The organism is Pokkaliibacter sp. MBI-7 (genome assembly GCF_029846635.1).
In the GTDB taxonomy this organism is placed as follows: domain Bacteria; phylum Pseudomonadota; class Gammaproteobacteria; order Pseudomonadales; family Balneatricaceae; genus Pokkaliibacter.
The window spans coordinates 3,515,515-3,573,185 of the sequence record NZ_JARVTG010000001.1 but is presented as its reverse complement, the minus strand read 5'-3'; the positions used below and the strand labels follow the sequence as shown (position 1 = coordinate 3,573,185).

Genomic DNA, 57,671 nt, shown 5'->3' with positions numbered 1-57,671 from the left:
ATCAAGACCGAAAGTCTCCGAAAAGAACAACGGCAGCATCGACACCACCGCCAGCTCGGAACCAAAGGTAGCAAAGTACAACACGTTGAGTACCGCCACCTGCCTGAATTTATAGCGATGCAGCTCGGGCACCGGGGCCTTGAACAGATGCGCGTTGACCTGCCAGACCTTCCAGGCATCGAACAGATAGATTGCCACCAGCGCCCCATAGATGATTACCGCCGCTGTTTCACTCAGCAGGCTGACCCCCTGCGGTGACAGCTTCCAGGTCAGCAGGGCCAGAGCGGCATACATCGGCAGTTTCATGATCAGCAGCAGATAGAGATCACCCACACTGGTCACTTCCATGGCGGCGATTTGCTTCGGACGGAAATAGGTCGAGCCCTTGGGCGTATCGGTGACGTTCAGATACCAGACCACGCTGAACAGCAGACACAGGGCGCCGCTGATACCAATCGCATACCGCCAGCCATCGGCCCCACCGAACAGCAGTGCCAGCGTCGGCAGCACCATGGCCGCCGCGGCAGAGCCAAAGTTGCCCCAGCCACCGTAAATACCTTCAGCGGTGCCAAGTTCATGGGCAGGAAACCACTCACTGACCATACGGATACCAATAACGAAACCTGCCCCGATAAAGCCCAGCAGGAAGCGACCGAGAGCCGCCTGAGCAAAGTTATCGGCTAGGGCAAACATGAAGCAGGGAATGCTGGAGACCGCCAGCAGCAGGGCATAACTCAGACGCGGGCCATACTTGTCGGTGAGCATGCCGATGATGACCCGGGCCGGGATGGTCAGTGCCACGTTAAGGATCAGCAGGGTTTTCACCTCGGCCTTGCTCAGGCCCAGGCTGGATGCAATGGCTTCCAGCAAGGGCGCATGGTTGAACCACACCACGAAGGTCAGAAAGAAGGCGATCCAACTCAGGTGCAGGATTTTCATCTTGCCTCTGAAGGAGGCCAGATTGAAACGTTCAATCTTGTCCATGGTGCAGTCCTCTTCGCAAATCAGCTATATCAGTCTCAACTCGCAGATATCGCCCAACAAAAAAGGCGTTCGCTCCCGTCCGGTAATGCCGGCAGGAGAGAACGCCTTTGTTGGTCTCATCAGCCGTACAGGCAATCGGTGCTAACCGTTACCTGCCTCTGCTGTGAGGAAATATCTCATTGTGAAGTTGCAACCAAGCAAGACCCAGGCCAGAGCAGGAAAGCTGCTGTATTTTATGGCGTTAAGCTCTACAACAGTGCGCTGCCCGCGGCGCAATTTATAAATCACCACGGAGCAATGTTTGAGGCATCAGGGTACGGCTTATGAGGCGCCACGATGCAATATGAAGCACCGCACTGGCCTGCAGCGGCCAGACTGCCCCAAAAAGAGGCGCCCGACCCGCACGCCGTTAAGACGTCTGAGTGATGCCGCTCTGCTGTTGCCAGCGCTCCATGAAGAGGGTCACAACCAGCGGCTTGGCATACCGGTAGCCCTGCCCCATCGGGCACTGTTCGGCCACCAGAAACGCCGCCTGCTCATCGGTCTCAATCCCCTCTGCCACTACCTGCAGCCCCATGCTGCGGGCCATGGCCAGAATACCGCGAATGATACTTTCAGCCGCTTCCGACTCACCGATGGCACGGACGAAGGAGGTATCAATCTTCACCACCTGTACCGGCCAGTCTTTCAGTAACGACAGCGACGAGTAGCCGGTGCCGAAGTCATCCAGCGCCAGACCAATACCCAGCATGCGGAACTGGCGGATATTCTCACGCACCTGCTCGGTAGCCGACATCAGTGCGGTTTCGGTGATTTCCATTTCCAGCCGGCGGGGATCAATACCATAACGCACCACCAGCTCGTGGACCCGCTCGGCCACCGCCTGACGCTCAAGCTGCGCCGCCGACAGGTTGATGGACAAGCGTGGCAGATGAATCCCGGCCTGATCCAGCTCCTGCATATGGCGCAGGCTCTGCTCCAGAATCCAGTCACCCAGCAGCAGGATCAGATCACTGCCTTCGGCCAGAGGGACAAACTCATCCGGCCCGGCCTGATCCCAGCGCACCAGCACTTCGGCACCGACGATCTGTTCAGTCTGCAGATCCACCTGCGGCTGCAGCGTCAGCCACAACCCCTTGCTGTCATGATCCAGCGCCGAGCGCAGCGCCAGCTCCAGCATATTGCGCCGTCTGACCCGCTGGCTGAGGCTGATGTCGAAGAAGGCATAGCCACTCTTGCTTTCCTTGGCGGCATACATGGCCAGCTCGGCTGCCTGCACCAAAGGCGCACTGAGCATACCCGGCTCACGGAAGGTCAGCCCCAGACTGGCGCTGATGCTGATACGCTGACGTTCCCAGAAGTAGGGTTCCTGAATGACCTGCAGGATCTGCGTCGCCATCACCGCCAGCTCATTTTCGTCGCGACAGGAGTGAACGATAAAGGCGAACTCATCGCCCCCCAGACGGGCCAGCAGATCACCGCTGGGAAGAATGGCGCGGAAGCGGTTGGCCAGAGTGATGAGCAGTGCATCACCGGCAGGGTGCCCGAGGGTGTCGTTAAGCTCCTTGAAGCGGTCCAGATCCAGATAGATCAGAGACAGCGGTGCCGTTTCTTCATGAACCTGCTGCTCCAGCAGTTCCATAAACCACAGCCGGTTGGGCAGACGGGTCAGGGTGTCATGGCGTGACAGATACAGCGCACGCTGCTCAGCGCGTTTTTGCTCGGTGACGTTCTCATGAATCGCCACGTAGTACTGCGGCTGCTGACTCTTGTCGAGCAGTGGCGTGACGGTCTGATTGACGGTAATCAGCTTGCCTTCCCGGGTGCGGTTGACCACCTCGCCCTGCCAGACCTGCCCACTGTTGATGGTGCGCCAGAAGCGCTCATAGAACGCCGCGCTCTGCTTGCCGGAGTTAAGAATCGAAGGCTGCTGTTGCAGTGCGTCTTCGCGGCGGTAGCCGGTCAGCTGCTCGAAGGCCTTGTTGACCCAGATGATGCGTCCGCTGGTATCGGTAATGAAGACCGCATTGGCGGCTGAGCACAGAGCGGCACTGAGCAGACGGTTACGCTGCTCACTGCGCATCAGCCAGGCGATGTGGAAGGCCACATACAGCGCCAGCAAGCCCAGAATCACCACCACCACAGCCAGCAGCCCCAGCAGTCGGGAGCGGGACTGACGCCAGTTGCTCCATACCTGATCCGCTGACAGATTCACTTCCAGCACCAGTGGATACTGGGTCGGTGAACGGTAGGCCAGCACGCCGATATCGGTGCGGCCCAGCCAGTGATCCAGCCAGCCGGTGCTCGCTTGCCCCGGCATATCCAGCTCACCGTAAGCATTACGCTCCAGCAGGTTCTGTGAGCGGGCCCGCTGCTCCAGCCGCGCGGCAAAATTATCCGGATGAAAGGGCACCGTCATCAGCAGTTCGCCGCGGTAGGAATACAGCGAAACATCGCCCCCCTGACTGGCCTGCACCCCGGCAAAGACGTCCTCAAAAAACTCCGTGGCCAGAGCACCGTAGATGTAGTACTCGTGCCCCTGATTGCTGCGCAGCAAGGCACAGAGGGGGATATACCACGAGGAGGATGTCGCCTTGTCTCCCGGCCAGCGCCCGCGTTGCGGTGATCCGAGGCGCAGGCTGCCGGCCATCATCTGATGACCGTTGATGGTATGGGTGCAGCTCTCCAGCAGTGCCGGTGCAACTTCGACACCCAGCTGCTCAGGCGCACTGCGGACCCCCTTCCGGTCAGGGTCGACCAGAGTCAGGGAGCGCAATGCGGGCAACTGCTGCAGCACGTCGGCCATGTGCGCCTGCAGCTGCTGGTCGGTGGGATGTTCATCAACCGCTTCCCCCAGCAGCATGGCATACCAGCGCACCTGCTCCAGCGTGCGGGTGATGGCATCGGTGGTGAGTGAGGCTGACTGGGCGGCATATTGTCTGGCAGAGTCCAGCGTCTGCTGACGTCCCTGCATAAAGGCGGCGCCACTGACCACCACCAGGGCAATCAGCATGCAGGCGACAAATACCCCCAGCACCAGCCATTGCCTGAGCATGGCGGAGCCTTTTAAAACAGGTGTAGTACTACGTTCTTCGATCGCTGACATATATCAATACTGACTAAACTCTGATCCCTAGAATAATGACCGTCGTGGGCAGCCCCACAGTATCAACGGACACAAGGAAGCGACATCAACATGGCACTCGCTCACAGCAAACCACTCTGCACTCTGCTCTTAAGCTCAGCCCTGGGGCTGGCTGCCACATTGCCAGCGTTCAGTATGGCGGACAATCGCCAAAACGACATACTCAGCCGTCACGAACTGCGGACGTGCATCTGGCCGCAATATTATTCGATCAGCTATAGCAATCCCAAGACTGGCGAGCTAGAAGGCATTGATATTGATCTGGCGCATGAATTGGCCAGCCGCCTTGGGGTCAATGTGCAGTTCATCCCCAGCAGCCATGCTGAATTTGCGCAGGATCTCAGTACCGGCCGCTGTGACATCGCCATGTTTGGCATTGCCATCACCCCCGCCCGTCAGCAGCAGGCAGACTTCAGCCAGCCTTATCTGGCCAGCGCCATGTATGCCGCCGTGCGCAGCCGCAACTCGCGCATCACCGACTGGCAGGACATGGACCAGCCCGGCAATCTGGTGATCGTGCAGCAGGGTACCTACTTTGAGAATCTGATGAAGCAGCAGTTGCAGCAGGCAAAGCTGGTCATCGTCTCCCAGCCGCAGGAGCGTGAGGCCTGGCTGAAAGCCGGACGCGGTGACGCCTTTCTGACCGACTTCCCCTACGGCAAACAGCTGATCAAAGAAAATGACTGGATCAGCCTGCTACGCGCCCCGGATGGCAGCCCCCGCTTTCAGTACGCCTACGCCGTCGCCAAAGACCAGCCCAACTGGCTGGCAGCCATCAATCAGTTCGTCAGCGACATGAAGCACAGTGGCAGGCTCAAACAACTGGCGGAAAAACATGGCCTGGCGCCTATGCTGATCCCCTGACCTGCCGTTTCTGCGGTCTGCCCACTCTGCTACCGGCAGGGTCATGGGCAGAGCTGCGCGCCCTTCTCTCCTGCTGTGCTGACGTTTTCTCAGGGCACCGTTCAACTGCAGTATTTCTTTAGCCGGCGAATAAACCGACGCCGTGCTGTCGGTGTCAACTCATCCCTCTTTGCCGCCAGCCGCCAGCCGGGTCGTGACATCCCGGTGTCAGGGGCTAAGCTGGTGGTTAAAGCATGTAAGGTTAAATTGCTCAGTGTTTATCTTCCGGCCTGCCGCCAGGGACCGCAGCCCGCCGGAACTTCGCCGGTGCTGTTATGGAGTCTCTGGGTGTGACCAAACCACTCCCGCGTTATCAACCCGCTGTCCCTGCAGATAACGAAGCCGGCCGACTGGCCGCCCTGCACAGCTACGCCATTCTCGACACCGCGGCCGAGCAGGCCTTTGACGACTTCACTGCGCTGGCCGCGCAGCTGTGTGGCACTCCCCTTTCCCTGATTTCACTGGTCGATAAAGACCGGCAGTGGTTTAAAAGCTGTCTGGGGCTGGACGACAGAGAAACACCCCGGGACATGGCCTTCTGTGCCCATGCCATTCTCACCGACGAGTTACTGATCGTGCCGGATGCACTGGAGGATGACCGCTTTGCCGACAATCCACTGGTGACCGGCCCTCCCCATATTCGCTTCTACGCCGGTGCGCCGCTGATCACCCCCGGCGGTTTCCGCATTGGCTCGCTGTGCGTCATTGACCAGCAGCCACGCGCCCTCAGCGAGGCGCAGGGCAACGCCCTCAAACGGCTGGCGCGGCAGGTGATCAACAAACTGGAACTGCTGCAGAAGCTCAAGCGCGAACAGACACTGGAAGCACTGGCCCGTCATCAGACCAGCAATGCCCTGCGCCATCAGCAGGCACTGCGCGCACTCAACGATATTGCCGGATTGCCCGGCAGTGACCGGCTCGCCAGCCTGCGCCATGCGCTGGCAATGGGCAGTGATTACTTCAAACTGCCCTTTGCCATCATTAGCCGTATTGAAGGAGATGACTACGAAGTACTGCTGCACTCGTCGCCTCCCGACACCCTGCAGGACAGTCAGCACTTCGCCCTGGGCATCACTTACTGCCAGCTGGTTACAGAGCGAGGTAGTACCATTGCCATCCACCATATGCGTGACTCGATCCACGCCAGCCACCCCTGCTACAGCAGCTTCAAACTGGAGGCCTATATTGGCACGCCTGTGGTGGTGGACGGCAAAGTCTTCGGCACCCTGAATTTTTCCTCCCCTACCCCACGGGACGAGCCATTTGATGAGGCTGAGCTGGAGTTCCTGCGGCTGTTTGCCCGCTGGACAGGCACCATGCTGGAGCAGCATCTGCAGGATGAGCAGCAGCGTTCTGCACTACAACGCTTACAGAAGATTGCCGCCCATGTGCCTGGCATGGTGTTCCAGTACCGCCGGCGGGCCGACGGCACCCGTCACTTCCCCTATATCAGTGAAGGGGTGAGGGAGATTTATGGATTATCGCCGGAACAGCTGCAGAACGATGCCAGTCCGGTATTCGGGCTGATCCATGAAGATGATGCTGAAGAAACAATGAACAGCATCCAGCAGTCCGCTGCGACACTGCAGCCCTGGCACTACCAGTATCGTGCAAACCATCCGCAGAAGGGCGTGATCTGGCTCGATGGCAATGCCACCCCGGAACGTCTGGAGGACGGCTCCACGCTCTGGCACGGCTTTATTACTGATATCACCGAGCGCCGTCGCCAGCAGGAAGAAATTGTCCGATCCCGGAGCTACCTGCAGGCGATTCTCGACTCCTCCACCGAAGTGGCCATGATCGCCACCGACCCGGTTGGGATCATCAGCTATTTCAATACTGGCGCAGAACGGCTGCTGGGCTATTCCGCAGCGGAGCTGGTAGGCAAAACCAGCCCCGCCGTCTTCCATGTGCAGGAAGAAATCGAGGCCCATGGCCGATATCTGAGCGAACGGTATGGCTACCCCATCAGTGGTTTCGATGTATTTATCACCGAAGCTCAGAAAAGAGGCAGTGAGACGCGGCAATGGACGTATATCTGCAAGAATGGTGAGCACCGTCAGGTCAGGCTGACCACCACCCGTATTCAGGACAGCGAAGGCAATATCCAGGGCTTCCTCGGTGTCGCCATCGACATGACGGCGCTGATTGAGACCAGCGAAGCCCTGCTGGAAAGTGAAAACCGCTATCGTGGCATGCTGCAGAACCTGCCGGGTATGGTCTACCGTCGCCATGCCGACCCCTTGCAGCCTTTCAGCTATTGCAGCGATGCCTTCAGTGACCTGACCGGCTACGCACTGACCCAGCTGAGCGCACAGACACCCGCCAGTCTGATTCATCCTGCCGACCAGCAGCGAGTGCAGTTACAGATGGAAGAGGCGATCTCTCACCAGCATGCCTACGACATCAGCTACCAGCTGCTGCACGCCGATGGTCGTCTGATCTGGGTGCAGGACCGCGGCCGGGCCGAGTATGACGAACAGGGCCAGTTACGCTGGCTGGACGGCTTCCTGCAGGACATCAGTGAGCGTAAGAAGGTCGAACTGATGAAGAGTGAGTTTGTCTCTATCATCAGCCATGAGCTGCGTACCCCGCTGACCTCCATTTATGGCGCTCTGGACCTGATCCATGGTCAGGTCGTCGGCCAGGCACCTGCGACCATGGCCGCCATGCTCGATGTGGCCTGGGACAACAGTCAGCGTCTGTGCCAGCTGGTGGATGATCTGCTGGACATGGACAAGATCGTCGCCGGCAAGCTCTCCATTCATCCGCATCGCCAGCGGCTGCCGCCGATTATTACCGAGGCCTGCCGCAGCAGTAGCGGCTATGCCAGCAAATATCAGGTGCAATTCCATATCGGCCCACTGGCCGATGTGGAGGTCATGGTGGACTCAGTGCGCCTGCATCAGGTACTGCTGAACCTGCTGTCCAACGCCGCCAAGTTTTCGCATCAGGGCGGGCGGGTCGATATAGGCACGGAGTTGCAGGATGGGCAGGTAAAAGTCTGGGTGCAGGACCACGGCTGCGGCATTCCCGACGCATTTCGCTCCAGGCTGTTCCAGAAGTTCAGTCAGGTGGATGCGTCGTCAACGCGACGTGCGGGAGGCACCGGGCTGGGTCTGGCCATTTCCCGTGAGCTGGTGGAACAGATGAGCGGACAGATCGGTTTTGACTCAGTAGAGGGTCAGGGCTCAACCTTCTGGTTTATGCTGCCTGTTCTGAGCCCCGCCGGGGAAGGTGAAACATCATGACGGATCAGGCCTCTCCCGCATTCCAGTCGGTCCTGCAGCCACAACAGGCCCGACTCCCGTGGTACAGCGGCGGCTGGCAGGCGCTGCTGGCACTGATTCTGATGCTGGCCGTCAGTGAATTCATTCTGCATCAGCAGCGCCAGCAATATGACAACGAGCAGCGTCAGGAGCTGCTTGTCAGCATGGGGCAACTGCGCACTCTGATTGATACCGAGCTGAACAGTAATCTCTATCTGGCCTCCGGGCTGGTGTCTTACCTGCGTGCCCAGAATGGTCAGTACGATAACGATACGCTGGAGCCCTGGATCAGAGGCCTGCAGCAGCAGGGTAAATATATCCGCAATATCGGTATTGCCCCGGATAACCGAATCAGCTATGTCTACCCTCTCAAGGGCAATGAGCAGGCTATCGGTCTGTTCTATCCCAACATTCCCAACCAGTGGCCCAGTGTTGCCCGGGCCATCCGTCAGCAGCGCGCTATTCTGTCCGGGCCCGTGCCCCTGCGTCAGGGTGGACAGGGCCTGATCTTCCGTGCGCCGGTGTTTCTGGCAGATGGCCATTACTGGGGCATCGTCAGTACCGTGCTGGATGCTGATGCCGTGCAGGAGTCACTACGCCAGGCCGCGGCCCAGCTGCACATCAGTTACGCCCTGCGCAATCTGGATGAAGATGAGCATCCGCAGCTGAGCAACAACACGGGGCTACTGGACAGCACGGCGGTCAGCAATGACATCATTGCCGCAGGAACCCGCTGGCGTCTGCTGGTGGCACCACGCGATGGCACCCCTGTGCTGGACCAGCGCCTTGGCTATGGTCTGGCCATCACCGTCTCCCTGCTGACCGCACTGCTGCTGCTTAACCTGTGTCGCGCCTACCGCCGCCAGACCCTGATCCTGCAGGCACTGGCGGAAAGTCAGCAACGCTTCGCCGGCGCCTTTGAGACGGCGCCACAGGGCATGGCCCTGCTCAGCCCCCAGGGCCAGCTGATGGAGTGCAACACCACCCTGTGCCAGTTGCTGGGACAAAGTGCCAACAGCCTCGGTGGCCAGTCACTGCTGGAGCTGACTCACCCGCTGGATCAGCCCGTCAGCAAACAGATGCTGCATGCCCTGCGCAAGGGCCAGCAGCGTAACTATCAGCAGGAAAAGCGCTACCGGCGGGCCAATGGCGACTGGATTGATGTCTGGGAAAGCGCCGCACTGGTCAACTGTGCCAGCGGGGCTGACTATCTGATCCTGCAGATTCAGGACCTGACGGAATTCAAGCGTATGGAGCGCATCAAGAGCGACTTTATCGCCACCATCAGCCACGAGCTGCGCACCCCGCTGACCGCGATCGTCGGCGCCCTTGATCTGGTGAGGGCCGGTGTCGTCGGTGACGCCCCGGCGCAGCTGACGACCATGCTCGACATCGCACACGATAACAGCCAGCGCCTGAGCCAGCTGATTGATGACCTGCTGGATATGGACAAACTGCGGCGCGGCCAGATGCGCTTTGAGCTGCGTCCGCAGCAACTGCAGCCGCTGCTGGAAAGTGCCATCACGCTTAATCAGTCGTTGCTGAAAGAGTTTCCGGTACAGTTCCAGCTGCTTAATCACACCGATGTGGAGGTGGAAGTCGACAGCCAGCGTCTGCTGCAGGTGATCGGCAACTACCTGTCCAATGCAGCCAAGTTCTCCCCGGCACAGGGGGTGATCGAGATCGAATCGGAAACCTATCGGCATCGTGTCAGGGTCAAGGTCCGCGACTTCGGCCCTGGCGTACCGGCAAGTTTTCACGCCCATATCTTCCAGCAGTTCAGTCAGGCAGACTCCTCCAGCCGCCGTCAGCAGGGCGGTACCGGGCTGGGGCTGGCGATCTGTAAGGAGCTGATCCGACATATGGGCGGCGATGTGGGCTTTGACTCCATTGAAGGGCTCGGCGCCTGCTTCTGGTTCGAGCTGCCCATTCTGTCCAGAAATGAACCTGAAACACCGCAGCAGCATCAGGGGGCAACCGCGTCATAATGGAATCTGCTGGCCGATCAGGCGCAGCTAAATTACCGGTAGCAACATAACGCGGCTCCGCCTATCCTTTGGAGGCTTGCTGCTAAGCACCGGCGTATGCCCGACGCGAAGTGTTTACGGCCCAGCACAGAGTAAACAACCGTTAGCAACCATGCTCTGCGAGAGCGATAACTCTTTCATGTCTAAGGCAAATATCAATGGATGAGCTGAAGCGCATCATGCACGTCGAAGATGATCCTTCCATTCAGGCGGTAGCCCGGGTGGCACTGGAAGTCGTCGGCGGTTTTCAGGTGCTGACCTGCTCTTCCGGCCAGGAGGCTCTGGACAAAGTACAGGACTTCGCACCGCACTTTATCCTGCTCGATGTCATGATGCCCGGTATCGATGGTGCCGAGACCCTTGAGCGTCTGCGCAAACTGGTGGATCTGACAGATATTCCGGTGGCGTTCATGACCGCCAAGGTGCAGCCCGAAGAGGTTGCCTATTATCACAGCCTGGGTGCCAGCGATGTGATCATCAAGCCGTTCAGTCCCATGCAACTGGCCACACAGGTCAGAAACATCTGGAACAAGCACCATGATCGATGAACGCGGCGCCGAGCTGCAGCAGCAACTGCAACTTCTGGCCGAGCAGTTTATCGCCCATCTGCACAGTGAAGTACCTGCGTTACAGCAGCTGGCCGCCAGCCTGCCCGATGCCGGTACCAGTACCCGGGAAACCCTGGCCGATCTGCGCCAGCGACTGCACCGACTGGCTGGCAGTGCCGGCACCTACGGTTTTGAACAGCTGGGCCAGGACTGCCGCAACAGGGAGCAGCAGACCGATCAGCTGCTGACCCTCGACAGCATTGAGCCCGAAAAGCTGCTGCGACTGGCGCAAGCCATGCACACTCTCAGCGTACCGCAACCGACGGCGTCGCAGTCCCTGACCTCGCTGCTGACGCCTGAGCCGGTCCCGGAACAGCAGGACGATACGCTGCTGTATATTCTCGAGGCCGATCAGGACATGGCCGACAGCCTGCAGAACACCCTGAGTAACTTCGGTTACCGGGTCCGGCTGTTCGCCGACGACGCCCTTCTGCATCAGGCCTGCCTGCAGCAGCGTCCCGATGCGCTGATTGTCGACTTTGATCACCATCCGCAACTGAATAAGGCCGCCATGCTGAGTAACGGCCAGGCCAACCTCACTGTGCCGCTGTTCGTTCTTACCAGCCAGGATGACTTCGCCACCCAGCTCAAGGCTGCCAGTGCTGGCGCCAGTGGTTTTCTCAGCAAGCCGGTGAACTTTTCAGCACTGGAGAACAGCCTCGAACGTTACTTCCGGCGTCAGACCGACGAACCCTACCGGGTACTTATCATCGATGATGACCATGAGCTGTCATCGCGTTATGCACTGGTACTGCGCGCCGCCGGGATGATGGTGGAAGTGCTGGACAACCCGGCGGATATTCACCCGACGCTGATGCGTTTTCACCCCGAAATCATTCTGCTCGACGTCAATATGCCGGAGTGTCCCGGCCCTTATCTGGCGCAGATCATCCGCTTCCATGATGAGTTGCTGCAGATTGCCATTGTCTATGTGTCCGGCGTGGTGGACGCACACCGGCAGATGGATGCCCTGCTACGTGCCGGGGATGACTTCATCACCAAACCCGTCAGTGACCAGACGCTGATTACTACCGTCTTTGCCCGGGTACGTCGCGCCCGCACCCTCGCCAACTCCCTGTCACGGGACAGCCTGACCGGGCTGATCACCCACGCCAATATCAAGGAGCAGGTCGTGCTGGAGACGGAACGTGCCCGCCGGTTCGACAAGGTGACCAGTGTGGTGATGCTGGATATCGACCACTTCAAACGGGTCAATGACACCTATGGTCATCTCACTGGTGACAACGTCATCCGCACCCTGGCCAACATGCTGCGCCAGCGTCTGCGTAAGATTGACAGCATTGGCCGTTACGGGGGTGAGGAGTTCGCTCTGGTGATGCCGCAGAGTAGCAGTGCAGATGCCGCCCGGGTGATCGACCAGATTCGTGAGGACTTTGCCAAACTGCAGTTTCAGGCGGGCGATGAAACCTTCACCGTCACCTTCAGCGCCGGTATCACGGACACCTCCAGCCCGATCGAATCGAAGCAGGTGCTGGAGGTGGCTGACCGTGCCCTGTACGCCGCCAAGACCGCTGGCCGTAATCAGGTCAGGGTGCTGCTGGAGTAAACACACGCCAGCGTGCAGCAGATCAGCCTTCCGGTCCCATCAGGGTCGTCAGCAATACTGTGACCAGCAGCACCGCCAGTCCGAGCAGCTTTTCCACCTTCAGGGACAGGTCAAGTGCGCGGCTGCTGGCGGGTAACGCTGGCACCAGTTGCCAGCGATTGAGCGCGGCCAGCAGCAATAATCCGCTCACCAGCAGCAGCTTGAGCAGTATGCTCTGGCCATACACAGAATCCACCAGCCCCTGCCAGTGGCCACCACTGATGCGCCACAGCATGAAGACTCCGGCCAGCAGCAACAGGGCCACCAGATATCCCGCCAGCTCCCCAAAGCGCGTCAGCACCGCTGCTGCATGATGGGGTTTAGTCAGCTGCAGGTGCTGCCACAGTGGCAACAGGCTGCCCATCCAGATCAGTGCGGTCAGCGCATGCAATGCCACCGTAAGGGCTGCCAGACCGCCCTCCGTGGCCATATGTCCACTGCTGGCAAAAGAAGCAGCTATCAGCGTACCCGCCACTCCTGCCAGCCAGCGATACTGCCCGGCATGATGCAGATGACGACGGCTGATCAGCACCACGACAGCCGCCAGCAGGCGCAGCCATGCTGTCGTGCCATTGCCCGATGACCACAACATGCCTGCCAGTGATGCATCGAACATACCCGCCACACCGTCTTCAGCCAGCGCGCCTACCTGAATCAGGAAAGACAGCAGCGTCATGACCAGCGTGCCACCGCAACCCACCCACAGATAGCGTCGCAGCCATGGCTCCACCTCCGCAGAATAAAGACAGTTGCGCATAAACAGCGCGCCTGCCAGTGCGGCCATCGCACCATAGCTGCCCAGCTTGCTCAGCAGGGTCAGCACTTCCCACCCGGACAACGTACCCAGCATCATGGTTTGACGACGAAGCCGAACTCACCGGACATCTTGTGGCCATCATGTCCCAGACAGATCCATTTGACCGCGTAGGTGCCCTGCGGCAACGCCGGTGTCGCAATGGTATGTACCGCTTCGGCCACCCGCTGCACCGGCAGAGTGATCGCCTCACCGCCGGCAGGCTGCACGGTCACCTTGGTGAGGGTCACCGCCATCGGAAACGTCAGGGTGATATGGCCGGGCGAGGCACTGAGCACCTGCTTGTCGGCAGGTTCTGTACTCTGAATCGCCATATGGGCCTGTGCGGACAGGGTCAGGCCGGCACTCAGCATTGCCAGTACCAGTGTCAAAATGCGGGATAAGCGCTGCATTGTTGTATTCTCCCTCTGGGTGGGGTCATCCACCTCATAGTGTGAGCGTTTGCTGCTCGTTTTATGTCACCGGATACGCCCGGGCGCCCTGCCCGCCACGCCGCCACGAGGCAGGTACATGGACAGCGGGCCAGCACAGCGCCGGGCAGTGAGTCAGAACGACAGGCTGATACCGACCAGTCCATAGGTCGTGGCCGTCCGTTCACCATGATGACGCACCAGATCCGCCGTCTTGCCGTACGTCTGCTCCCAGTGCATGCCCACGTAGGGGGCAATATCGGGTGTCACCGCATAACGCAGCCGCAATCCCAGCTCGGAACGGGTCACCCCTGCTCCTTCATCAATCGCCAGGTCATCATCGGCCGCAGCATTGATCTCCAGCGCAGGCTGCAGGCTGAGCCGGGAAGTAATGGCCAGATCGTGGGCCAGCTCCAACCGTGCACTCAGTCGCCCCTGATCGCTGACATACAGGTCAGCATTGGTCTCGATCCAGTAAGGCGCCAGCCCGTCCACACCGATCACCGCGTAGCTGCGTGTCGGTGACGGCCGTTGGTCCTGCCGTATACCGGTATGCAGATTGAAAAACTCACTGACCATGTGCTGCCATAACAGCTGATTTTCTGCCTTTTCAGTCGTCCCGCCGCTAAGCTGCTCGCCCTTGCTGCGCCACAAGAAGGCATTGCTATCATTACCAATCCGCAGTGCCCCTTCCCATGCCAGCACATCGCTGCCCGGGCCTGCACGCCACTCCAGACGGTCCAGCGTCAGTGTCGGGATGACCATCGAGTCCATCTTTTCATCATGGGCAAAGGCGGTACTGGTCAGCAGGCACCCCAGCAGCACACAGGCGTTACGGCTCGCTGCCAGGCGTGATGTGGAGTGTTGATTAATGCGCATGCTGCTCGCCTCCTGCGTTCACGGCGACGGTCTCAGCGCCGGGGGAAGAAGAACCGTCTGCACTGGCAGAGGCGGGTCGGTCAACCACGATTTTGCGGAACATGCCCGCGGCCATGTGGTACATCAGGTGACAGTGGAAGGCCCACTCGCCCACGGCATCCACCGGAATATCCACGGTCATGGTCGTGCCCGGTGCGACGTTAACAATGTGTTTGAGCGGATTGAACGCACCTTTACCCTGATCCAGCTGCATCCACATGCCATGCAGGTGCATCGGGTGCATCATCATGGTGTCGTTGACGAAACGGATCCGCACGCGCTCTCCCAGTGTCAGATGCATGGGCTCGGCATCGCTGTATTTGACGCCGTTAATGGACCAGATATAGCGCTCCATATTGCCGGTCAGACGCAGCTCAATTTCGCGATCAGGCTTGCGATAGTCCTTGTAGGGCTGTAACGCGGTGAGGTCACCATAGACCAGAAAAACCCCTCCGTCTGCGGCTTTGGGCTCCAGCCCACTGCCCGGCGCATAGTCGGAGCGGTGCGCTGTCACTGCAGCAGGTGGAGAAGGCATTTGCCCGTGGTCCATTTGTGAATGATCCATTTTCGAGTGGTCCATACCGGCCATATCGCCGCTCATGGGCATCGTTGCAGGAGCCATCTGCGAATGGTCCATTTTCGAGTGATCCATCCCAGCCATATCACCGTTCATGGGCATCGTTGCAGGAGCCATCTGCGAATGATCCATTTTCGAGTGATCCATACCAGCCATATCACCGCTCATGGGCATCGTTGCAGGAGCCATCTGCGAGTGGTCCATTTTCGAGTGGTCCATCCAAGTCATATCGCCGCTCATGGGCATCGTTGCAGGAGCCATCTGCGAATGATCCATTTTCGAGTGGTCCATCCCAGCCATATCGCCGTTCATGGGCATCGTTGCAGGAGCCATCTGCGAATGATCCATTCCCGAGTGATCCATACCACCAGGCGCCATACCCATATCAGCCATGGTCAGCACCGGCACCGGGCTGAGCGGTGGCACCGCCGCCGTCATTCCCTGCTGTGGCGCCAGGGTGGCGCGCGCATAGCTACTGCGACTGACCGTCTGGGCAAACAAGGTATAGGCCCGGTTGTCCTGCGGCTCGACGATAACATCATAGGTTTCAGCGACCGCCATGCGGAACTCATCCACACTGACGGGCTGCACGTTATTGCCATCCGCCTGTACCACGGTCATCTTCAGACCGGGAATGCGCACATCGAAGTAGCTCATTGCCGAGCCATTGATAAAGCGCAACCGCACCCGCTCACCGGGCTTGAACAGGGCCGTCCAGTTTTCCGCGGCAGATTTGCCATTGATCAGGTAGGTATAACCACTGCTGACATCCGAAATGTCCGAATCCATCATCCGCATCTGTCCCCAGGCCAGGCGATTGTCCAGCGCACGGGAGAAGCCCTGCTGTCTGGCCTGATCAAGGAAGTCGCCCACCGTAACCGGCCGGTTGTTGTAGTAATCACTCTTGCGTTTGAGGTTGCGATAGATGGTCGCGCCCTTGTCCTGCCCCCAGTCGGAGAGCATGACGACATAGTCTCGGTCCGCCTGCACCGGGTCTTTACCGGCAGGCTCGATGATCAGCGGGCCATACACGCCGTCCTGCTCCTGAAAGCCGGAGTGACTGTGATACCAGTAGGTGCCCGCCTGACGGATGGGAAAGTGATAGGTAAAGGTCTGACCAGGCTTGATCGGCTTGAAGCCACTGAAGCCGGGCACACCATCCTGATTGGCGGGCACCAGCAGGCCATGCCAGTGCAGCGAAGTGTCTTCCTTGAGGCGGTTGGTCACGTTGATCGTCACCTGCTCGCCCTCCCGAAAACGCAGGGTCGGACCGGGCACACTGCCATTGATGGTCAGTGCCTGCTGTGACTGGCCAGCGATGTCCAGCGCACGCTGATCGATCACCAGATGGTAGGTACCGCCCCAGCCAGTCGCTGGCGTCAGCATCGCCCAGGCCAGCGCGGCCACACCGGGCGCACTCCCCCAGCGTCGCATCCAGGTCAAGGAAGCCATTATTCACTCCTGTATTGATAGCTGCTGCCCAGCTTACGCCGTCGACCTTGCCCGTCGCTGACGCCAACATTACATTTCTGTCAGCTTTGCCCTGCTGCACTGTCCCGCAGGCATAATGACCACCTCACACGCGGCCCGAACACAGAACACCATGCGCCTACTGATTATTGAAGACGAACAGCGTATTGCCACCTATTTACAGCAGGGGCTGGTCGAGGCGGGCTTCAGCGTCAGCCTCGCTGGCACCGCCGCAGACGGGCTGCAACAGGCACTGAGCGATGAGCCGGACCTGATCGTGCTGGATGTCATGCTGCCCGATCTCAGTGGCTGGGAAGTATTGCGTACCCTGCGTGCCGCAGGACGTGTTCTGCCGGTCCTGTTCCTGACCGCCCGTGACAGTGTCGAGGACCGGGTACGCGGGCTGGAGCTGGGCGCCGATGATTACCTGATCAAACCCTTCGCCTTCACTGAGCTGCTGGCCCGTATCCGTACACTGCTGCGGCGTGGTCAGCCCCAGCAGGTGATGACGCATCTGCAGGTTGCGGATCTTGAAATGGATCTGCTCAAACGCCGGGTCAGCCGTGCCGGGCAACGGATCAATCTGACCGCCCGTGAATTTGCCCTGCTGGAGCTGCTGATGCGCCGGCAGGGGGAGATCTTTTCCAAGGCGCTGATCGCCTCGCAGATCTGGGACATGAACTTCGACAGCGACACCAATGTAGTGGAGGTGGCCATCCGCCGCCTGCGCGCCAAGATCGACGACCCCTTTGACGTCAAGCTGATCCACACCGCACGGGGCATGGGCTACCGTCTGGAGTGGACCGAGTGAGAAGCCATTCCCTGACAGCCCGCCTGAGCCTGATGTTTATGCTGGCGGTCGGCAGCGTCCTGCTGCTGGCCGGGCTGGCGTTCAATCTGGCCAGCCACCACCATTTCATCCAGCTGGATCAGGACGATCTGCAGCAAAAGCACCATGCAGTCGTCACTCTGCTGCAGAACCTGCGCGCCGATACCCCGCTCAGCGTCCTGCAGGAGGAGCTGAGCCTGTTACTGGGTGAGCACGGCGACATTCAGGCACGGCTGTGGCAAGGCCCAACCCTGATCTGGAGCTCATCGCACATGCCTGAGATCGGCCATGCCCTGCCTGCCACTGATCAGTTATGGGACTGGCAGCAGGGTGACGAACAATACCGCGGACTGGTCAGCCAGATCGTCAGCCCCGGCTTCAGCGCGCCCTGGCAGCTGCAACTGCTGAAGAACGTCACCGTGCACGAGCACTTCTTCCAGCAGTTTCGCACCGGCCTGTGGCTCGGGCTGCCAGGTTGCCTGCTGCTCAGTGGTCTGCTCGGCTGGTGGGTGGTACGCCGTGGGCTGCGTCCGCTGCGTGAGCTGACCGCTGTCGCCGAGGCCGTTTCTGCCAGCCGGCTCAATCAGGCCCTCGATGAAACAGCGATGCCGGAAGAACTGCGCCCGCTGGCAGCGGCCTTCAATGCCATGCTGGCCCGTCTTGATGAAGACTTTGCCCGGCTCTCCAGCTACAGCGCCGAAATCGCCCATGAACTGCGTACGCCCGTCACCGCGATGCAGACCCGCACCGAGGTGATTCTCGCCCGTCCGCGCTCTGCGGATGACTATGCTGAAGCGCTGTATGCCAGTCTGGAAGGGCTGGAGCAGATTCGCCGCCTGATCGACGACATGCTGTTTCTGGCCAGGGCCGACAATCAGCTGCAGGCCTTCGCCCGCGAGCCGGTCGCGCTGCACACTCTGGCGCGCCAGCTGCTGGATTATTACGACATTGTCGCCGACGAGCAGCACATCCGCCTGCAGCTCGAGGGTCAGGCCACGCTGCTGGGCGATGCACCAATGCTGCGCCGCGCCCTCGGCAATCTGATCTCCAATGCGCTGCGCTATACCCCGGCCGGTGGCTGCATCACCCTCTCGCTGGAACAGCAGCCGCAGCGCGTCACCGTCCGTGTCAGCAATGAGGGCGAACCGATTGCTGCCGAGCTGCTGCCACGCCTGTTTCAGCGTTTCGTACGTGGTCAGCCCGGCACCGACACCAGCGATCATCACCACGCCGGACTGGGGCTGGCCATCACCCGTGCCATTGTCGAAGCGCAGGGCGGACAGATTTCCTGCCAGTCAGACCGGCAAGGTACGCACTTTATTCTATGCTTTCCTGACAGCAGAGCTGGCGGCTAACGCTACCGTCTGAGAACGTGTTGACGATCTCACGAACCAGAACCAGAGCCAGAGCCAGAGCCAGAGCCAGAGCCAGAGCCAGAGCCAGAGCCAGAGCCAGAGCCAGAGCCAGAGCCAGAGCCAGACAAGGCGAAAAGCGCGAAGGAAGCAGAAGAGTCCAGCTGCCCGGAATGAGCATTTCGGGGGCTTTTCAACGCCGTGTGGCCAATGCAGAGCAGATCGTGAACAGGTTCCTGGTGGTAAACAGCGGCCATGGTTGTATCTGCTTACCTTGCGATTACAATGTGCACAGTCAAAACAGGGGAATGAGGCTCCATGATTATTCAGCCCAAGATTCGTGGCTTTATCTGCACCAACGCGCACCCCGTGGGCTGTGCAGCTAACGTCCAGCAACAGATCGACTATGTGAAGGCTCAGGCGCCCTTCGGCGAAGGCCCCAAAAACGTTCTGGTGCTGGGTTGCTCCACCGGCTACGGTCTGGCCTCCCGCATCGTGTCTGCCTTCGGTTATGGCGCCAATACACTGGGTGTCTGCTTCGAGAAAGAACCCAGCGAGCGCAAGACCGCCACTGCAGGCTGGTACAACACCGCCGCTTTTCATCAACAGGCCAAAGATGCCGGTCTGTATGCCCGGACGCTGAACGGCGACGCCTTCTCCAACGAGATCAAGGCCGAAGTCATCGACGCCATCAAACAGGACATGGGTAAAGTCGACCTGATCATCTACAGTCTGGCATCCCCCCGCCGTACCGATCCCACCAGCGGCGAGACCTTCAAGTCAGTACTGAAGCCTGTCGGTCAGGCCTACACCACCAAGACTTACGACACCGACAAGGATCTGGTGCACGACATTTCTCTGGAACCCGCCAGCGAAGAAGAAATCCAGCACACTATCAAAGTCATGGGCGGAGAAGACTGGGAGCTGTGGATCAAGGCGCTGGCCGATGCCGACCTGCTGGCAGATGGCTGCCGCACCACCGCTTACACCTACATCGGTAAGGAACTGACCTGGCCTATCTATGGCCACGCCACCATCGGTAAGGCAAAGGAAGACCTGGACCGCGCCGCTGCCGAACTGAACAGCAGCTATGCTGACAAACAACTGAAAGCCTATGTGTCTTCGCTGAAAGCGCTGGTCACCCAGGCCAGCTCGGCCATTCCGGTGATGCCGCTGTATATCTCCCTGATCTACAAGGTGATGAAGGAAGAAGGTACGCACGAAGGCTGTATCGAACAGATCAATGGCCTGTTCCAGCAGAAGCTGTTTGACGCCGCTCCTGAGCTGGACGAAGCCAAGCGTCTGCGCATGGATGGCAAGGAAACCAATGACGCCACTCAGGCCAGAATCAAGGCCCTGTGGCAGCAGGTCACTCAGGAAAACTTCCACCAGCTGAGCGACTACGCTGGCTACCATCAGGAATTCCTGCACCTGTTCGGTTTCGGTTTTGCCGGTGTGGATTATGACGCCGACGTCAACCCGATGGTCGAGTGGTAAGCCGTCACTGGCACACTGACCCACGCTGACAAGATGCTCTGAGCAACCCGGCCACTGTGCCGGGTTTCTTTTTGCCCCTCTGCCCCTCCGCCCCGCTACCGCGCCTCACTGCATTGCACTGACCACGACAGCCGCACTGCCAATTGCCGCCAACCTGCGCTGCTCTGCTCCGTAATGGCGGGGAAGTGGCTATATTTAACAGGGTAGCTCGACCCCGCTTTTGCACATTCCATGCTATTTTTCCGCTCAAAATGTGACCAGTGGCACAGGAGCAGACGATGGACTCCATTCGCACAGCAACCTCCTTCGCATCCGACAGCCAGCAGGCTGCCGATGAGATACGTCAGCAGATTGCTGATGTACCTCTGGCGCTGGTAATAGTGTTCTGTGCCGCCAGCCATGACATGGCCGCCCTGACCCGCGCCCTGCGCCAGCATTTCTCTGCCCCCACGCAAGTCGTTGGCTGTACCACGGCCGGAGAGATCGGGGTGGAGGGCTATCAGGACGACTCGGTGGTCGCGCTGGGCTTTCCTCTGAGCCACTTCACCGCCAGCTGCACCACCATCACCGATCTGGCGCAGTTTGACAGCGCCCGCTGCCAGCAGAAGGTGGAAGCCCTGCAACAGGTGGCCAGCTGGCAGCAGCGCCAGCGGGAACATCAGCACCGTCTGGCGCTGCTGCTGGTCGACGGTCTGTCGATGCGTGAAGAGCCACTGGGGCGGGCAATTCAACTGCTGCTTGGCGATATACCGGTGATTGGTGGCTCGGCCGGGGACTCCCTGCGTTTTGAGCGCACCCAGGTGTTCTGTAATGACTTCAGCGGCAGCGACGCTGCTGTACTGGTCATTCTGAGTACTGACCTGCCCTTCCACATCATCAAGACTCAGCATTTCGAGCGCGCAGGAGAGCGCATGGTCGTCACCGAGGCACGCCCCTGCGAACGCATCGTCACCGAAATCAACGGCTATCCCGCCGCGCTGGAGTACGCCCGTATTGCCGGGCTGCAGGTCAGTCAGCTCAGCCCGCAGGCATTTGCGGCATTCCCGGTCGTGGTGCGTATTGGCGGCCACGAATATGTGCGCTCCATTCAGCAGGTCAATGCCGATCACAGCCTGCGTTTTTACTGTGCCATTGATGAAGGCATCGTCCTGACCATGGCCCGCGGGCTGAATGCGCTGACCAATCTCAGAGAAGCTCTGGATGCGACCGAGGCAGAGATTGGCAAGGTGCAGTGTGTACTCGCCTTTGACTGCATTCTGCGCAATCTGGAGTTTCGTCAGAAAGGGCTGCGGGCGCCGATTTCCGCCACGCTGCAACGCCATAACGTCATTGGCTTTTCTTCCTTTGGCGAGCTGCACTTCGGCATCCACATCAACCAGACGCTGACCGGCGTCGCCTTTGGCCGCTAAGCCCATGTCTGTTCGGCGTGGAGGAAAGAACATGCTTAATCATCCCGGGCTCAAGGCCCGCGTTGCTGCCGTTGATAAAGACCTGCAGGCCGAACTGCATCGCCGTGACAAGATCATTCGAGTGCTGATGGATCGGGTGGAACAGGGCCTCGATCAGCAGGGCTCGGATTACAGTTTTTTCCAGTCCACGGTGCTACTGGGCGATCTGGTACAACAGCGTACTCAGGCGCTGGATGAAGCCCTGCACGCACTGCAGGACAGCAATGCAGAACTGGCGCAGCAGCGTCAGGATGCCGACATGGCCCGTACCCGACTAACCGAATCCATCGCCTGCAGTGCAGACGGCTTTGCCCTGTGCGATGAGAACGATGTGCTGGTGATGGTCAACCCGCAATTCCAGACCTACTGGGCGCAACTGCTGCAGGTGAAGGCCATTGCCACCGGGCAGCCTTTCAGTCAGTGGCTGCATGAGATGGAGCAACAGCTCGGCGCAGCGGCCTGGCTGCAGCAGTGGCAGCACAATCATCAGCAGGCCCGTAATGGGTTGCCCAGCACGGTGGAGGTCAATCTTGCCGATGCCGTCTGGCTGCGTATTTCCGAACATCCGACTTCGGATGGCGGCGTGGTCGGCAACTATGCCGATATCAGCGATATCAAGCGGGGAGAAGCGCGGCGCCGGGAGCAGGAACGGGCCCGACAGGCCGAGCGGTTGCAGATTACGCTGGATAACCTTGAGGAAGGTGTCGTTACCTTTGATGAGGAAAACTACTTCCAGCACTGGAATGACCGGCTGGCTGCAGTGCTGCCCCTGCCCGCATCACCTTCAACATCCATGACCCGCGACCTCATCCTGCAGGCGATGGAAGGTCAGTACCGCATCGACCAGCTCAACCAGCCACAGCAGATTCACCTCAGTAGCGGACGTATTCTGAGCGTGCATGAGAGTGAACTGCCCGGCGGCGGACGGCTGATGACGCTGTCCGACATCACCACGCGGCACCTGCAGGAGCTGCGTATCCGCCAGCTAGTGGATGAGCTGCAGGCAATTTTCGAGAATGCCTACGTCGGTATTGCGCACATGCGCAACCGCACCATCGTCAACTGTAATCAGCATCTGGCCAGCATCTTTGGCTGGCCGAGCGCCAGTGACATCATCGGTCAGAACACCTCGGTACTGTTCCCCAGCGCGGAAGACTGGGAGGCCAGCCGGCAGCTGATCTACCGGACACTGGAAAAGACCGGCTACGTCGATGCGGAGTTCCAGTTCAGGCACCGAGACGGCAGGCCGATCTGGTGTCAGGTTACCGGTTGCCCTCTTGACCGCCACGCACCGCTGGAGGATTCCATCTGGGTAGTCTGCGACATTACCCTGAGGCGCGAGCAGGAAGCCCAGCTCAAGCTCGCTCATACGGTGTTCGAGCACAGCTCCGATGCCATCATGGTGACCGATCACAACGCGGTCATTCTGGAGGTCAATCAGGCCTTCTGTGATACCACCGGGTACAGTGCACACGAAGTCATTGGCCGCACGCCCTCGCTGCTGAAATCAGGGCATCATCCATCCCGTTTCTACCGGGGAATGTGGCACGATCTGCGCGCCAGCGGCCGCTGGTCGGGTGAGGTGATCGACCGGCGCAAGAATGGTGATTGCTATCCCAAGTGGCTGTCGATCTCCACGGTGCTGGATGAGTACGGCAAGGTCGTCAACTACATCGGCTCCTTTCAGGACATTTCCGACCGTAAGGCGGCCGAGGAAAAAATCCAGTTCCTCGCCAACCATGATGTGCTGACCAGCCTGCCCAATCGCCTGCTGCTGCGTGATCGCTTTGACTATGCGCTGGATCAGGCCAGACGCATGGGCCGCTCGGCCGCTTTCCTGCTGCTCGATCTGGATAACTTCAAGCACGTCAACGACTCCCTCGGCCACAAGGTCGGCGATGACCTGCTGATTGCCTGTGTCCATCTGCTGCGTAACTGTCTCAGTGAAAACGACACCATCAGCCGTCAGGGCGGCGATGAGTTCATCATCCTGATGCCGGACATCGACAGTGCGGCTGATGTTGCCATGCGCACGCAGCGCATTCTCACCGCCTTCACCACCCCCCTGCGGGTGCAACAGCATTCGATTCCCACCTCTGTGTCGATAGGTATCGTCATTGCCCCCGCCGACGGGGAAGACTTTGATGTCCTGCTGCAGAAAGCCGATACCGCGATGTACCACTCCAAGGAAAAGGGACGCAGCTGCTACAGCTTCTTCCGTCAGGAGATGAACGACGAAGCCATACGCCGCCACACCCTGATCAATGAACTGCGTCAGGCACTGACGGAGCAAAGCTTTCGCCTCTATTACCAGCCCCAACTGGCTATCCGTGAGCAGCATATTGTCGGTTGTGAGGCACTGTTGCGCTGGCCTCGTGCCGATGGCCGCATGATCAGCCCGCTGGACTTTATCCCACTGGCAGAGGAAACCGGCCTTATTGTGCCGCTCGGTGAATGGGTGCTGCGACAGGCCTGCGAACAGGCTCGCCGCTGGCGGGACATGGGCCTGGCCTCGCGGATTGCGGTGAATGTCTCGGGCATACAGATTTACCGCACTGACGTACCGGAACTGCTGCAACGCTGTACCCGTGAAGCCGGTATCTCACCGGCGCAAATCGAGATTGAGCTGACCGAGTCCACCCTGCTGGAGGACAGCATCGCAATACGGGAGGTCATCAGCGATATCAAGGCGCTGGGCAGCTCGGTCGCCATTGATGACTTCGGCACCGGTTATTCCAGTCTGGCTACCCTCAGCCGCTTTGAAATCGACTGGCTAAAAATCGACCGCTCCTTCATTGTGGCATCAGCCAACAGCGAGAAAGACCGGGCTATCGTTCGCATGATCACCAACATGGCCCATGAGCTGAAAATGCAGGCCATCGCCGAAGGGGTGGAAACCCAGGGCCATATGCAGCTACTCAGGGAGTGCGGCTGCGATCTGGCGCAGGGCTATCTGATCAGTCGACCTGTCGAGGCATTGCAGTACGAGCAGCTGTTGCAGCAAGGTTAGCAGGTGGTGAGAATCGGCTGGCGCCGTCGGAGACAGCGTCAATAACGCGTCTTACCAGCCTGTAACGCCCATTCAGAACCGAGGAGGAACGTCATGGATCTCGAAAAAGACATCATTACCGTCAGGCCACAGGAAACCATCGATACTATTCAGCGCCTGCCCAACTTTGTCGGCATCTCCGAAGCCACGGCGGGCTCCAGCGGTATTTCCATGAACATTGTGGTGATTCCGGCAGGCGCCAAAGCCGAGCCGCACTATCACAAGGGGTATGAAACAGCGATCTATCTGCTCAAGGGCAGTGTGGAAACTTTCTACGGTGAAAACCTGAAAAAATCCGTGGTCAATCATCAGGGCGACTTTATCTTCATCCCGGCGGGCGTTCCCCATCAGCCCGTCAATCTCAGCACCACCGAAGCCGCCATGGCGCTGGTGGCGCGTAATGATGCCAATGAGCAGGAAAGCGTGCAGGTCTACTCCCCCGAACAGGGCTGATCGGCAATCTCCATCGCCCTGTCAGGCGTGCAACAACCTCAGAAAAACGCCTTCAGGGCAGAGGGCTCCACTTCCTCAGCGCACTGTTCATTGCCTGAAGGTAAGCTCGCAAAAGCGTGAACAGTTTTCTGGAGGTTGCAATCTCCGCTCAGCTGCGCATACTGGTGATCAGGTTCGGGAGGGGCTCCCAACCTGATAACACACCACACCATCCATAAGGGGCTTATGGCATGAAAGTCGGTATTTTTATCGGGCGTTTTCAGCCCGTGCACAATGGACACCTCTCTGTTTTCTCTTACCTGCAGGATCGCTTTGATCGCGTCTTTGTCCTGCTCGGCTCTGCCAATCGCCGCCGCTCCATCAAGAATCCCTTTACCTTCAGCGAACGCGAGCACTGGATTCGTACTGCCTTTACCGAACTGGCGGTAAAAAAGAACATCAGCTTCCCCGCTGATCGCCTGTCTGTGGTCCCTATCAACGACTACATGTACAACGACACCAAGTGGGAAGTGGAATGCTTCTACCAGATCCATGCCCTGCTGGACGATGAAGAAGATGCTGACATCACGTTGGTTGGCTACGAAAAGGATGCGTCTTCCTACTACCTGCACTCCTTCCCGCAATGGCGGTTTGAGGCGGTTGAGAAAATCGTGAATGTGGATGCCACCGACATCCGCACCTGCTGGTTCGCCAGCGCGTTGCAGTCACTCGCTGATTACCGCACGCTGGTGCCGACTTACGTGGCAGACACCATGCTCGGCAATGATGCTCCCCACTTTGCCAATCTGCTGGCCGAGTACCGCTACTACAGCGAAGAACAGGCACGCTTTGCCAGCTATCCCTACCCCGACACCCTCAAGTTTCTCTGTGCTGACACCATCCTGCTGTGCAAAGGTCATGTGTTACTGGTGCAGCGCAAATACGCCCCCGGCAAAGACTGCTGGGCCTTGCCCGGTGGTTTTGTCCAGCGCGATGAAACCTTCGAGCAGGCGGCACTGCGTGAACTGTTCGAGGAAACCCGGGTCAAGGTGCCGGCCCGCGTGGTGGCAGGCTCCATCAAGGCACGGCAGATGTTCGATGATCCGCGGCGCTCACTGGGCATTCCGAGGGTGACCATGGCGTTCCTGATCGAAATTGCCGCCGATGCCGACGGTCGCCTGCCCAAGGTCAAAGGCTCGGATGATGCGCAGGATGCCAGATGGATACCGCTGGCTAAAGCCCGCGCCATGGCGCTTTATGATGACCACGGCGACATCATCGACTTCTTTACCGGGTCGCTGTAACAGCTTTACCGGGTTGCTGTAACTGGGCATTATCAGTCAGCACCCAACGCGGGGCATTGGCAGGAGCTGCCACTGCCCGACAATGACACTTCAGTGTACGGAGCGTACATCATGAAAATGAATCTGATCCTCAACACCGACAGCTACAAACTCAGCCACTTCCTGCAGTATCCACGCAATACCCAGTACATTTTCAGCTACATCGAAAGCCGCGGCGGCCTGTTTGACGACGTGCTGTTTTTCGGTCTGCAGAAAGCGCTGATGGATCTCAATGAGCACTTCCCGACGCTGGACGACCTTGAGGAGGCCCGTGCCATTGCCGCCGCACACGGCGAACCGTTCAACGAATCGGGCTGGAAAGCACTGATAGCACTTGGCTATTTCCCACTGGCCATCAAGGCTGTACCGGAAGGCAGCATTCTGCCCACGCGCAATATCCTGCTGGGCATCGTCAACACCCTGCCGGAGTTCTTCTGGCTACCCGGACACCTTGAACCCCTGTTACTGCGCGGCATCTGGTACCCGACTACGGTCAGCACCCTGTCCTACCACATCAAGCAGACCATTGGCCGCTTTATGCAGGCAACCTGTGACACTCAGGACGGGCTGCCGTTCAAGCTGCATGACTTCGGCGCCCGTGGTGCCTCCTCCGAAGAGAGTGCAGGTATCGGTGGCATGGCGCACCTGGTGAACTTTATGGGCACCGACACCCTGTCAGCCCTGCGTTATGCCCGCCGTTACTACGCGGCAGATATGGCCGGCTACAGTATCCCCGCCAGTGAACACAGCACCATTACCGCCTGGGGCCGCGCCAACGAAGCCGGGGCCTATCGCAATCTGCTGCGTCAATTCCCCACCGGGCCGGTCGCCTGTGTATCCGACAGCTACGACATTTACAACGCCGTCGACTCCATCTGGGGTGACGAATTGCGTATGGATATCAGCGAACGTGATGGCATCGTGGTTATCCGCCCCGATAGCGGTGATCCGGTCAAGGTGATCCCCGTGCTGCTCAAACGCCTTGGCAAACGCTTTGGCTACCGCCTGAACAGCAAGGGCTACAAGGTGCTGAATAACAAGGTGCGGATCATTCAGGGAGATGGCGTCAATCTCGACAGCATCGAGCGCATCCTGCGCAAAATGATGGCCAAGCGCTGGTCAACCGATAATATCGCCTTCGGCATGGGTGGCGCCCTGCTGCAGGGCGTCGACCGTGATACCCAGCGGTTTGCCATGAAAGCCAGTGCCGTCTGTGTTGATGGTGAGTGGCGGGCAGTCTACAAAGACCCCATCACCGACAGCGGTAAGAAGAGCAAACGCGGCGTGCTGGATCTGATCAACGGCCACACCGTACAGGTCAGCATCGAGCAGTTCCTCAATCAGCCGTCAGATCTGCGTCTGGTCTATAAAGACGGCGAGATACTGACTCGCGATGACTTCGACAGCATCAGAGCCCGCGCCGCCGCCAGCTATCCGCAATAAACCGCACCTCGTTTATCAGCAACAAAACAGGCCAGCAGGGTGACCCTGCTGGCCTGTTTTGTTTATTCATGGAGTTTGCCAATGCTGCGTTCAGGGGCGCCAGAGAACACTGGTCTTTCTGCACCAGTACAATGGTTTCACCCTGCCAGAGATGCTGTACCACGGGGCAGGTTTGTTGTTGTGTTCGACGCATATTCTGAAAGGCTCAATGCACCCTTCCACGTCATCCAACCCCGGCCCGTTGTCCCAGCTGACATTCACCGCAATAAAGCCGTCCATACGCACGGAGAATTTCACCGCTGGCAAGGTATGCTTCAGGGTGGCGCGAATATTTTTAGCCGCCAGTTTGCTGCTATACAGATCACCGCTGCCAGAGCAATGCAGATGGCGGTATTGTTCTGCATTGCGTAACCGGCGGACTTCAGTATTGAAGTCTTGTATCAGCGAAAGGGTTGATGAGGGTAGCGAATTCAAATATTTATATCCTTGATTACGATTAAAGACATCTTGTCAAAAAATAGACACAAAAAAGAATACTAACAACACAATAATTTATAGTTTTCCGTAAGCACTCCTCAAAAACCATCTATAAATTATTTAATCTCATAAAAATATAACCAAAGCTGTTCTTCTTTATCTGAAGGATATTCAGTATGGACTGCAAAAAAGTATCTATTTTTCACATCGACAGCAATAAACTCTGACTCTCTTTCGTAAAGTTCAAAAGCCTCAATGATATTCATATCCTTGAGAAAATCAGCTCTTATCCATTTCTTTAGACTGCTCACTGAAATCTTTAGTTGTACATTTCCATTTTCAAATTTCTTTATTTTATCCCAAAGCATCATTGAGGCTTCATCAAAAGCAGCAAGATAATTATCCCCCAAGATTATCTGGGCAAATCCTTTATCACCTCCGATTGTAGGTTTCCAATATGAAAAAATATTTTCATAACAATCCTCAATCTCTCCATAAAATACTACTGAAGGATTTTTTTTTAAATTATTTAAAATATCTAATATATCTTCATCACTGTAGTTCATTTCATTTATTCCTCAAAGGCGGTAACCCACGTATCTCCCGAAGATTTAAATCAAGAACGAGCCTTGAATAATAGTGATGGTTATCAGGGTTAGAATAACGCTCTAAATCTTTGCTATTCTCTCCACCCCAGCCAAAGTCTACAGAATCTCTCGATGAGTCCCCTTTGGGAACACCATAATGAAAATGCGGATACTCTTCACCTGTATGCTCCACTATCACGCGGAATCCTTCGGATGTTTCATATTGTTTATATATACCAATTGCTCCTACATCATTTGAATAAAAATAGCCCGTTTGCCCCCTTTTATTAATGTCATTACCCACCTCCCATATAGCATCTGGTGGTGTATCAATATCTATTCCTGCCTTTTGATAAATAGCTGCCTCAGCTTCTTCTCGTGAGTTAAATTCACGATTGTCTCTAGACTTCTGCTTCTTTCTCTGTCCCGGCACATCACACCCGGTACAGGCCAACCCCAGCGGGTCCACCCAGTTCACCGGGTTCGGCACGTACTGGTAGTGGTTCAGCCCGCCGGCCAGTTTGATCGGGTCGGGCGTCAGGTAGTGGCCGCTGCCGGGGTGGTAGTAGCGGTGGCGGTTGTAGTGTAGCCCTGTTTCGCCGTCGTAGTACTGCCCCTGAAAGCGCAGGTTGGTATCGACTTTTTCGATCAGGGTGCGTTTGACGTGGCCGTAGGCTTTGTATTGCACCGACCACACCCGTTCGCCGTTGGCCGCCGTCATTTCCTGCGGGGTGCCGAGGTGGTCGAGGTGGTAGTAGTACACCTGCGCGAGGTTGCCCTCCCCTTCGAGCTGGGCCAGCGGGCGGTAGGTGCCCGGTTCGTAGAGGTAGCTGCGGTAGTGGCTGAAGTCGTCGGTTTCGGCGATCAGCCGGTTGGCCTGCCAGACGAAGGTGGTGAGGTAGCCGCCGATGTCTTTGCTGATGCGCCGGCCAAAGGCGTCGTAGCGGTAGCGCACGGTGCTGAGGTTGGGCAGGGTGACCTGGCTCAGCCGGTGCTGGCTGTCGTACTGGTAGCGGGTGACGAGGCGGTGCCCGGCGCCGCGGTATTCGGTGATGAGGTTGCCAAAGCCGTCGTATTCGAAGCGGCGGTCGCCCTGTACGGTGAGGCGGTTGCCGGGGGCGCTGTGGCCGTAGGGGCTGGCGTCGGGGTCGGTGGGGTCGCGCTGGTTGAGCAGGTTGCCCGCCGGGTCGTGGTGGAACTGTTCTTCGAGGGCGCCGCGCACGGTTTTGAGCCGGTCGAGGGGGTCGTAGTCGTAATGCAGGGTGCCTTTGTCGCTGTCGTCGAGGGTGATGAGGTTGCCCACGGCGTTGTACTGGTAGCGCCGCTGGTGGACAGGCCCGCGCTGGCCGGTGCGATGGCGTTGCTGTTCGGTCAGGCGGCCTTGTTCGTCGTACTGCCAGGTGCTGGTGAGGGCGCCCTGCCAGCGGCTGACTTCTTGCCCGTATTCGTGGGTATGGCGGGTCAGGGGTTTATCGTTGAGGTCGATGCCGCTGAGCTGGCTGTGGGGGCCGTAGTGGTAGTGCAGGCGGTGGCCGTCGGGCAGTTTGAAGGTGCTGAGGCGGCCGAGGTGGTCGTAGCCGTAGCGCAGGGTGTGGCGCTGCTGGTGTTCGGCGATCAGGCGGCCATTGAGGTCGTAGGCGTAGCGGGTGATGGCGCCGCGTTCGTCCTGCCGCAGGGTTTGCCGCTATATTGATGCGCTGGAAACCGCCGCCAAAGGCATTCAGCTCGGCATTGATGAGCACACCATTACCGGCGATAACGCCTTGAATCTGTTAATGGCGATTGCCGATCAGCTTAAGCGGGAATCACGTTCGTTATCGGTACTGTTGAATCAGTCGTAGCAGAAGAGAAAGGAATCAGTGCAGAAGGCGGTCGCACTTATTCCTATCCCCTCTGGCATAGCCGCGTCAGGCCAGTCACTCCCCTCGACACAGCGCAATCGTCTTCACCCAGCCAAATACGCTGTGCCACGGATTGGGTTTATTACCGTGTTCGGCGCGCATTCTGAAAGGTTCAAGACACCCTTCCACGTCATCCAACCCCGGCCCGTTGTCCCAGCTGACGTTTACCGCAATAAAGCCGTCCATACGCACGGAAAACTTTACCGCCGGAAAGGTATGCTTCAGGGTGGCGCGAATATTTTTCGCCGCCAGTTTGCTGCTATACAGATCACTGCTGCCAGAGCAATGCAGATGGCGGTATTGTTCTGCATTGCGTAACCGGCGGACTTCGGTATTAAAGTCTTGTATCAGCGAAAGGGTTGATGAGGGTAGCGAATTCAAATAGTGACCTCCTTATCCTATTTATCTCGTACAGCTAGGCCACTACATAGAGTGGCCTGCATAAAAGGCACTGTAAACTTTATAGTCTACAACGGCTTTGTTGCATAAATAGATGTCAGCATATAAGACCCCTTACCCCAGATGATCTTATGGTATGCGCACCGTCATCGGTGTCCCGAGCCGCGTAAAGCGATTCAATATTGCCGCCCGCACCTGAAGCTCGGCGACCTGCCGGTCAAAATCCCTTGCCATCACGCGTTCACCCAGCCGCTTGAAACAGTGCATTTTGGTTTCCACCAGACTACGCCGATGATAACCGCTCCACTTCTTCCAGAGCGTCCGGCCCAGCCGGCGGGTGGCCCGCAGAATCTCATTCCTGGCAGAGGCCCCCGGGCGATTTTCCTTCCACGGCTTCGCATTCTGGCGGGTGGGTATCACCGCCTCTGCCTCTCGCCGGGCTATCGCCTCATGACAGCCTCGCGTGTCGTAGGCACCATCTCCACTGACAGACGCTATCTTCTCCTCCACCGGTATCTGACTCAGCAACCCGGGCAGCATCGGTGCGTCCCCCACCGCATTGTCGGTCACCTCAATAGCCCGGATTTCCAGCGTGTGCGCATCGATGCCCAGATGCACCTTGCGCCATTGGCGGCGGTAGTCCGCACCGTGCTTTTTGGTTTTCCATTCCCCTTCGCCCAGCATCTTGATACCGGTGCTGTCGATCAACAGATGCAGTCCGGTCGTGGCTGGGCAGCAAGGAATCACGACCTGCAGCGACTTCTGGCGCCGACAGACGGTGCTGTAGTCGGGGGTTGGCCAATCCAGCCCTGCCAGTTTAAGCAGGCTTTGTACCATGCCCACCGCCTGGCGCAGGGCCAGGTTGTAGAGGCATTTAATGGTCAGGCAGAACTGAATGGCTGCATCGCTGAAGGTGGGCGTACGTCCTCGCTTCCCGCACGCAGAACCGTACCAGTTCATGTCACGGTCGAGCCAGATCATCAGCGATCCACGCGCTTTGAGCGCGGCGTTGTAGGACTTCCAATTGATGGTCTTGTACTGAGGTGAGGCCGGTTTATTCATGCCGTCATTCTACAGCATGGGACTCAACATGATTTGTGCAACAAAGCCGTCTACAACCATGATTTTATTAGTGCGTGGATCATAATGAAGCGCAAACAGCAGTTCACCGTTTTCATCCCGTTTTTGAGGCGTATTCCCTTCTTCTCTTGAATAAGAGCCATCAGGATTGATGGGCGCACCGTAAACACGCGCACAATATCCCGGCTCCCCTTTATTCTTATCAATCAGCTCATAGAAGTCAGCGTAGTTATAATTTTCCATACAATACAGCCCTCGTTCAGCCCGGAACATTATCAGGAATTACCACAAACCTTTTCTCATCAAGCATATCAAATATATTGTCGGCTATTTTTGTAAAGTAGGTTGGAACGACGCCATTTTTTGGATCAAATGCATCACATGCTTCCTCATAACTTAGGAAGTCACGATAATAATCATCCATATCTTTTCCATATATATCCGTTTCTAAGAACCAGATATTTTCTGTTGTAAGATCAATAAAAATATCACCTTGAAGAGCATGATGTTCAAAACATAAACAATTCCTTGGCAAGCAACTATCTCCAAATGTTCCCATCATTCCCTCGAATGTATGAGAGCAATCAGGAATGATATATCCACGACCAGGTTTTATCTCATCAAATAGAATGCCACATCTAACATCTTCATCCTCATCATAAAATTTAACTTCATACCCTCCCCACTCAACTAGAAATTTTTTAAACATAGGAGGAAATGGAATTCTCATCCGATCCTCTGCCAACAAGATCTGTCGATTATCTACAATCATGTCTTCGCATTTCAAAAAATACACAATACTATTCATTGGCATTGGAAACGCCTCCCTTATGTTTGAATTTATCGTGAATTAGCCTATCTACCATTAACATGAGCTTTGCATTCTCATGATGATGTGGAGTGTAAGCCGCTGTTTTGTCTTCACCTTTCGTCTTTGGGTTATTACCTCTCGATCTCGGATAGCTGCCATCTTTCTTTCTTTTTACGCCATAGACCCGCTCACTGTATCCCACTTCACCATGCTTTCTATCTAATGCCTCATAGAAGTCGCCGTAGTCCGCCTCTCTATTTTTTGGCACCGCCACACCATTCGGCAATTCCGCCTCATCATACGAATAAGGGCTAAAGTCAGGATAGTGATTGCCATCCGCCGCCGGGGAATAGACCACATCGACTGTTTTCTGGCCGTAGGTCGAGGTCTTCATATCGGTGGCATAAATATACTGATCGGTCTTGGCGTCATACAGCACCACACCGCCGTCGTTATGCCAGTTCTGGAAATTCGGTGTCCGTTCTCCCGCATTGTGCTGATGATTGATATTGCCCTGTGCATCCGGCAGTACCGGGTCTGCATCAGGATACTTCGCCCTCAGCTCATCAATGATGGCCTTTTGTTTATCGGAGTAGCGGGGGCAGGTATCAGGCACCGCTTTGCCCGTCTTTAACCCCAACGGGTCCACCCAGTTCACCGGGTTCGGCACGTACTGGTAGTGGTTCAGCCCACCGGCCAGTTTGATCGGGTCCGGGGTCAGGTAGTGGCCGCTGCCGGGGTGGTAGTAGCGGTGGCGGTTGTAGTGTAGCCCCGTTTCGCCGTCGTAGTACTGCCCCTGAAACCGCAGGTTGGTATCGACTTTTTCGATCAGGGTGCGTTTGACGTGGCCGTAGGCTTTGTATTGCACCGACCACACCCGTTCGCCGTTGGCCGCCGTCATTTCCTGCGGGGTGCCGAGGTGGTCGAGGTGGTAGTAGTACACCTGCGCGAGGTTGCCCTCCCCTTCGAGCTGGGCCAGCGGGCGGTAGGTGCCCGGTTCGTAGAGGTAGCTGCGGTAGTGGCTGAAGTCGTCGGTTTCGGCGATCAGCCGGTTGGCCTGCCAGACGAAGGTGGTGAGGTAGCCGCCAATGTCTTTGCTGATGCGCCGGCCAAAGGCGTCGTAGCGGTAGCGCACGGTGCTGAGGTTGGGCAGGGTGACCTGGCTCAGCCGGTGCTGGCTGTCGTATTGGTAGCGGGTGACGAGGCGGTGCCCGGCGCCGCGGTATTCGGTGATGAGGTTGCCAAAGCCGTCGTATTCGAAGCGGCGGTCGCCCTGTACGGTGAGGCGGTTGCCGGGGGCGCTGTGGCCGTAGGGGCTGGCGTCGGAGTCGGTGGGGTCGCGCTGGTTGAGCAGGTTGCCCGCCGGGTCGTGGTGGAACTGTTCTTCGAGGGCGCCGCGCACGGCTTTGAGCCGGTCGAGGGGGTCGTAGTCGTAATGCAGGGTGCCTTTGTCGCTGTCGTCGAGGGTGATGAGGTTGCCCACGGCGTTGTACTGGTAGCGACGCTGGTGGACAGGCCCACGCTGGCCGGTGCGATGGCGTTGCTGTTCGGTCAGGCGGCCTTGTTCGTCGTACTGCCAGGTGCTGGTGAGGGCGCCCTGCCAGCGGCTGACTTCTTGCCCGTATTCGTGGGTATGGCGGGTCAGGGGCTGGTCGTTGAGGTCGATGCCGCTGAGCTGGCTGTGGGGGCCGTAGTGGTAGTGCAGGCGGTGGCCGTCGGGCAGTTTGAAGGTGCTGAGGCGGCCGAGGTCGTCGTAGCCGTAGCGCAGGGTGTGGCGCTGCTGGTGTTCGGCGATCAGGCGGCCCTGCGCGTCGTACTCGAAGTACAGCGGCCAGTGGCCGTCATCGACCTGCCGCAGCTGGCCGTTGGGGTCGTAGTGGTAGCGGATGCGCTGGCCATCGGGCAGGATTTTTTCGGTCAGGCGGCCCATCACGTCGCGTGTGAAGCGGGTGGTGAGGGTAACGGGGGCGGCGTCGGTGTTGTGTGGCGAGGCCGCGATGTCGGTTTTTTCGGTCAGGCGGCCATTGAGGTCGTAGGCGTAGCGGGTGGTGCGCCCGCCGAAGTCGGTTTCTTCTTTGACCAGCCCGCTGGGGTGGTAGCTCAGGCGGTAGTGGTCGCCGTTTTCGTTTTCGATGTCGGTCAGCTGCAGGCGACGGTCGTCGTAGCGAAAGCGCAGGGTGCTGCCGTCGGGGTTGCGCTGGGCGGTGACGAGGTGCAGCGGCTGGGCGTAGTCGTAGTCGGTGGTGCGGCCCTGTTCGTCCGTGTAGCGGCGGACTTTGCCATAGGCGGTGTATTCGTACTGGCGGCAGGCGCCGCCGGGCAGGGTCAGGCGCGTCAGGCGGTTGAGTTTGTCGTAGGCGTAGCGGGTGATGGCGCCGCGTTCGTCCTGCCGCAGCACCTGGCGGCCCCGGGCATCGTAGCGGTAGGTGCGCTGGCCGCCGTCGGGTAAGGTCTCGTCCACCAGCTGGCCAAAGCGGTTCCAGCTGAACAGGTGGCGGCCACCGTCAGGCAGGTCGATGCGGCTGAGCTGGCCCTGTTCGGTGTAGTGGTAGCGGGTGGTGCGCCCGGCCGGGTCGGTTTTTTCGGTGAGGTCGCCCTGTTCGTTGCGCAGGTAGCGCCAGGTCTGTTCGCCGCGGCGGACGCTGCGCAGCTGGCCACGCCAGTAGTCGTAGTGGGTGAGGCTGCCATCGGGGTAGGCGATGGTGTCCAGCTGGCCGTTCAGGTCGTAGTGGTAGTGGGTTTCTGCGCCGAGGGCGTCCACTTCGCGGATCAGGTCGCCGTTGTCGTTGTAGTCTTTGCTGACGGTGGCGCCGTCCGGGTCGGTCTGGCGGATCAGTTTGGCGTGGCGGTCATGCTGATAGACCTGCTGGCTGCCGTCGCTGAAGTGGACGGTCACTTCTCCGCGGGCATCGTTCCACTCGTAGCGGTTGTCCATGCCGGGGACGTTGCCGCCGTGGGCGATGGCGCGGGCGGCCTTGCCCTGCCGTTCGGGTCTGTCAAACGAACTGTGTAACTGCTCCCTTTCAGAGTGCGGCCAGCGGCACGCGCTCCTCCCCAAACATCACCTGAAAACTCTGTAGTGCCGGTTTCCAGTGATGAATAGCCTTCCAGTTCTTCGATGCTTCGCGGATAGCCAGAAAGAGTGACTTGAGTGCCGAATCGTCGTTCGGAAAAATGCGCCGATTACGTGTCAGTTTCCGCAGGCTCATGTTCAGGGATTCGATGGCGTTGGTCGTGTAGATCACTTTCCGGATCTCCGGCAGGAACTGGAAGAACGGTATGATGTTGTCCCAGTGACCGCGCCACAACCGCACCACCGCCCGATATTTCTCACCCCAATCGCTCTCAAAGTCATCCAGTTCGCGCACGGCTTCGTCCGCTGTCGCCGATGTGTAAATTCGCTTCAGGGCACCCACAACGACCTTGCTGTCTTTGGTGTTGACATAACGCAAGCTGGCGCGCACCAGATGCACAATACACAGCTGGGTCAACGTTTTCGGAAACACCGCGTTGACCGCTTCCGGCAACCCCTTCAGGCCGTCCATACTGGCGATGTAAATATCCTGCACGCCACGATGACGCAACTCCGTCAGCACCGACAACCAGAACTTCGCCCCTTCGCTTTCGGCCAGCCACAGACCCAGCACTTCTTTCTCGCCGCGCAGATTGACGCCAAGCACAACGTGCGCTGACTTGTTCACCACCTGCTTGTTGTGCTGTACCTTGACCACCAGACCATCCAGCCAGACGATGGGGTAAATCGCTTCCAGCGGTCGCGTCTGCCACGCTTTGGCTTCCTCCAGAACCGCATCAGTAACCTGGGCGATGAGTGTGTGCGAAATCGTCACACCGTATAAGTCCACCAGCGCACTCTCGATATCACGCGTGGTCATGCCCTTGGCGTACAGTGTCAGGATCTTGTCTTCCATCCCCGCCAGCCGAACTTGCCGCTTCTTGAGCAGCTGTGGCTCGAAGCGGCCTTCTCGGTCGCGGGGAGTCTCTATGAGCAAGTCGCCGACATCACTCTGCACCGTTTTACGGCTCTTGCCGTTACGGGTATTGCCCCGCTTGGCACCGGGCTCGGCTTTGTCGTGGCGGTCGTAGCCAAGGTGGTCGTCCATCTCGGCTTGCAGGCTGCGATTGATCATGTGTTGCAGCATCTGGGCGTACAGCTTGCTGACATCCTCCGGGGTCTTACATTCCTGAGTCAGCTCATCCAACATCTCTGGCGTTAGTGCCATGTAACTGCTCCTCGCGGTGTTCCCGCATCATCCCATAAACGCAGTTACACAGTTCAATTTACAGACCCTGCCGTTCCCATTGCCAGGTAAAGCAGGCGCCGCCGGCGAGGCGGCGCTCCTGGATGACGTGCTGGTCGTCGTAGCGGTAGGTTTCCTGTTCGCCGAGGGCGTTTTCGGCGGCGATGAGCTGGCACCGGTCGTTGTAGTGGTAGCGCATCAGCGGGAAGCGGCGGGTCTCGTAGCCGCTGTCGTCGGCGTTGACGGCCATCCGCTGCAGTTCGACGCGGGCCAGCAGGGGCACGGTGTCGGGGGTATCGAGGGCGTTCCACCAGTGGCGTTCGCCCACCGGCTGGTCGAGGTAGTAAAAGCGCAGGGCTTGTTGTTGCTGGCCTTCGAGGGCGCTGAGGCGGCCGTGCCGGTCGTAGCGGACGCTCAGGCGGTTGTGGTAGGCGTCGGTGAGGGCGTGCAGGTAGCCTTCTGCCCTGCCCGCGTCGGTGCTGACCACGTGGAAGTGGTAGTAGGGTAAGCCCGGCTGGGTGAGGATCAGTTCGGCCACCACGCCACGCTGGCGCTGCTCGGCGCTGGGTTCGTCGCCCAGATAGAGGGCCGCTTTGGCCAGTGGGTTATGGATCGCCGGGCGCTGCTGGCTGGGGTGCGGGAAGGTGGTGGTGCTTAGACCACCTGACTAAACTCTGGTTGACGCATATAACTCGCTAAACCTACACTCCCCGCCACTAGAAATAACACGTAGCGGTTCTCCGCACCCGACAGATTTTGCGGTATGCACCAGCAGAAGGCGTTGTCACGTCTGATGCGTACCACGGTCGGGTGGAGAGGCGTAATACAATACCCGCAAGGGGAATAGGCCCGGAGCGTCTACGTGTGCTCTAGTTGACACCCGGCTTCCAGCTACTTACTGGAAGCGGCAATCTAAAACACGTAGGAGGCCACCATGGCTGCTCAGTCACATTCTGCTATCAGTGTGCTTAATAGCCCCCACCCTATTGATCAGTTACGTCGTTATATTGATGCGCTGGAAACCGCCGCCAAAGGCATTCAGCTCGGCATTGATGAGCACACCATTACCGGCGATAACGCCTTGAATCTGTTAATGGCGATTGCCGATCAGCTTAAGCGGGAATCACGTTCGTTATCGGTACTGTTAAATCAGTCGTAGCAGAAGAGAAAGGAATCTGTGCAGAAGGCGGTCGCACTTATTCCTATCCCCTCTGGCATAGCCGCATCAGGCCAATCACTCCCCTCGACACAGCGCAATCGTCTTCACCCAGCCAAATACGCTGTGCCACGGATTGGGTTTATTACCGTGTTCGGCGGGCATTCTGAAAGGCTCAATGCACCCTTCCACGTCATCCAACCCCGGCCCGTTGTCCCAGCTGACGTTTACAGCAATAAAGCCGTCCATACGCACGGAGAATTTCACCGCCGGAAAGGTATGTTTCAGCGTCGCCCGAATATTTTTAGCCGCCAGTTTGCTGCTATACAGATCGCTGCTACCAGAGCAATGCAGATGGCGGTATTGCTCTGCATTGCGTAACCGGCGGACTTCAGTATTAAAGTCTTGTATCAGCGAAAGGGTTGATAGGTATAGTGAGTTCAAACACTTACATCCTTATAGATAACTGTTCTAGATTAAATATCCTGACACTCTTTTTTAAGATTTAAAATGAAATCCGAAAACGAACTAGATAAAAAAACAATGGCCTTTGATAGGTCATCAAAATATTCAAAGTCAAAAAGTACAACTTGCCCAAATTTATCTTCTCGAATGTCGATACAAAAACAATCCCCTCCAGCATCTGACGCAAAAGGAACCAGGTAATTAGGCATCTCACAATTCTCTAAAAAAAATCCTTATATATTTCATCGACAGTGTCATCCCTATACAGAAATGCAAGAAATTAATTAATAAAATACAAATTTCCATTAGCAATAAAAGAATTCTTTTCAGCATAACCTCCACTGTGAAGAAAAACGATTTCTTTAACATCCTCCGAAAGAATGACACCCATATAAAATTCTGATTTTTCAATATCTTCGATAGTAATATTTTTCATACTTTCAATTACTTTCACTTCTTGAAAATTAATAAAAACTAGCGATAAGACAAAATAATATCTTTAAAAAGATCGTCATCATAATGAATTTCAACACAATCATGATCATCAAAATACATAGAATACTTCATTTCTGGCTGAACCACATAAAACGGGAATCCTACACACTCAGAAATTACCCTCTTAATATCTGTAGCACTGTCAAATAACCAACCATGAAATCTCACATCACAAGCGATGAGGGAACTTTTACCAACGACCGGAAGATTAGATAATTCTTGCCAAAAATTCGGGGAATATATTTTCTCAATCTTGTAGCTCATCAAATTTTTATTATGAAAATCTAGATAATCCCTTATCTGATCATCAGATAAAGGGATTGCTTCTGCTCCAATTAACCTAAAAGCATTTTCCACTTCTTCTTTAACGTATTCCATTCTTACTATCCTCCAACCTTCGTCTGGTAACTGCAGTTAGCCGTAACAAGATATGACCTCTGACCGCACCACCTACCCCACGTTTTCCCGGAGTTTGATAGCCTATATGGGGATTCGCTGGTCCATCCGAGCTATACACAATTGTAGGGTCATCTATATTAACTTCTGCACCTTTATTTTTTCCGCTTAAAACTTTCCACTCTGTTGGGAATGACTTTCCATACTTATCTACCCCCCATTGCGTAACCGTGAACTCACTTGGATCTGCACCCGTCCTTTTGAATGCCTCCTCAAGTGCTAAGTGCATTTGCTGATGCTCATTACCAGGAATATTCCGCCAGTCCAGATCAACTTCAGGATTAAACTTCCATGATCCACCTGGTACTGACTTCGGACACTCCCCCGGCACACTCGTCAACCCCAGCGGATCGACCCAGTTCACCGGGTTCGGCACGTACTGGTAGTGGTTCAGCCCACCGGCCAGTTTGATCGGGTCCGGGGTCAGGTAGTGGCCGCTGCCGGGGTGGTAGTAGCGGTGGCGGTTGTAGTGTAGCCCCGTTTCGCCGTCGTAGTACTGCCCCTGAAACCGCAGGTTGGTATCGACCTTTTCGATCAGGGTGCGTTTGACGTGGCCGTAGGCCTTGTATTGCACCGACCACACCCGTTCGCCGTTGGCCGCCGTCATTTCCTGCGGGGTGCCGAGGTGGTCGAGGTGGTAGTAGTACACCTGCGCGAGGTTGCCTTCCCCTTCGAGCTGGGCCAGCGGACGGTAGGTGCCCGGTTCGTAGAGGTAGCTGCGGTAGTGGCTGAAGTCGTCGGTTTCGGCGATCAGCCGGTTGGCCTGCCAGACGAAGGTGGTGAGGTAGCCGCCAATGTCTTTGCTGATGCGCCGGCCAAAGGCGTCGTAGCGGTAGCGCACGGTGCTGAGGTTGGGCAGGGTGACCTGGCTCAGCCGGTGCTGGCTGTCGTACTGGTAACGGGTGACGAGGCGGTGCCCGGCGCCGCGGTATTCGGTGATGAGGTTGCCAAAGCCGTCGTATTCGAAGCGGCGGTCGCCCTGCACGGTGAGGCGGTTGCCGGGGGCGCTGTGGCCGTAGGGGCTGGCGTCGGGGTCGGTGGGGTCGCGCTGGTTGAGCAGGTTGCCCGCCGGGTCGTGGTGGAACTGTTCTTCGAGGGCGCCGCGCACGGTTTTGAGCCGGTCGAGGGGGTCGTAGTCGTAATGCAGGGTGCCTTTGTCGCTGTCGTCGAGGGTGATGAGGTTGCCCACGGCGTTGTACTGGTAGCGACGCTGGTGGACAGGCCCGCGCTGGCCGGTGCGGTGGCGTTGCTGTTCGGTCAGGCGGCCTTGTTCGTCGTACTGCCAGGTGCTGGTGAGGGCGCCCTGCCAGCGGCTGACTTCCTGACCGTATTGGTGGGTATGGCGGGTCAGGGGTTTTCCGTTGAGGTCGATGCCGCTGAGCTGGCTGTGGGGGCCGTAGTGGTAGTGCAGGCGGTGGCCGTCGGGCAGTTTGAAGGTGCTGAGGCGGCCGAGGTCGTCGTAGCCGTAGCGCAGGGTGTGGCGTTGCTGGTGTTCGGCGATCAGGCGGCCCTGCGCGTCGTAGTCGAAGTACAGCGGCCAGTGGCCGTCATCGACCTGTAGCAGCTGGCCGTTGGGGTCGTAGTGGTAGCGGATGCGCTGGCCATCGGGCAGGATTTTTTCGGTCAGGCGGCCCATCACGTCGCGTGTGAAGCGGGTGGTGAGGGTAACGGGGGCGGCGTCGGTGTTGTGTGGCGAGGCCGCGATGTCGGTTTTTTCGGTCAGGCGGCCATTGAGGTCGTAGTCGTAGCGGGTAGTGCGCCCGCCGAAGTCGGTTTCTTCTTTGATCAGGCCGCTGGGGTGGTAGCGCAGGCGGTAATGGTCGCCGTTTTCGTTTTCGATGTCGGTCAGCTGCAGGCGTCGGTCGTCGTAGCGAAAGCGCAGGGTGCTGCCGTCGGGGTTGCGCTGGGCGTAGTCGTAGTCGGTGGTGTTTGCCATAGGCGGTGTAGTCATACCGGCGACTGGCCCCGCCGGGCAGGGTCAGGCGGTTGACTTTGATGGCAACCGGACTATCCTTCCCGCCGTGCTGGCTCCTCCAGCATCAGGATTGGCGTCCTGTTTTTCAGCAGAAGTAGAAGACTTTGTTCTTGTGCTCGTTTCACCATGCGCGTTTTACGCCGTTATGGTGGGCCGGGCAGGGGCATCTTCGGATGCACCGACTCTGCTGATCGGCACGCCAACCCTGCCCGGTTCATCACCCTCTGATTGGCGTCAGGGGTGATGCTGACAACATTCAGCAGGTGATCTTTATGTCTTCACATATCAGCATGGTTATTGCCTCCCACCCTATTGATCAGTTACGTCGTTATATTGATGCGCTGGAAACCGCCGCCAAAGGCATTCAGCTCGGCATTGATGAGCACACCATTACCGGCGATAACGCCTTGAATCTGTTAATGGCGATTGCCGATCAGCTTAAGCGGGAATCACGTTCGTTATCGGTGCTGTTAAATCAGCCGTAACGGAAGAGAAAGGAATCAGTGCAGAAGGTGGTCGCACTTATTCCTATCCCCTCTGGCATAGCCGCATCAGGCCAATCACTCCCCTCGACACAGCGCAATCGTCTTCACCCAGCCAAATACGCTGTGCCACGGATTGGGTTTATTACCGTGCTCGGCGCGCATTCTGAAAGGCTCAAGACACCCTGCCACGTCATCCAACCCCGGTCCGTTGTCCCAGCTGACATTCACCGCAATAAAGCCGTCCATACGCACGGAAAACTTTACCGCCGGAAAGGTATATTTCAGCGTCGCCCGGATATTTTTCGCCGCCAGTTTGCTGCTATACAGATCACTGCTGCCGGAGCAATGCAGATGGCGGTATTGCTCTGCATTGCGTAACCGACGGACTTCGGTATTGAAGTCTTGAATGGCTGCGATGTTAGGTATTGTGAGCTTATTCAAACGAATTAACTTCCATTCATCTCGGAAAATAAAATATATAAAATATCTAATAGCCTCCATTAATTTCTAACGGCAAACTTGTCCATGACTCAGTTAAAATATGAAAATCCCTGTCGTTGGCTTGATCTGCCAGTCTTTTAATTGCCTTTTTCGCATCTTTAAACAGCCAGCCATTTGAGTTGAGACACATCCATGCTCCAGCAAGATCGTTACTTAAAAGTAGTTTATAAAAGAGAGGTTCTTGATTATTAACCTTAAACCATTCAGGAGCATATTCCAATTTAGAAATTTCTTGCAACTCATCCATTCTGTACTCGATAGTGCAACTATTTCGAAGAGTAATCGAACTTATACTATTGCTATAGACTGGGAAATTGCCACTATAATCTCCTTCACAAAAACAATGTGGCATATTACCTTTAAAATAATGAAGCTCTGACAATTTACCCTCATCTAAATCATATTTTTCAAATAATTCGACCAGTTCAATTATTTTCACTGTCGAAAAGGGAGAAGAAAATTTTTTAACAGACTCGCTCACCTTACCATCTTTATTAGCTATGGAAATATAACTCTCTAGAGCAACCAGTTGATCAACCGTAACTGCAATTTCGTCAACCGCATATTTAAATTCTGGCTTCTGTACTATATATGTCTCAGATCGATTACTCGAAAACCAGTGACGCAAAATCCCTGTTGTATTTATACTTTCACACCACATTGGCAGTACAGCAGGAAGAATTATAGGTGGTTCAACATTTTGCATCACATAAGATTCAGGGTGTCTTAAAGCACCAGAGACAATACCAACAATACGTGGGTCATAATTAAGATTCGCAAATAAGTCAATATAATTCATACTTAATCCTTTGGTGCCATCGGGTAATAAGAATCATCTATTTCCAGCTTATGATTCTCATCAATCGGTCCGGTCCAAATATCTGATGGGTTAGATGTTGTAGCTCGGTGAATATCCGTATGAATTTCTCTTGAAGATAACCCATCGGACTTCCTTATAATCACAAGATTCCTAGGATCTACAACTTGTAAAGGATATTGCCCTTTATTGTAGTTCCAATGATGAACTTCATCATATGGATCTATGATTCCTTCTCCCTCGCATAAATCTTTAAACTTTCTTCTAACAGTATTAAAGGCAGCTTCTGCCTGCTGACCAGTAGGTGTCTTACCCTTTTCAAGAGTCTCTAAATATTCTTTATATGCCTTCCTATTCACAGACTCCTTCATTGCCTGCTCCCAAAGCTGATGCGCTCTAGGATTGTTTGAAATCGTTTCAAGACCAAAGTCTTCTGGGCGTAATCCTGCCTCCGGTACCTTCGGCCCCTCATCATTCCGCTCCAGCCCCGGCTGGGTGTTTTCTCCGTTGGGCGGGCAATTCTCCAACCCCAGCGGGTCCACCCAGTTCACCGGGTTCGGCACGTACTGGTAGTGGTTCAGCCCGCCCGCCAGTTTGATCGGGTCGGGCGTCAGGTAGTGGCCGCTGCCGGGGTGGTAGTAGCGGTGGCGGTTGTAGTGTAGCCCCGTTTCGCCGTCGTAGTACTGCCCCTGAAAGCGCAGGTTGGTATCGACTTTTTCGATCAGGGTGCGTTTGACGTGGCCGTAGGCTTTGTATTGCACCGACCACACCCGTTCGCCGTTGGCCGCCGTCATTTCCTGCGGGGTGCCGAGGTGGTCGAGGTGGTAGTAGTACACCTGGGCGAGGTTGCCCTCCCCTTCGAGCTGGGCCAGCGGGCGGTAGGTGCCCGGTTCGTAGAGGTAGCTGCGGTAGTGGCTGAAGTCGTCGGTTTCGGCGATCAGCCGGTTGGCCTGCCAGACGAAGGTGGTGAGGTAGCCGCCAATGTCTTTGCTGATGCGCCGGCCAAAGGCGTCGTAACGGTAGCGCACGGTGCTGAGGTTGGGCAGGGTGACCTGGCTCAGCCGGTGCTGGCTGTCGTACTGGTAGCGGGTGACGAGGCGGTGCCCGGCGCCGCGGTATTCGGTGATGAGGTTGCCAAAGCCGTCGTATTCGAAGCGGCGGTCGCCCTGGACGGTGAGCCGGTTGCCGGGGGCGCTGTGGCCGTAGGGGCTGGCGTCGGGGTCGGTGGGGTCGCGCTGGTTGAGCAGGTTGCCCGCCGGGTCGTGGTGGAACTGTTCTTCGAGGGCGCCGCGCACGGTTTTGAGCCGGTCGAGGGGGTCGTAGTCGTAATGCAGGGTGCCTTTGTCGCTGTCGTCGAGGGTGGTGAGGTTGCCCACGGCGTTGTACTGGTAGCGCCGCTGGTGGACAGGCCCGCGCTGGCCGGTGCGGTGGCGTTGCTGTTCGGTCAGGCGGCCTTGTTCGTCGTACTGCCAGGTGCTGGTGAGGGCGCCCTGCCAGCGGCTGACTTCCTGACCGTATTGGTGGGTATGGCGGGTCAGGGGTTTTCCGTTGAGGTCGATGCCGCTGAGCTGGCTGTGGGGGCCGTAGTGGTAGTGCAGGCGGTGGCCGTCGGGCAGTTTGAAGGTGCTGAGGCGGCCGAGGTCGTCGTAGCCGTAGCGCAGGGTGTGGCGTTGCTGGTGTTCGGCGATCAGGCGGCCCTGCGCGTCGTAGTCGAAGTACAGCGGCCAGTGGCCGTCATCGACCTGCAGCAGCTGGCCGTGCGGGTCGTAGTGGTAGTGGATGCGCTGGCCATCGGGCAGGATTTTTTCGGTCAGGCGGCCCATCACGTCGCGTTTGAAGCGGGTGGTGAGGGTGGCGGCTTCGGTGTTGTGTGGCGAGGCCGCGATGTCGGTTTTTTCGGTCAGGCGGCCATTGAGGTCGTATTCATACCGGGTGGTGCGCCCGCCGAAGTCGGTTTCTTCTTTGACCAGCCCGCTGGGGTGGTAGCGCAGGCGGTAGTGGTCGCCGTTTTCGTTTTCGATGTCGGTCAGCTGCAGGCGACGGTCGTCGTAGCGAAAGCGCAGGGTGCTGCCGTCGGGGTTGCGCTGGGCGGTGACGAGGTGCAGCGGCGGGGCGTAGTCGTAGTCGGTGGTGCGGCCCTGTTCGTCCGTGTAGCGGCGGACTTGGCCATAGGCGGTGTATTCGTACTGGCGGCAGGCGCCGCCGGGCAGGGTCAGGCGCGTCAGGCGGTTGAGTTTGTCGTAGGCGTAGCGGGTGATGGCGCCGCGTTCGTCCTGCCGCAGCACCTGGCGGCCACGGGCATCGTAGCGGTAGGTGCGCTGGCCGCCGTCGGGTAAGGTCTCGTCCACCAGCTGGCCAAAGCGGTTCCAGCTGAACCGATGGCGACCGCCATCGGGCAGGTCGATGCGGCTGAGCTGGCCCTGTTCGGTGTAGTGGTAGCGGGTGGTGCGCCCGGCCGGGTCGGTTTTTTCGGTGAGGTCGCCCTGTTCGTTGCGCAGGTAGCGCCAGGTCTGTTCGCCGCGGCGGACGCTGCGCAGCTGGCCACGCCAGTAGTCGTAGTGGGTGAGGCTGCCATCGGGGTAGGCGATGGTGTCCAGCTGGCCGTTCAGGTCGTAGTGGTAGTGGGTTTCTGCGCCGAGGGCGTCCACTTCGCGGATCAGGTCGCCGTTGTCGTTGTAGTCTTTGCTGACGGTGGCGCCGTCCGGGTCGGTCTGGCGGATCAGTTTGGCGTGGCGGTCATGCTGATAGACCTGCTGGCTGCCGTCGCTGAAATGGACGGTCACTTCTCCGCGGGCATCGTTCCACTCGTAGCGGTTGTCCATGCCGGGGACGTTGCCGCCGTGGGCGATGGCGCGGGCGGCCTTGCCCTGCCGTTCCCATTGCCAGGTAAAGCAGGCGCCGCCGGCGAGGCGGCGCTCCTGGATGACGTGCTGGTCGTCGTAGCGGTAGGTTTCCTGTTCGCCAAGGGCGTTCTCGGCGGCGATGAGCTGGCACTGGTCGTTGTAGTGGTAGCGCATCAGCGGGAAGCGGCGGGTCTCGTAGCCGCTGTCGTCGGCGTTGACGGCCATCCGCTGCAGTTCGACGCGGGCCAGCAGGGGCACGGTGTCGGGGGTATCGAGGGCGTTCCACCAGTGGCGCTCGCCCACCGGCTGGTCGAGGTAGTAAAAGCGCAGGGCTTGTTGTTGCTGGCCTTCGAGGGCGCTGAGGCGGCCGTGCCGGTCGTAGCGCACCGTCAGGCGGTTGTGGTAGGCGTCGGTGAGGGCATGCAGGTAGCCTTCTGCCCTGCCCGCGTCGGTGCTGACCACGCGGAAGTGGTAGTAGGGTAAGCCCGGCTGGGTGAGGATCAGTTCGGCCACCACGCCACGCTGGCGCTGCTCGGCGCTGGGTTCATCGCCCAGATAGAGGGCCGCTTTGGCCAGTGGGTTATGGATCGCCGGGCGCTGCTGGCTGGGGTGCGGGAAGGTGGTGGTGCGCCCTTCGTGATCACGCCAGTGGATGGCTTCGGCGGTGACGGTCAGCTGATGGTCGAGGCTGTGGCTCCAGCCATGGCCGAGGCCGTTCTGCCGTTCCACTGCGCTGGTGCGGTACAACCGCTGCCAGGTAAAGGGCAAGGGGCCATCCAGGGTGGCGTCTTCGAGGGTCAGCAGTTCTTCGCCGGTGACCATGGAGACGGGGCAGCCGTTGGTCTGGGTGCAACTGACGCTTTCAGCCGGCTGGTCGTTGTCGTTTTTGCCGCTTTGATTGGCTTTGTTCGGCGGCTCCTGTTCCACCACTTTGGTGGTCTGTTTGAAGTCGTTCTGTGCTTCGGTGGCATCGTTGGCGGTAATGCGTCCCTCATCCAGCTTCAGGGTGCCTTTGCTGGTGGAGTTGAGGTTCATGTCTTTGCTTAGGATGATCTTTTCTGACTTCTGCAGATGCGGCAGGGCGTACTTTTTCGCGGTGTCGATCAGTTCTTTGGCGCCGTGCATCAGCAGGGTGACTTCGCTCTGTACGCCTTTGGCCGCCACTTTGGCTGATTTGATGGCGTAGCGCAGCACCACGCCCCCCACGGCGCTCAGGACCACACCGATGATAACGTCCATGAGGATGTTGCCGAGCAGCTCACCGACGGCTTTTTGCTTTTGATGCGGCGGGATCAGATCAAACCAGGCGGAGAAGGCGCGGGCACAGAGAAACAGAAAGGCTTCGTCCTGCACAAAGATCAGGCAGTTTTTGGCTTTTTCGGCGTTCTCAGCCACCTTTTTGAAGTCGTCTTGGGTGTATTCGATCACCGTCGATTTCAGTTTCTGGTAGTACTTGTCCGGGTCGGCAATCAGGTCGTAGACGAAGTGGATGTCGTCCCACACGCCTTTCAGGGCGCTGACCATGCCATGCAGTACCGCCCCATCGCTGTAGGCCTGACGCTGGGCCTCGCTCATGCTGAGGTACACCTGCCATTCCGCCTTCAGGCTGCCGTTCCATTGCCGGGTGAGCCACTGGCTCAGGGCCCGCTGTAATTCCTCGTAGGAGGCCAGCAGGGCTTTAAGATCGCCTTCGGTGACGCTGGGGTAGAAGGTGAGGCGGTAGTTGCCCGGCTTGAGGTTGTGTTCTTCCAGCTTGCCGTTGCTGTCGGTGGTGCCTTTGCGGGTGATGCCGCCACTTTCAGGGTGGAAGCGGTGGCGCGAGTCGGTCCAGCCCTGCTCCAGGGTATAGGGCGAGTGGGGGATGGGGACAAAATTCACTGACTGAAACGTGTGATAAACGATCAGGATGCCGTTCAGCGGGCAGTTCACCACCCCACTGACCCGCCCTTTGTCGGCGGCGGCGACACTGACGCTGCGGTCAAGGTGGGTAATGACCTGATCCATCCGCAGGAAGATGCCATAGAACCAGCTGTTGTAGTCTTCCTTGTACTGGTCAAGGCTGTGGTTGAAGTAGTCCATGGTCCGAGTGAACAACTCGTCCAGGGTGGTGGGCTGTTGGGCCGCCTGTTGCTGGCGATACAGCAGGGTGTGGTCAGAGCCTGAGCCCGTACTGGTTCCAAAAATACTCATGGTTTACGTCCTTGTTATGGCACATCTTGCGGTCGTGCGTGGCTGGCCACCGCTCAGCAGGTGCTTTCATCCACCAGCCATTCGCACAGGTGCTGCAGCCAGTCGGCATCCTCCGCCGGGGCCCGCTGGTCATAGTAATGGGCGACCTTGGCGGCCAGCACCGGCAGCGGAAAGGCGCCATACAGCCAGCCCTGCTGCTCGTGCAGGTATTGCATGACGTTCATTAACACCGGCCCCGGATCCTCCTGCTCCAGCCCCCGCATCACCGGTGCCGGTATCGTCCACCACGGCGAGGGCCGGGGGCGGCGGTAGCGGTCGGGCTGGTAGGTAAAGACCGTGCCGTTGATCCAGTACTGCGCCACCGGCGGCAGCAGAAAGTGGCCGTCGTGCTGCAGCAGGCGCAGGATCAGGCGGAAGAAGTGGCCATCCCAGTAGCGGAAGAACACCGCTTTCCCCTCTTCCGTCAGTGCCTGCGTCAGCCCGGCCAGATGGGGGATCAGCTCGCGGCTCGGCAACGGCGAGCTGCACAGCCAGCCCCAGTCCTGCACCGGCGTGCTGGCCACCCAGTCGAGAAAAGGGCTGGTTCGCGACAGCGGCACCAGATAGGGCATCACCTGTCGCCAGTTGTGGTACGCCTCCTGCGTATAGAGCGGGTGCAGATACTGCTCGCCATCCTCCCGTTCATAGAGCGCAATAGGGTTAGCCTCACTGGTGCCACTCAGCACGGCATACAGCGACTGCTCCGCCGGCAGGGCTGTGAGCCAGTCGTGCAGGCTTTGATAGGGGGTATGGCGATAGTAAGGCCGGTCGAGGTCATCCAATAGCACACTGGCCGTCCTTGCACTTTTCGCACTCTTCACAGAACGGGGCCGGTTTGCGCAGCGTCATGGCCTGGCTTTCACTGAGGGAGGGATTGGGGCCTGCTTTACCTGAATAGGAGCTGTCACCAATCAGTACGTTGCCGCAACCACCGATAATCACCCCGCCATGGGCGGTGCCATCGCCCATGCGGGCCGCCGGCATGCCGTTAATAAACACGGTGGCGGAACCTTCCTTGATGGTATCGGGTGGGCCGCAACAGATGAGGGTATCGCCCACCCGCGCGGCAGGCATGCCATTGATAAAGACATTGGGAGAGCCGTTGACGACCGGCCCACCAACATGAGGCGTTCGCCCATCATACTTGGGGCAGGTATGAAAGTGGCCTACGGTGGCTGCGGGTTTACCCATGATGAAATCCTTGTCGATACCGTCCTTTTGTAATAGGAAGGTGATCTTACTTTTCATCATGTAATTTTCAACCAATAAACTGTTACTCAACCACCTTCATTCCAGCGCCACACCGCCGCCCCGCACCAGCGTAAACGCTCCGACTCCGGCCGCTGTGTGGTATCCAGCTGCACCGCCAACCGCGGCGCAGCGCCCGCCACTCCGTGCTGCCATTGGCTGTGGAGGTATAGCAGCACCGCCAGCGGCGCCAGCGTGCCACATTCCCCCAACTGACTGAGCAGGTCGGTATAGCGGCTGTGTTCATTCAGCAAGGGCAACAGCTGGTGATAGCCCACTCCCCAGGCCTGACGCAGCACTTCCGGCTGGGCCAGCGGTTGTCTGGCAGGGAACAGCAGCTCAAGCGGCGCGCCGCCATGCTGACGAATCACTGCAGCAGCACTGTGGTGCAAGTCGGCAATGGCACTCCCGCACTGCTGGCTGGAAGGCAGATACCCCAGAGCATTCAGGCTGTGCCAGCAGGGTTGCAGGCCGTGGCTGGAGCGCCGCACCTCCAGGATCACAGCACCTTCGCAGTACAGGCTGGCGGGAGACTGACGCAATTCAGACGCCGTCGGGGCGGGGCTGTCGAGCGCGACCAGCAGCACCCGTTCGTGCTGAGCAAGCAGTGTGCATAGCTGTGGCCAGGCTGCCCACCAGGCCATCCGCCCAAATGGATAAACCCATACCAGTGGCTGATAGCTCAGCCAGCCCATACCCAGATAGCGCAGATAGGCCTGTTGGCGCTCACGTGCTGAGGCATGGGGGTGAAAAGCATGGGAAGGTAAGCACAGCAGCACCGGCGCCTCGCCTTCACGCAGCACCTGCTGCAGCGGCGCCGCCAGCAGCTCTGCCAGTGATAACAGGCGCTCTGCGCTGCTTTGTCCACTGGCCTGAGGGCAGTTGTGAAGGGGAAAGGTCAGCTCGCCGCAGGGCTGCTGAGTCATTCGTCTGCTGGCCATCTCCAGCAACCCCAGCTCCCACAGCGCCGATATCCGGCCCAACTGCAGTAAACGCGGTGTAAGGTGTAGCATCTCCCTGCCCTGCCCATTCATCCCGACCACCAGCAGTGTATGAGCCCATCAGAAAACTGCAATGCCGAACGGTGCCATCAGGCGTGTCTCCAGCCAGTGAGCACAGCGCTATATCCTTATATCAATCCAACTTCAGGGTTGCTCCCGTAGATAAGAATGCGCACAATGCGCGCCTTTCACTTTATGCCCAATTTGCACTCAAATGGGGCAAACAGGAGCAGCAGAGACCATAGAGAAAGCAGCAAGGAAGTCGCTTTGGGCAGCTATGGCGGTCATTCGATATGACACCGCTGCGGACATATCTGGTGAAGTGAAGAACGCCCACCACAACTATTAAGGTCTGGCACGGTTTATCCACTGGCAGCCGGACCATCACCAGCACTGTTATCGCGATCGGCACGATTGATCGCGCTACAAGGGGTACAGCGTATGGACGCAATTATCAGCTTTCTCAATACCGTTTTCTGGGGCTACATCCTGATCTATGGTCTGCTGGCAGTCGGTGCCTACTTCACCCTGCGACTAGGCTTCCTGCAGATTCGTCACTTTCCTGAATTTATCCGCTCGGTCACCCGTAAACCCGAGAATGATCAGAGCGGCATCACTCCCGTGCAGGCACTGTGTACCAGTCTGGCCTCCCGTGTGGGCACCGGCAATCTGGCTGGTGTGGCTGTCGCGCTGGCACTGGGTGGCCCCGGTGCCATCTTCTGGATGTGGGTCGTGGCGCTGCTCGGTATGGCCACGGCGTACGCCGAAAGTACGCTGGCGCAACTGTTCAAGGTGCGCGATGAGCACGGTGACTACCGTGGAGGCCCGGCGTTCTATATCGCCAAGGGCCTGAATGCGCCCTGGGCTGGCAGCATCTTCTGTGTCTGCCTGATCATCGCCTTCGGTCTGGTATTCAGTGCCGTACAGGCCAACTCCATCGCTGAAGCCATGAACGGCGCCTTTGGCCTGCCCAAGGTGGAAGTGGGTATCGGCCTGGCCGTGCTGGCCGGTGTGGTCATCTTTGGTGGGATCAAATCCATCGCCCGCTGCGCTGAGCTGATCGTGCCCTTTATGGCCATCGCCTACCTGCTGACCGCCGTCTATGTGATTGCCACCCATCTGGGCGAAATTCCTGCGGTACTGGCCCTGATCGTCAAAAGCGCATTCGGTGTGGAATCCGCCGTGGGTGGCGTCGCCGGGGCGATGATGAACGGCATCAAGCGCGGTCTGTTCTCCAACGAAGCAGGAATGGGCTCGGCGCCGAATATCGCGGCGGTGGCCACGCCCAGCCCCCATCACCCTTCTTCGCAGGGCATGGTGCAGGCACTGGGGGTCTTTATTGATACCCTGCTGATCTGTACTGCCACAGCCGTCATGATTCTGTTGTCAGGGGTGATGGTGCCCGGCTCCGAGCTGACTGGCATGCCTCTGACCCAGGCCGCCATGAGCGTGCATCTGGGCGATGCGGGCAAGTACTTCGTTGCCATTGCCATCTTCTTCTTTGCCTTCACCTCCATCATCGGTAACTACAGCTACGCCGAAAACGCCATGGTGTATCTCAAGCTGGATAACCGCGTCGGCCTGACCATTCTGCGCTGCCTGGGCCTGCTGATGGTGGTCTGGGGTGCCTATGAGAGCATCTCCACCGTGTTTGATGCCGCCGACGCGGCCATGGGGCTGATGGCGACCATCAACCTGATCGCCATCACCCTGCTGTCAGGGCTGGTGATCAGGCTGACCAAGGACTACTTCAGCCAGAATCGCACTGGCACACCGGTGTTTGATCCGGCCAGGTTCCCCGAACTGGCTGACAAGATCGACCAGAAAATCTGGGAGAAGTCCTGAGTCAGATCGACAGACAGCGGTAAATACTCCGCTGCTATGAACAAGAAACCCGGCCTAGGCCGGGTTTCTTGTTTTTACTGTGTTGATATCAACTATCAGGTCAGCCAACGTCAGCCAGATTGCCCTTGGTTTCCAGCCAGCTCTTGCGGTCGGAGGAGCGCTTTTTGGCCAGCAACATGTCCATCATTTCATGGGTATCGTCGCCTTCGTCCAGATACAGCTGCACCAGACGGCGGGTATCGCGGGCCATGGTGGTTTCACGCAGCTGCAGCGGATTCATCTCGCCCAGACCCTTGAAGCGTGTCACCTGCACCTGTCCACGCTTATTCTCGGCCTTGATACGGTCCAGAATGCCGTCACGCTCTGCTTCATCCAGGGCGTAGCTGACTTCCTTGCCGATATCGATGCGATACAGCGGTGGCATGGCGACAAAAACGTGCCCCGCTTTCACCAGCGCCGGGAAGTGGCGAACAAAGAGGGCGCACAACAGCGTAGCGATGTGCAACCCGTCCGAATCGGCATCGGCAAGAATACAGACCTTGCCATAGCGCAGGCCGGATAAATCCGTGGAGCTGGGGTCAACGCCGATGGCCACGGCGATGTCATGTACCTCCTGCGAGGCGAGAATTTCGCCGGAGTCCACTTCCCAGGTATTGAGGATCTTGCCGCGCAACGGCATGACAGCCTGATACTCGCGGTCACGCGCCTGCTTGGCCGAGCCACCGGCAGAGTCCCCTTCGACCAGAAACAGTTCTGACGCCAGTGCATCACCCCCACTGCAGTCAGCCAGCTTGCCGGGCAGTGCCGGGCCTTGCGTGACCTTCTTGCGCACCACCTTCTTGGCTGCTTTCATGCGGCTTTGAGCGTGGTTGATGCACAGCTCGGCCAGTCTTTCTGCCTGCTCGATATGCTTGTTCAGCCACAGGCTGAAGGCATCCTTGACCACCCCGGAGACGAATGGTGCGCACTGGCGGGATGACAGCCGCTCCTTGGTCTGGCCGGCAAACTGCGGGTCATGCATCTTCACCGACAGCACATAGCTGCACTGGTTCCAGATATCCTCAGGCGCGAGCTTCATACCGCGTGGCAGCAGATTGCGGAACTCACAGAACTCGCGCATGGCCTCCAGCAGACCGGTGCGAAAACCATTAACGTGGGTGCCGCCCTGAATAGTGGGGATCAGGTTGACATAGGATTCGGTCAGCAGATCACCGCCTTCGGGCAGCCAGTGCACCGCCCACTCGGCAGCTTCCTGCTCACCGGCAAAGTTACCTACAAAGGGAACATCCGGCAGAGTAACGAAATCGCTGGCGGCCTGACTGAGGTAGTCGGTCAGGCCGTCCTGATAACACCACTCGGTGCGCTCTTCCTGATCAGCGCCCTTGCTCTGGTCAATCAGAACAATGGTCAGGCCGGAGCACAGTACCGCCTTGGCACGCAGCAAATGGCGCAGGCGGCTGACACTGTATTTGGGGGAGTCAAAGTAGCCGGGATCAGGCAGGAAGCGCACCTTGGTGCCGGTATTTTTGACCCCGCAGGTGCCTACTTCTTCCAGCTCTGCCAGCTTGTTACCGTCGGCAAAACTCATGCGGTAGACCTTGCCACCGCGTTTGATTTCCACTTCCAGATGCTTGGAAAGCGCATTGACCACTGATACCCCGACGCCATGCAGACCGCCGGAGAACTGGTAATTGCCCTGCGAGAACTTGCCCCCGGCATGCAGGCGGGTGAGGATCAGCTCCACCCCGCTGACGCCGTGCTCAGGGTGAATATCCACCGGCATCCCACGACCATTATCGGTCACACTGAGAGAGCCGTCGGCATAGACCATGACTTCGATGCGATCGGCATGTCCGGCCAGCGCTTCATCCACCGAGTTATCGATGACTTCCTGAGCCAGATGGTTGGGGCGATCCGTTTCGGTATACATACCCGGGCGTTTACGCACCGGATCCAGGCCGCTGAGCACCTCAATGGCCTGGGCGTTATATTCTTGCTTGCTCATGGCAGTCATTCTTTCACAGAGAGGGTTATCAGCTTAGCTGCGGGCAAAGGCCAGCAGTGCCGGACAATGATTGAGGAAACCTTCAAAGCGGTGATTGCCGCCCTGTTCGATACGCAGCTGGCACTGCTGGTAATACTCAGCCGCTTCACGGTAATCCAGGGTTTCATCCCCGGTTTGCAACAGCACCAGAAACTGCTGAGGCTGTGGCAGCGACGCCACATAGAGGTCGCGCAGCTGCGTGACATGGTCTGGCGTGAGCTGGTAACGCTCACCGGTATAGGGGTTGTCGATGTCGACGCCCAGACGATCTTCCATCAGTCGCCATACCCGCACCGCCGGGTTGATCAGCACCGCCTTGAGGCCGTAGTGTGCCGCCAGCCAGGTGGCATAGAAACCACCCAGCGAACTGCCCACCAGCACTGGTGCCTGCGGCGAGGCTTCAATCAGGTCACAGGCACTGCGGATAGCCTCCGCTGGCCAGTGGCTGAGCTGCGGCACCTGCGGTTCGGGCAACCCCTGACTCTGCAAAAAAGCACGCAGTTCCGCGGCCTTGGCCGCCTGGGAAGAACTGTTGAAGCCATGCAGGTAGATGAAGGGCGGTGTCGCGTTCATGTCGAACCCCTGATTGCATATACAGTAGAAGTGCGCATGCTACCATCGTCATCCAGCTGAAGCCAGCGCCCGGCCGGCGCCTGCAAAGCAGGGTGCGGCTCCAGCAGGAAGCCTTGCTGCCCGGCGGCAAACTGTGCGGCGACTGCCGGTGTTGACCACATCTGCCAGTGGCCACGCCGCCAGTGATGGGCCTGATGCACATGGCCGCAGAGCACACCGCGCAGTTGTGGCGCCTGATCCAGCAACGCCAGCACCTCGGCGGCATTACCTGTCATCACCTCATCCTGCCACGGGCTATTCACCGGCAGCAGGTGGTGATGAAGCACCACGAGCTGATGCTCGGCCTGTGGATGCTGCAGCTGGTACTGCAGACGCGCCAGTGCAGCTGCAGACAGCGAGCCACTGCCGCGGCCATCACCGTCCGCCGTGCTGTCGCACAGCAGTAGCTGCCAGCGCCCGGCCTGCCACTGATCGGCACAGGGCAAACCGGCACTGTCGCCCCACAGCTGGCGCATCAGGCTGACATCATCATGATTACCGGGCACGCAGACCCAGGGCAGATCCAGCTGATCAAGACACTGGCGCAGCGCCTGATAGGTGATCGCTTCGGGATGTTGCGCCAGATCACCCCCCAGCACCAGCAGGTCGGGACGGGGCTGATCCGCCGCAGGAGAAAGCAGGCAGTGTTCGATCATCTGCTGCCAGCGCTGCCAGGCGTTAAAGCCATGATGCATATCGTCAGGATGACGGGTCAGGTGCAGATCGGTCAGATGCAGAACAGTAAAGCTGGACATGAATCACCGTAGCAGCAGAAGGAAAATCAGCTTCAGCAGGAAGCGCCAGGCTGGGCGCTCATACTCAGAACGCATTTACGCTATCGCGAGCCAGCACCACACAGGGCATAACGGGCTGGGAAGTGGCGGGCAGATGGGTACCGCAGGTCTTTGCCACGCCGTATTGCCGCTGCGCAGCAGATCGTGACCACGCCCTTACAGGCGGACCACTTCCACCGGCTCCTGACTCAGGCCGTAATCAATGCAGTGATTCAGCCATTCGGCCAGAAAGGTATTGAGCTGGGCCTTCTCATCAGGGGCACGCATGGCGGGATTGGGATACAGGTAAACCCCTTCCAGCATGCGGTTACGCGGAGCGATTACCTCGGCAATGCGGGCATCGTGATACAGACGAACATGCAGCAGGGGAGTCTTCAGCCAGGGCGACTCTCCCAGACTCTGTTCCACTTCAAGAGCCGTGGTGTAGGCAAAGTTCTCCACCACGCGCAGTGACAGTTGCCCCAGCTGGCCATCGGGCAAACGCAAGCCATAACGGCAGGACGTACCGGCATCCAGTGCGGGTAACAGTTTCAGCAGGCGCCGGTAGTTGGCTTCACCTTCAGCCATCATCCGCGCCAGATCTGGAACGTATTTGCGTTTTACCTTCATAACTCAACCTGACCTTCAACCTGACAAGCCCCGCTTATTGGGCTCGTCCATCGTAAATCTCAATAGCGTTCAACGTGTCACGCGGCGCCTGTCTTAACAGGTCGTTGAAAATCTATCTGCGTTGCCGAATACCGCGTCAAAAACAGGCTCAAAATGCTCATTTAGCTCACTAAACTCCGCTTTTTCGCCTGTTTCTTGTGCCCTCGGGGTATTTCCTTGTCTCGGCGACCTCGATAACGTTTTTCAACAGCCTGTTAATATGTGCCTGCTACTCGTGGCAATCTCCACATCAGCAGCAGTCTGCAATAAATCAGCGCAGGGGCATAGTCCGGCAGACGTCTTTTTGACTGTTTTTTAACCAGTCACGTATCCCTGTTAAGCGATGGGCAGTCCCTGCAGCTGCCACTGTGTCAATACGTCATCACGATGCAGCTGCAACCACTGCAAACCCAGCAGGG

The 57,671-nt window shown here is 58.0% G+C and carries 50 protein-coding genes (2 of these 50 only partly in view); 18 read left to right on the top strand and 32 right to left on the bottom strand.

Going from position 1 to position 57,671, the window contains the following annotated elements:
• Both QCD60_RS15820 and QCD60_RS15815 read right to left on the bottom strand, forming a co-directional pair.
• On the bottom strand, positions 1–984 hold the 5' portion of the coding sequence (locus QCD60_RS15820) for a NarK family nitrate/nitrite MFS transporter (protein WP_279786923.1). 486 nt of this gene lie to the left of the window's left edge; the window shows 984 of its 1,470 coding nt (coding positions 1–984); the start codon lies at positions 982–984; its stop codon lies off the left edge, out of view.
• Between the two features lie 409 nt (positions 985–1,393).
• A complete protein-coding gene (locus tag QCD60_RS15815) occupies positions 1,394–4,090 on the bottom strand; it encodes an EAL domain-containing protein (protein WP_279786921.1) in 2,697 nt (898 codons plus the stop codon).
• A 90-nt stretch (positions 4,091–4,180) separates the two neighbouring features.
• Between QCD60_RS15815 and QCD60_RS15810 the strand changes: the two genes are divergently transcribed.
• From QCD60_RS15810 to QCD60_RS15790, 5 genes are all read left to right on the top strand, one after another.
• Positions 4,181–4,993: an ABC transporter substrate-binding protein gene (locus QCD60_RS15810; RefSeq protein WP_279786919.1), complete on the top strand. Its 813-nt coding sequence runs from the start codon at positions 4,181–4,183 to the stop codon at positions 4,991–4,993.
• Positions 4,994–5,322: 329 nt separating this feature from the next.
• On the top strand, positions 5,323–8,283 hold the full coding sequence (locus tag QCD60_RS15805; protein ID WP_279786917.1) for a PAS domain S-box protein: 2,961 nt from the start codon (positions 5,323–5,325) through the stop codon (positions 8,281–8,283).
• Positions 8,280–10,289, top strand: coding sequence for an ATP-binding protein (locus tag QCD60_RS15800; RefSeq protein WP_279786915.1), 2,010 nt, complete (start codon positions 8,280–8,282; stop codon positions 10,287–10,289). The genes QCD60_RS15805 and QCD60_RS15800 overlap by 4 nt, the downstream gene beginning before the upstream one ends.
• A 197-nt stretch (positions 10,290–10,486) precedes the next feature.
• A complete protein-coding gene (locus tag QCD60_RS15795; protein WP_279786913.1) occupies positions 10,487–10,876 on the top strand; it encodes a response regulator in 390 nt (129 codons plus the stop codon).
• A complete protein-coding gene (locus QCD60_RS15790; RefSeq protein WP_279786911.1) occupies positions 10,866–12,503 on the top strand; it encodes a diguanylate cyclase in 1,638 nt (545 codons plus the stop codon). The genes QCD60_RS15795 and QCD60_RS15790 overlap by 11 nt, the downstream gene beginning before the upstream one ends.
• Positions 12,504–12,525: 22 nt before the next feature.
• Here the strand turns inward: QCD60_RS15790 and QCD60_RS15785 are convergent, their stop codons facing one another.
• From QCD60_RS15785 to QCD60_RS15770, 4 genes are all read right to left on the bottom strand, one after another.
• Complete coding sequence (locus QCD60_RS15785; protein ID WP_279786909.1) at positions 12,526–13,395, bottom strand: CopD family protein; 870 nt, start codon at positions 13,393–13,395, stop codon at positions 12,526–12,528.
• Positions 13,392–13,748, bottom strand: coding sequence for a copper resistance protein CopC (locus tag QCD60_RS15780; RefSeq protein ID WP_279786907.1), 357 nt, complete (start codon positions 13,746–13,748; stop codon positions 13,392–13,394). The genes QCD60_RS15785 and QCD60_RS15780 overlap by 4 nt, the downstream gene beginning before the upstream one ends.
• A 153-nt stretch (positions 13,749–13,901) precedes the next feature.
• The gene (locus tag QCD60_RS15775; RefSeq protein ID WP_279786904.1) at positions 13,902–14,645 is read right to left on the bottom strand and encodes a copper resistance protein B; all 744 of its coding nucleotides are present in this window, start codon (positions 14,643–14,645) and stop codon (positions 13,902–13,904) included.
• Positions 14,635–16,713, bottom strand: a complete 2,079-nt coding sequence (locus tag QCD60_RS15770) for a copper resistance system multicopper oxidase (protein WP_279786902.1) — start codon at positions 16,711–16,713, stop codon at positions 14,635–14,637. The genes QCD60_RS15775 and QCD60_RS15770 overlap by 11 nt, the downstream gene beginning before the upstream one ends.
• A 151-nt stretch (positions 16,714–16,864) precedes the next feature.
• On the opposite strand from QCD60_RS15770, the gene QCD60_RS15765 reads away from it, so the two are divergent.
• The 8 genes from QCD60_RS15765 to QCD60_RS15730 all read left to right on the top strand — a co-directional run bounded on the left by QCD60_RS15765 (position 16,865) and on the right by QCD60_RS15730 (position 28,124).
• Positions 16,865–17,542 carry a heavy metal response regulator transcription factor gene (locus tag QCD60_RS15765; RefSeq protein ID WP_279786900.1) on the top strand — a complete coding sequence of 226 codons (678 nt, stop codon included), beginning with the start codon at positions 16,865–16,867 and terminating at the stop codon, positions 17,540–17,542.
• Complete coding sequence (locus QCD60_RS15760) at positions 17,539–18,915, top strand: heavy metal sensor histidine kinase (RefSeq protein WP_279786898.1); 1,377 nt, start codon at positions 17,539–17,541, stop codon at positions 18,913–18,915. The genes QCD60_RS15765 and QCD60_RS15760 overlap by 4 nt, the downstream gene beginning before the upstream one ends.
• Positions 18,916–19,230: 315 nt before the next feature.
• Entirely contained in the window at positions 19,231–20,409 is a 1,179-nt protein-coding gene (gene fabV, locus QCD60_RS15755; protein WP_279786896.1) for an enoyl-ACP reductase FabV, read from the top strand.
• A gap of 278 nt (positions 20,410–20,687) precedes the next feature.
• Positions 20,688–21,818: an FIST N-terminal domain-containing protein gene (locus tag QCD60_RS15750; RefSeq protein WP_279786894.1), complete on the top strand. Its 1,131-nt coding sequence runs from the start codon at positions 20,688–20,690 to the stop codon at positions 21,816–21,818.
• 31 nt (positions 21,819–21,849) lie between these two features.
• Complete coding sequence (locus QCD60_RS15745) at positions 21,850–24,867, top strand: EAL domain-containing protein (RefSeq protein WP_279786891.1); 3,018 nt, start codon at positions 21,850–21,852, stop codon at positions 24,865–24,867.
• A gap of 93 nt (positions 24,868–24,960) precedes the next feature.
• Entirely contained in the window at positions 24,961–25,359 is a 399-nt protein-coding gene (locus QCD60_RS15740) for a cupin domain-containing protein (protein ID WP_279786889.1), read from the top strand.
• Between the two features lie 230 nt (positions 25,360–25,589).
• Positions 25,590–26,642 (top strand): NUDIX domain-containing protein, encoded by a 1,053-nt coding sequence (locus QCD60_RS15735; RefSeq protein ID WP_279786887.1) that lies wholly within the window; start codon positions 25,590–25,592, stop codon positions 26,640–26,642.
• Positions 26,643–26,753: 111 nt separating this feature from the next.
• Complete coding sequence (locus tag QCD60_RS15730) at positions 26,754–28,124, top strand: nicotinate phosphoribosyltransferase (protein WP_279786885.1); 1,371 nt, start codon at positions 26,754–26,756, stop codon at positions 28,122–28,124.
• 90 nt (positions 28,125–28,214) lie between these two features.
• On the opposite strand, the gene QCD60_RS15725 is transcribed toward QCD60_RS15730, so the two are convergent.
• From QCD60_RS15725 to QCD60_RS15715, 3 genes are all read right to left on the bottom strand, one after another.
• A complete protein-coding gene (locus QCD60_RS15725) occupies positions 28,215–28,598 on the bottom strand; it encodes an LPD29 domain-containing protein (protein WP_279786883.1) in 384 nt (127 codons plus the stop codon).
• Between the two features lie 119 nt (positions 28,599–28,717).
• Positions 28,718–29,167, bottom strand: coding sequence for a hypothetical protein (locus QCD60_RS15720; RefSeq protein ID WP_279786881.1), 450 nt, complete (start codon positions 29,165–29,167; stop codon positions 28,718–28,720).
• A gap of 1 nt (position 29,168) precedes the next feature.
• Positions 29,169–29,876, bottom strand: a complete 708-nt coding sequence (locus QCD60_RS15715) for an RHS repeat-associated core domain-containing protein (protein WP_279786879.1) — start codon at positions 29,874–29,876, stop codon at positions 29,169–29,171.
• On the opposite strand from QCD60_RS15715, the gene QCD60_RS15710 reads away from it, so the two are divergent.
• Both QCD60_RS15710 and QCD60_RS15705 read left to right on the top strand, forming a co-directional pair.
• Positions 29,853–30,881, top strand: coding sequence for a hypothetical protein (locus QCD60_RS15710; RefSeq protein ID WP_279786877.1), 1,029 nt, complete (start codon positions 29,853–29,855; stop codon positions 30,879–30,881). The two genes, QCD60_RS15715 and QCD60_RS15710, sit on opposite strands and share 24 nt — an antisense overlap.
• On the top strand, positions 30,835–31,029 hold the full coding sequence (locus tag QCD60_RS15705; protein ID WP_279786875.1) for a hypothetical protein: 195 nt from the start codon (positions 30,835–30,837) through the stop codon (positions 31,027–31,029). The genes QCD60_RS15710 and QCD60_RS15705 overlap by 47 nt, the downstream gene beginning before the upstream one ends.
• Positions 31,030–31,104: 75 nt before the next feature.
• On the opposite strand, the gene QCD60_RS15700 is transcribed toward QCD60_RS15705, so the two are convergent.
• The 7 genes from QCD60_RS15700 to QCD60_RS15670 all read right to left on the bottom strand — a co-directional run bounded on the left by QCD60_RS15700 (position 31,105) and on the right by QCD60_RS15670 (position 38,176).
• Positions 31,105–31,470 carry an LPD29 domain-containing protein gene (locus QCD60_RS15700; RefSeq protein ID WP_279786873.1) on the bottom strand — a complete coding sequence of 122 codons (366 nt, stop codon included), beginning with the start codon at positions 31,468–31,470 and terminating at the stop codon, positions 31,105–31,107.
• A gap of 147 nt (positions 31,471–31,617) precedes the next feature.
• Entirely contained in the window at positions 31,618–32,550 is a 933-nt protein-coding gene (locus tag QCD60_RS15695) for an IS5 family transposase (protein ID WP_279781181.1), read from the bottom strand.
• Between the two features lie 9 nt (positions 32,551–32,559).
• Positions 32,560–32,811, bottom strand: coding sequence for a hypothetical protein (locus QCD60_RS15690; RefSeq protein WP_279786870.1), 252 nt, complete (start codon positions 32,809–32,811; stop codon positions 32,560–32,562).
• Positions 32,812–32,827: 16 nt separating this feature from the next.
• Positions 32,828–33,382, bottom strand: a complete 555-nt coding sequence (locus tag QCD60_RS15685) for a hypothetical protein (RefSeq protein ID WP_279786868.1) — start codon at positions 33,380–33,382, stop codon at positions 32,828–32,830.
• On the bottom strand, positions 33,369–36,314 hold the full coding sequence (locus QCD60_RS15680) for an RHS repeat-associated core domain-containing protein (protein ID WP_279786866.1): 2,946 nt from the start codon (positions 36,312–36,314) through the stop codon (positions 33,369–33,371). Before QCD60_RS15680 ends, QCD60_RS15685 begins: the two co-directional genes overlap by 14 nt.
• An 88-nt stretch (positions 36,315–36,402) precedes the next feature.
• The gene (locus tag QCD60_RS15675; RefSeq protein WP_279784912.1) at positions 36,403–37,620 is read right to left on the bottom strand and encodes an IS256 family transposase; all 1,218 of its coding nucleotides are present in this window, start codon (positions 37,618–37,620) and stop codon (positions 36,403–36,405) included.
• A 58-nt stretch (positions 37,621–37,678) separates the two neighbouring features.
• Positions 37,679–38,176 (bottom strand): YD repeat-containing protein, encoded by a 498-nt coding sequence (locus tag QCD60_RS15670; protein WP_279786864.1) that lies wholly within the window; start codon positions 38,174–38,176, stop codon positions 37,679–37,681.
• 396 nt (positions 38,177–38,572) lie between these two features.
• On the opposite strand from QCD60_RS15670, the gene QCD60_RS15665 reads away from it, so the two are divergent.
• On the top strand, positions 38,573–38,797 hold the full coding sequence (locus QCD60_RS15665; RefSeq protein ID WP_279786862.1) for a hypothetical protein: 225 nt from the start codon (positions 38,573–38,575) through the stop codon (positions 38,795–38,797).
• A gap of 75 nt (positions 38,798–38,872) precedes the next feature.
• Here QCD60_RS15665 and QCD60_RS15660 read toward each other — a convergent pair whose 3' ends face one another.
• The 5 genes from QCD60_RS15660 to QCD60_RS15640 form a co-directional block, all read right to left on the bottom strand.
• The gene (locus tag QCD60_RS15660) at positions 38,873–39,238 is read right to left on the bottom strand and encodes an LPD29 domain-containing protein (RefSeq protein ID WP_279786860.1); all 366 of its coding nucleotides are present in this window, start codon (positions 39,236–39,238) and stop codon (positions 38,873–38,875) included.
• A gap of 32 nt (positions 39,239–39,270) precedes the next feature.
• Positions 39,271–39,468, bottom strand: a complete 198-nt coding sequence (locus QCD60_RS15655) for an SMI1/KNR4 family protein (RefSeq protein ID WP_279786858.1) — start codon at positions 39,466–39,468, stop codon at positions 39,271–39,273.
• Positions 39,469–39,539: 71 nt separating this feature from the next.
• On the bottom strand, positions 39,540–39,695 hold the full coding sequence (locus QCD60_RS15650; RefSeq protein WP_279786856.1) for a hypothetical protein: 156 nt from the start codon (positions 39,693–39,695) through the stop codon (positions 39,540–39,542).
• 38 nt (positions 39,696–39,733) lie between these two features.
• Entirely contained in the window at positions 39,734–40,132 is a 399-nt protein-coding gene (locus QCD60_RS15645; RefSeq protein WP_279786854.1) for a hypothetical protein, read from the bottom strand.
• The gene (locus tag QCD60_RS15640; RefSeq protein ID WP_279786853.1) at positions 40,119–42,146 is read right to left on the bottom strand and encodes a polymorphic toxin type 47 domain-containing protein; all 2,028 of its coding nucleotides are present in this window, start codon (positions 42,144–42,146) and stop codon (positions 40,119–40,121) included. Before QCD60_RS15640 ends, QCD60_RS15645 begins: the two co-directional genes overlap by 14 nt.
• A gap of 311 nt (positions 42,147–42,457) precedes the next feature.
• On the opposite strand from QCD60_RS15640, the gene QCD60_RS15635 reads away from it, so the two are divergent.
• Positions 42,458–42,670, top strand: coding sequence for a hypothetical protein (locus QCD60_RS15635; RefSeq protein ID WP_279786851.1), 213 nt, complete (start codon positions 42,458–42,460; stop codon positions 42,668–42,670).
• Positions 42,671–42,745: 75 nt separating this feature from the next.
• Here QCD60_RS15635 and QCD60_RS15630 read toward each other — a convergent pair whose 3' ends face one another.
• Genes QCD60_RS15630 through QCD60_RS15605 form a run of 6 tightly spaced genes read right to left on the bottom strand, consistent with a single transcriptional unit; the run spans position 42,746 to position 51,321 of the window.
• On the bottom strand, positions 42,746–43,111 hold the full coding sequence (locus tag QCD60_RS15630) for an LPD29 domain-containing protein (RefSeq protein ID WP_279786849.1): 366 nt from the start codon (positions 43,109–43,111) through the stop codon (positions 42,746–42,748).
• Positions 43,112–43,157: 46 nt separating this feature from the next.
• A complete protein-coding gene (locus QCD60_RS15625; RefSeq protein WP_279786847.1) occupies positions 43,158–43,970 on the bottom strand; it encodes a hypothetical protein in 813 nt (270 codons plus the stop codon).
• A gap of 2 nt (positions 43,971–43,972) precedes the next feature.
• Complete coding sequence (locus QCD60_RS15620; RefSeq protein WP_279786845.1) at positions 43,973–49,021, bottom strand: RHS repeat-associated core domain-containing protein; 5,049 nt, start codon at positions 49,019–49,021, stop codon at positions 43,973–43,975.
• A 53-nt stretch (positions 49,022–49,074) separates the two neighbouring features.
• On the bottom strand, positions 49,075–49,848 hold the full coding sequence (locus tag QCD60_RS15615) for a DUF4123 domain-containing protein (RefSeq protein WP_279786844.1): 774 nt from the start codon (positions 49,846–49,848) through the stop codon (positions 49,075–49,077).
• Complete coding sequence (locus QCD60_RS15610) at positions 49,835–50,311, bottom strand: PAAR domain-containing protein (protein WP_279786843.1); 477 nt, start codon at positions 50,309–50,311, stop codon at positions 49,835–49,837. The genes QCD60_RS15615 and QCD60_RS15610 overlap by 14 nt, the downstream gene beginning before the upstream one ends.
• A gap of 26 nt (positions 50,312–50,337) precedes the next feature.
• The gene (locus QCD60_RS15605) at positions 50,338–51,321 is read right to left on the bottom strand and encodes a hypothetical protein (RefSeq protein WP_279786841.1); all 984 of its coding nucleotides are present in this window, start codon (positions 51,319–51,321) and stop codon (positions 50,338–50,340) included.
• Positions 51,322–51,750: 429 nt separating this feature from the next.
• Between QCD60_RS15605 and QCD60_RS15600 the strand changes: the two genes are divergently transcribed.
• Positions 51,751–53,154, top strand: coding sequence for a sodium:alanine symporter family protein (locus QCD60_RS15600; protein ID WP_279786839.1), 1,404 nt, complete (start codon positions 51,751–51,753; stop codon positions 53,152–53,154).
• Between the two features lie 100 nt (positions 53,155–53,254).
• On the opposite strand, the gene parE is transcribed toward QCD60_RS15600, so the two are convergent.
• The 5 genes from parE to QCD60_RS15575 all read right to left on the bottom strand — a co-directional run.
• Positions 53,255–55,159: a DNA topoisomerase IV subunit B gene (parE, locus tag QCD60_RS15595; RefSeq protein WP_104155640.1), complete on the bottom strand. Its 1,905-nt coding sequence runs from the start codon at positions 55,157–55,159 to the stop codon at positions 53,255–53,257.
• Between the two features lie 33 nt (positions 55,160–55,192).
• On the bottom strand, positions 55,193–55,771 hold the full coding sequence (locus tag QCD60_RS15590; protein WP_279786836.1) for a YqiA/YcfP family alpha/beta fold hydrolase: 579 nt from the start codon (positions 55,769–55,771) through the stop codon (positions 55,193–55,195).
• The gene (locus QCD60_RS15585; protein WP_279786834.1) at positions 55,768–56,565 is read right to left on the bottom strand and encodes a metallophosphoesterase; all 798 of its coding nucleotides are present in this window, start codon (positions 56,563–56,565) and stop codon (positions 55,768–55,770) included. The genes QCD60_RS15590 and QCD60_RS15585 overlap by 4 nt, the downstream gene beginning before the upstream one ends.
• 195 nt (positions 56,566–56,760) lie before the next feature.
• Positions 56,761–57,213 (bottom strand): DUF1249 domain-containing protein, encoded by a 453-nt coding sequence (locus tag QCD60_RS15580; RefSeq protein WP_104155637.1) that lies wholly within the window; start codon positions 57,211–57,213, stop codon positions 56,761–56,763.
• 375 nt (positions 57,214–57,588) lie between these two features.
• On the bottom strand, positions 57,589–57,671 hold the final stretch of the coding sequence (locus QCD60_RS15575) for an NUDIX domain-containing protein (protein WP_279786832.1). The gene runs 574 nt beyond the window's last position; only the last 83 of its 657 coding nucleotides appear in the window; the start codon falls outside the window, past its right edge; the stop codon is at positions 57,589–57,591.

Bases quoted from the DNA above. Each gene is read 5' to 3' on its own strand.
- QCD60_RS15810 (WP_279786919.1), top strand. From the start codon at position 4,181: ATGGCACTCGCTCACAGCAAACCACTCTGCACTCTGCTCTTAAGCTCA.
- QCD60_RS15815 (WP_279786921.1), bottom strand. From the start codon at position 4,090: ATGTCAGCGATCGAAGAACGTAGTACTACACCTGTTTTAAAAGGCTCC.
- QCD60_RS15590 (WP_279786836.1), bottom strand. From the start codon at position 55,771: ATGAACGCGACACCGCCCTTCATCTACCTGCATGGCTTCAACAGTTCT.
- QCD60_RS15745 (WP_279786891.1), top strand. From the start codon at position 21,850: ATGCTTAATCATCCCGGGCTCAAGGCCCGCGTTGCTGCCGTTGATAAA.
- QCD60_RS15800 (WP_279786915.1), top strand. From the start codon at position 8,280: ATGACGGATCAGGCCTCTCCCGCATTCCAGTCGGTCCTGCAGCCACAA.
- QCD60_RS15610 (WP_279786843.1), bottom strand. From the start codon at position 50,311: ATGATGAAAAGTAAGATCACCTTCCTATTACAAAAGGACGGTATCGAC.
- QCD60_RS15785 (WP_279786909.1), bottom strand. From the start codon at position 13,395: ATGATGCTGGGTACGTTGTCCGGGTGGGAAGTGCTGACCCTGCTGAGC.
- QCD60_RS15635 (WP_279786851.1), top strand. From the start codon at position 42,458: ATGTCTTCACATATCAGCATGGTTATTGCCTCCCACCCTATTGATCAG.
- QCD60_RS15640 (WP_279786853.1), bottom strand. From the start codon at position 42,146: ATGGCAAACACCACCGACTACGACTACGCCCAGCGCAACCCCGACGGC.
- QCD60_RS15675 (WP_279784912.1), bottom strand. From the start codon at position 37,620: ATGGCACTAACGCCAGAGATGTTGGATGAGCTGACTCAGGAATGTAAG.
- QCD60_RS15600 (WP_279786839.1), top strand. From the start codon at position 51,751: ATGGACGCAATTATCAGCTTTCTCAATACCGTTTTCTGGGGCTACATC.
- QCD60_RS15620 (WP_279786845.1), bottom strand. From the start codon at position 49,021: ATGAGTATTTTTGGAACCAGTACGGGCTCAGGCTCTGACCACACCCTG.
- QCD60_RS15765 (WP_279786900.1), top strand. From the start codon at position 16,865: ATGCGCCTACTGATTATTGAAGACGAACAGCGTATTGCCACCTATTTA.
- QCD60_RS15580 (WP_104155637.1), bottom strand. From the start codon at position 57,213: ATGAAGGTAAAACGCAAATACGTTCCAGATCTGGCGCGGATGATGGCT.
- QCD60_RS15740 (WP_279786889.1), top strand. From the start codon at position 24,961: ATGGATCTCGAAAAAGACATCATTACCGTCAGGCCACAGGAAACCATC.
- QCD60_RS15790 (WP_279786911.1), top strand. From the start codon at position 10,866: ATGATCGATGAACGCGGCGCCGAGCTGCAGCAGCAACTGCAACTTCTG.
- QCD60_RS15585 (WP_279786834.1), bottom strand. From the start codon at position 56,565: ATGTCCAGCTTTACTGTTCTGCATCTGACCGATCTGCACCTGACCCGT.
- QCD60_RS15750 (WP_279786894.1), top strand. From the start codon at position 20,688: ATGGACTCCATTCGCACAGCAACCTCCTTCGCATCCGACAGCCAGCAG.
- QCD60_RS15695 (WP_279781181.1), bottom strand. From the start codon at position 32,550: ATGAATAAACCGGCCTCACCTCAGTACAAGACCATCAATTGGAAGTCC.
- QCD60_RS15730 (WP_279786885.1), top strand. From the start codon at position 26,754: ATGAAAATGAATCTGATCCTCAACACCGACAGCTACAAACTCAGCCAC.
- QCD60_RS15685 (WP_279786868.1), bottom strand. From the start codon at position 33,382: ATGCCAATGAATAGTATTGTGTATTTTTTGAAATGCGAAGACATGATT.
- QCD60_RS15680 (WP_279786866.1), bottom strand. From the start codon at position 36,314: ATGGACAACCGCTACGAGTGGAACGATGCCCGCGGAGAAGTGACCGTC.
- QCD60_RS15665 (WP_279786862.1), top strand. From the start codon at position 38,573: ATGGCTGCTCAGTCACATTCTGCTATCAGTGTGCTTAATAGCCCCCAC.
- fabV (WP_279786896.1), top strand. From the start codon at position 19,231: ATGATTATTCAGCCCAAGATTCGTGGCTTTATCTGCACCAACGCGCAC.
- QCD60_RS15605 (WP_279786841.1), bottom strand. From the start codon at position 51,321: ATGCTACACCTTACACCGCGTTTACTGCAGTTGGGCCGGATATCGGCG.
- QCD60_RS15720 (WP_279786881.1), bottom strand. From the start codon at position 29,167: ATGAACTACAGTGATGAAGATATATTAGATATTTTAAATAATTTAAAA.
- QCD60_RS15655 (WP_279786858.1), bottom strand. From the start codon at position 39,468: ATGCCTAATTACCTGGTTCCTTTTGCGTCAGATGCTGGAGGGGATTGT.
- QCD60_RS15645 (WP_279786854.1), bottom strand. From the start codon at position 40,132: ATGGAATACGTTAAAGAAGAAGTGGAAAATGCTTTTAGGTTAATTGGA.
- parE (WP_104155640.1), bottom strand. From the start codon at position 55,159: ATGAGCAAGCAAGAATATAACGCCCAGGCCATTGAGGTGCTCAGCGGC.
- QCD60_RS15770 (WP_279786902.1), bottom strand. From the start codon at position 16,713: ATGGCTTCCTTGACCTGGATGCGACGCTGGGGGAGTGCGCCCGGTGTG.
- QCD60_RS15625 (WP_279786847.1), bottom strand. From the start codon at position 43,970: ATGAATTATATTGACTTATTTGCGAATCTTAATTATGACCCACGTATT.
- QCD60_RS15735 (WP_279786887.1), top strand. From the start codon at position 25,590: ATGAAAGTCGGTATTTTTATCGGGCGTTTTCAGCCCGTGCACAATGGA.
- QCD60_RS15775 (WP_279786904.1), bottom strand. From the start codon at position 14,645: ATGCGCATTAATCAACACTCCACATCACGCCTGGCAGCGAGCCGTAAC.
- QCD60_RS15780 (WP_279786907.1), bottom strand. From the start codon at position 13,748: ATGCAGCGCTTATCCCGCATTTTGACACTGGTACTGGCAATGCTGAGT.
- QCD60_RS15650 (WP_279786856.1), bottom strand. From the start codon at position 39,695: ATGAAAAATATTACTATCGAAGATATTGAAAAATCAGAATTTTATATG.
- QCD60_RS15795 (WP_279786913.1), top strand. From the start codon at position 10,487: ATGGATGAGCTGAAGCGCATCATGCACGTCGAAGATGATCCTTCCATT.
- QCD60_RS15690 (WP_279786870.1), bottom strand. From the start codon at position 32,811: ATGGAAAATTATAACTACGCTGACTTCTATGAGCTGATTGATAAGAAT.